Annotated in this window: 58 protein-coding genes and 1 pseudogene (2 of these 59 cut by a window edge); 48 read left to right on the forward strand and 11 right to left on the reverse strand. The window is 74.7% G+C overall.

Annotated features, from left to right (window positions below; genetic code table 11):
• The 21 genes from ABZW14_RS04720 to ABZW14_RS04820 all read left to right on the forward strand — a co-directional run.
• A protein-coding gene (locus tag ABZW14_RS04720) for a UDP-N-acetylmuramoyl-L-alanyl-D-glutamate--2,6-diaminopimelate ligase (protein ID WP_355339803.1) crosses the window boundary here: on the forward strand, window positions 1-873 show its 3' portion. The gene continues 690 nt to the left of window position 1, outside the view; the window shows 873 of its 1,563 coding nt (coding positions 691-1,563); its start codon lies beyond the left edge, outside the window; its stop codon occupies window positions 871-873.
• Complete coding sequence (gene murF / locus ABZW14_RS04725; protein WP_355339806.1) at window positions 870-2,267, forward strand: UDP-N-acetylmuramoyl-tripeptide--D-alanyl-D-alanine ligase; 1,398 nt, start codon at window positions 870-872, stop codon at window positions 2,265-2,267. The genes ABZW14_RS04720 and murF overlap by 4 nt, the downstream gene beginning before the upstream one ends.
• Window positions 2,264-3,388 carry a phospho-N-acetylmuramoyl-pentapeptide-transferase gene (gene mraY / locus ABZW14_RS04730; RefSeq protein ID WP_355339809.1) on the forward strand — a complete coding sequence of 375 codons (1,125 nt, stop codon included), beginning with the start codon at window positions 2,264-2,266 and terminating at the stop codon, window positions 3,386-3,388. The genes murF and mraY overlap by 4 nt, the downstream gene beginning before the upstream one ends.
• A 214-nt stretch (window positions 3,389-3,602) precedes the next feature.
• Window positions 3,603-5,045, forward strand: coding sequence for a putative peptidoglycan glycosyltransferase FtsW (locus ABZW14_RS04735; protein WP_355340189.1), 1,443 nt, complete (start codon window positions 3,603-3,605; stop codon window positions 5,043-5,045).
• Window positions 5,045-6,151: an undecaprenyldiphospho-muramoylpentapeptide beta-N-acetylglucosaminyltransferase gene (gene murG / locus ABZW14_RS04740; RefSeq protein WP_355339812.1), complete on the forward strand. Its 1,107-nt coding sequence runs from the start codon at window positions 5,045-5,047 to the stop codon at window positions 6,149-6,151. Before ABZW14_RS04735 ends, murG begins: the two co-directional genes overlap by 1 nt.
• Before the next feature lie 31 nt (window positions 6,152-6,182).
• The gene (gene murC, locus ABZW14_RS04745) at window positions 6,183-7,664 is read left to right on the forward strand and encodes a UDP-N-acetylmuramate--L-alanine ligase (protein ID WP_355339815.1); all 1,482 of its coding nucleotides are present in this window, start codon (window positions 6,183-6,185) and stop codon (window positions 7,662-7,664) included.
• Entirely contained in the window at window positions 7,661-8,479 is an 819-nt protein-coding gene (locus ABZW14_RS04750) for an FtsQ-type POTRA domain-containing protein (RefSeq protein ID WP_355339818.1), read from the forward strand. The genes murC and ABZW14_RS04750 overlap by 4 nt, the downstream gene beginning before the upstream one ends.
• A gap of 239 nt (window positions 8,480-8,718) precedes the next feature.
• Entirely contained in the window at window positions 8,719-9,834 is a 1,116-nt protein-coding gene (gene ftsZ, locus ABZW14_RS04755; protein WP_355339821.1) for a cell division protein FtsZ, read from the forward strand.
• Window positions 9,835-9,843: 9 nt separating this feature from the next.
• Window positions 9,844-10,590: a YggS family pyridoxal phosphate-dependent enzyme gene (locus tag ABZW14_RS04760; protein ID WP_355339824.1), complete on the forward strand. Its 747-nt coding sequence runs from the start codon at window positions 9,844-9,846 to the stop codon at window positions 10,588-10,590.
• Window positions 10,591-10,785: 195 nt separating this feature from the next.
• The gene (gene sepF, locus ABZW14_RS04765) at window positions 10,786-11,481 is read left to right on the forward strand and encodes a cell division protein SepF (protein ID WP_355339827.1); all 696 of its coding nucleotides are present in this window, start codon (window positions 10,786-10,788) and stop codon (window positions 11,479-11,481) included.
• Between the two features lie 28 nt (window positions 11,482-11,509).
• Complete coding sequence (locus tag ABZW14_RS04770; protein ID WP_091268049.1) at window positions 11,510-11,815, forward strand: YggT family protein; 306 nt, start codon at window positions 11,510-11,512, stop codon at window positions 11,813-11,815.
• 41 nt (window positions 11,816-11,856) lie between these two features.
• Entirely contained in the window at window positions 11,857-12,666 is an 810-nt protein-coding gene (locus ABZW14_RS04775; RefSeq protein WP_355339830.1) for a DivIVA domain-containing protein, read from the forward strand.
• Between the two features lie 73 nt (window positions 12,667-12,739).
• The gene (locus ABZW14_RS04780) at window positions 12,740-13,561 is read left to right on the forward strand and encodes a hypothetical protein (protein ID WP_355340210.1); all 822 of its coding nucleotides are present in this window, start codon (window positions 12,740-12,742) and stop codon (window positions 13,559-13,561) included.
• 11 nt (window positions 13,562-13,572) lie between these two features.
• On the forward strand, window positions 13,573-13,872 hold the full coding sequence (locus tag ABZW14_RS04785; RefSeq protein ID WP_355339833.1) for a DUF167 domain-containing protein: 300 nt from the start codon (window positions 13,573-13,575) through the stop codon (window positions 13,870-13,872).
• A 22-nt stretch (window positions 13,873-13,894) separates the two neighbouring features.
• Window positions 13,895-15,400 carry a potassium/proton antiporter gene (locus tag ABZW14_RS04790; RefSeq protein WP_355339836.1) on the forward strand — a complete coding sequence of 502 codons (1,506 nt, stop codon included), beginning with the start codon at window positions 13,895-13,897 and terminating at the stop codon, window positions 15,398-15,400.
• Window positions 15,401-15,622: 222 nt separating this feature from the next.
• A complete protein-coding gene (locus ABZW14_RS04795) occupies window positions 15,623-16,042 on the forward strand; it encodes a TraR/DksA C4-type zinc finger protein (protein WP_091268039.1) in 420 nt (139 codons plus the stop codon).
• 67 nt (window positions 16,043-16,109) lie between these two features.
• Window positions 16,110-16,712, forward strand: coding sequence for a signal peptidase II (gene lspA / locus ABZW14_RS04800; RefSeq protein WP_355339839.1), 603 nt, complete (start codon window positions 16,110-16,112; stop codon window positions 16,710-16,712).
• A complete protein-coding gene (locus tag ABZW14_RS04805; RefSeq protein ID WP_355339842.1) occupies window positions 16,709-17,653 on the forward strand; it encodes an RluA family pseudouridine synthase in 945 nt (314 codons plus the stop codon). Before lspA ends, ABZW14_RS04805 begins: the two co-directional genes overlap by 4 nt.
• Window positions 17,654-17,659: 6 nt before the next feature.
• On the forward strand, window positions 17,660-18,520 hold the full coding sequence (locus ABZW14_RS04810) for a hypothetical protein (protein ID WP_355339845.1): 861 nt from the start codon (window positions 17,660-17,662) through the stop codon (window positions 18,518-18,520).
• Between the two features lie 117 nt (window positions 18,521-18,637).
• Window positions 18,638-20,164 carry an AAA family ATPase gene (locus ABZW14_RS04815; RefSeq protein ID WP_355339847.1) on the forward strand — a complete coding sequence of 509 codons (1,527 nt, stop codon included), beginning with the start codon at window positions 18,638-18,640 and terminating at the stop codon, window positions 20,162-20,164.
• Window positions 20,165-20,211: 47 nt separating this feature from the next.
• Entirely contained in the window at window positions 20,212-21,219 is a 1,008-nt protein-coding gene (locus tag ABZW14_RS04820; RefSeq protein ID WP_355339850.1) for a DUF2567 domain-containing protein, read from the forward strand.
• On the opposite strand, the gene ABZW14_RS04825 is transcribed toward ABZW14_RS04820, so the two are convergent.
• The gene (locus tag ABZW14_RS04825) at window positions 21,185-21,889 is read right to left on the reverse strand and encodes an LON peptidase substrate-binding domain-containing protein (protein WP_355339853.1); all 705 of its coding nucleotides are present in this window, start codon (window positions 21,887-21,889) and stop codon (window positions 21,185-21,187) included. The genes ABZW14_RS04820 and ABZW14_RS04825 overlap by 35 nt on opposite strands.
• Window positions 21,890-21,996: 107 nt before the next feature.
• Here ABZW14_RS04825 and hisD point away from each other — a divergent pair, with 107 nt between their 5' ends.
• From hisD to hisF, 12 genes are all read left to right on the forward strand, one after another.
• Window positions 21,997-23,319, forward strand: a complete 1,323-nt coding sequence (hisD, locus tag ABZW14_RS04830; protein ID WP_355339856.1) for a histidinol dehydrogenase — start codon at window positions 21,997-21,999, stop codon at window positions 23,317-23,319.
• Window positions 23,316-24,389, forward strand: a complete 1,074-nt coding sequence (locus tag ABZW14_RS04835; protein WP_355339859.1) for a histidinol-phosphate transaminase — start codon at window positions 23,316-23,318, stop codon at window positions 24,387-24,389. The genes hisD and ABZW14_RS04835 overlap by 4 nt, the downstream gene beginning before the upstream one ends.
• Window positions 24,386-24,997 (forward strand): imidazoleglycerol-phosphate dehydratase HisB, encoded by a 612-nt coding sequence (hisB, locus tag ABZW14_RS04840; protein ID WP_355339862.1) that lies wholly within the window; start codon window positions 24,386-24,388, stop codon window positions 24,995-24,997. The genes ABZW14_RS04835 and hisB overlap by 4 nt, the downstream gene beginning before the upstream one ends.
• A 58-nt stretch (window positions 24,998-25,055) precedes the next feature.
• On the forward strand, window positions 25,056-25,223 hold the full coding sequence (locus ABZW14_RS04845; RefSeq protein WP_355339865.1) for a hypothetical protein: 168 nt from the start codon (window positions 25,056-25,058) through the stop codon (window positions 25,221-25,223).
• Window positions 25,223-25,849, forward strand: coding sequence for an imidazole glycerol phosphate synthase subunit HisH (gene hisH, locus ABZW14_RS04850; RefSeq protein ID WP_355339868.1), 627 nt, complete (start codon window positions 25,223-25,225; stop codon window positions 25,847-25,849). The genes ABZW14_RS04845 and hisH overlap by 1 nt, the downstream gene beginning before the upstream one ends.
• Complete coding sequence (locus ABZW14_RS04855; RefSeq protein ID WP_355339871.1) at window positions 25,842-26,162, forward strand: hypothetical protein; 321 nt, start codon at window positions 25,842-25,844, stop codon at window positions 26,160-26,162. The genes hisH and ABZW14_RS04855 overlap by 8 nt, the downstream gene beginning before the upstream one ends.
• Before the next feature lie 19 nt (window positions 26,163-26,181).
• Window positions 26,182-26,910, forward strand: coding sequence for a bifunctional 1-(5-phosphoribosyl)-5-((5-phosphoribosylamino)methylideneamino)imidazole-4-carboxamide isomerase/phosphoribosylanthranilate isomerase PriA (gene priA, locus ABZW14_RS04860; protein WP_355339874.1), 729 nt, complete (start codon window positions 26,182-26,184; stop codon window positions 26,908-26,910).
• The gene (locus tag ABZW14_RS04865) at window positions 26,907-27,350 is read left to right on the forward strand and encodes a Rid family hydrolase (RefSeq protein ID WP_355339877.1); all 444 of its coding nucleotides are present in this window, start codon (window positions 26,907-26,909) and stop codon (window positions 27,348-27,350) included. The genes priA and ABZW14_RS04865 overlap by 4 nt, the downstream gene beginning before the upstream one ends.
• Window positions 27,351-27,428: 78 nt before the next feature.
• The gene (locus tag ABZW14_RS04870) at window positions 27,429-27,875 is read left to right on the forward strand and encodes a MarR family transcriptional regulator (protein WP_355339880.1); all 447 of its coding nucleotides are present in this window, start codon (window positions 27,429-27,431) and stop codon (window positions 27,873-27,875) included.
• 5 nt (window positions 27,876-27,880) lie between these two features.
• Window positions 27,881-28,306 (forward strand): organic hydroperoxide resistance protein, encoded by a 426-nt coding sequence (locus ABZW14_RS04875; RefSeq protein WP_355340192.1) that lies wholly within the window; start codon window positions 27,881-27,883, stop codon window positions 28,304-28,306.
• Window positions 28,303-29,301, forward strand: coding sequence for an NADP-dependent oxidoreductase (locus ABZW14_RS04880; RefSeq protein WP_355339883.1), 999 nt, complete (start codon window positions 28,303-28,305; stop codon window positions 29,299-29,301). The genes ABZW14_RS04875 and ABZW14_RS04880 overlap by 4 nt, the downstream gene beginning before the upstream one ends.
• A gap of 73 nt (window positions 29,302-29,374) precedes the next feature.
• Window positions 29,375-30,142, forward strand: coding sequence for an imidazole glycerol phosphate synthase subunit HisF (gene hisF / locus ABZW14_RS04885; protein WP_355339886.1), 768 nt, complete (start codon window positions 29,375-29,377; stop codon window positions 30,140-30,142).
• Window positions 30,143-30,167: 25 nt separating this feature from the next.
• Here the strand turns inward: hisF and ABZW14_RS04890 are convergent, their stop codons facing one another.
• Window positions 30,168-30,629, reverse strand: coding sequence for a hypothetical protein (locus ABZW14_RS04890; protein WP_355339889.1), 462 nt, complete (start codon window positions 30,627-30,629; stop codon window positions 30,168-30,170).
• 141 nt (window positions 30,630-30,770) lie between these two features.
• Window positions 30,771-31,448 carry a hypothetical protein gene (locus tag ABZW14_RS04895; RefSeq protein ID WP_355339892.1) on the reverse strand — a complete coding sequence of 226 codons (678 nt, stop codon included), beginning with the start codon at window positions 31,446-31,448 and terminating at the stop codon, window positions 30,771-30,773.
• A 58-nt stretch (window positions 31,449-31,506) separates the two neighbouring features.
• Here ABZW14_RS04895 and ABZW14_RS04900 point away from each other — a divergent pair, with 58 nt between their 5' ends.
• The gene (locus tag ABZW14_RS04900) at window positions 31,507-32,964 is read left to right on the forward strand and encodes a PLP-dependent aminotransferase family protein (protein WP_355339895.1); all 1,458 of its coding nucleotides are present in this window, start codon (window positions 31,507-31,509) and stop codon (window positions 32,962-32,964) included.
• Window positions 32,965-33,078: 114 nt separating this feature from the next.
• Window positions 33,079-34,350, forward strand: coding sequence for a low temperature requirement protein A (locus ABZW14_RS04905; protein WP_355340195.1), 1,272 nt, complete (start codon window positions 33,079-33,081; stop codon window positions 34,348-34,350).
• A 66-nt stretch (window positions 34,351-34,416) separates the two neighbouring features.
• Here the strand turns inward: ABZW14_RS04905 and ABZW14_RS04910 are convergent, their stop codons facing one another.
• The 3 genes from ABZW14_RS04910 to ABZW14_RS04920 all read right to left on the reverse strand — a co-directional run bounded on the left by ABZW14_RS04910 (window position 34,417) and on the right by ABZW14_RS04920 (window position 38,093).
• Window positions 34,417-36,243: a long-chain fatty acid--CoA ligase gene (locus ABZW14_RS04910; RefSeq protein WP_355339898.1), complete on the reverse strand. Its 1,827-nt coding sequence runs from the start codon at window positions 36,241-36,243 to the stop codon at window positions 34,417-34,419.
• 141 nt (window positions 36,244-36,384) lie between these two features.
• On the reverse strand, window positions 36,385-37,335 hold the full coding sequence (locus tag ABZW14_RS04915; protein WP_355339901.1) for a terpene synthase: 951 nt from the start codon (window positions 37,333-37,335) through the stop codon (window positions 36,385-36,387).
• Between the two features lie 128 nt (window positions 37,336-37,463).
• The gene (locus ABZW14_RS04920) at window positions 37,464-38,093 is read right to left on the reverse strand and encodes a TIGR03085 family metal-binding protein (protein ID WP_355339904.1); all 630 of its coding nucleotides are present in this window, start codon (window positions 38,091-38,093) and stop codon (window positions 37,464-37,466) included.
• 215 nt (window positions 38,094-38,308) lie between these two features.
• Between ABZW14_RS04920 and ABZW14_RS04925 the strand changes: the two genes are divergently transcribed.
• Together ABZW14_RS04925 and ABZW14_RS04930 are read left to right on the forward strand one after the other, a co-directional pair.
• A complete protein-coding gene (locus tag ABZW14_RS04925; protein ID WP_355339907.1) occupies window positions 38,309-40,183 on the forward strand; it encodes an ABC transporter ATP-binding protein in 1,875 nt (624 codons plus the stop codon).
• A gap of 56 nt (window positions 40,184-40,239) precedes the next feature.
• Window positions 40,240-42,027 (forward strand): ABC transporter ATP-binding protein, encoded by a 1,788-nt coding sequence (locus ABZW14_RS04930; RefSeq protein WP_355339910.1) that lies wholly within the window; start codon window positions 40,240-40,242, stop codon window positions 42,025-42,027.
• Window positions 42,028-42,131: 104 nt separating this feature from the next.
• Here the strand turns inward: ABZW14_RS04930 and ABZW14_RS04935 are convergent, their stop codons facing one another.
• The 3 genes from ABZW14_RS04935 to ABZW14_RS04945 are packed head-to-tail and all read right to left on the reverse strand — an operon-like array spanning window position 42,132 to window position 44,202.
• A complete protein-coding gene (locus ABZW14_RS04935; protein ID WP_355339913.1) occupies window positions 42,132-42,725 on the reverse strand; it encodes a TetR family transcriptional regulator in 594 nt (197 codons plus the stop codon).
• Window positions 42,725-43,480, reverse strand: coding sequence for an ABC transporter permease (locus ABZW14_RS04940; protein ID WP_355339916.1), 756 nt, complete (start codon window positions 43,478-43,480; stop codon window positions 42,725-42,727). Before ABZW14_RS04940 ends, ABZW14_RS04935 begins: the two co-directional genes overlap by 1 nt.
• Window positions 43,477-44,202 carry an ABC transporter ATP-binding protein gene (locus ABZW14_RS04945; RefSeq protein WP_355340198.1) on the reverse strand — a complete coding sequence of 242 codons (726 nt, stop codon included), beginning with the start codon at window positions 44,200-44,202 and terminating at the stop codon, window positions 43,477-43,479. Before ABZW14_RS04945 ends, ABZW14_RS04940 begins: the two co-directional genes overlap by 4 nt.
• 105 nt (window positions 44,203-44,307) lie before the next feature.
• Here ABZW14_RS04945 and ABZW14_RS04950 point away from each other — a divergent pair, with 105 nt between their 5' ends.
• The 6 genes and pseudogenes from ABZW14_RS04950 to ABZW14_RS04975 all read left to right on the forward strand — a co-directional run bounded on the left by ABZW14_RS04950 (window position 44,308) and on the right by ABZW14_RS04975 (window position 49,299).
• Window positions 44,308-44,697 (forward strand): MerR family transcriptional regulator, encoded by a 390-nt coding sequence (locus ABZW14_RS04950; protein WP_355339919.1) that lies wholly within the window; start codon window positions 44,308-44,310, stop codon window positions 44,695-44,697.
• Entirely contained in the window at window positions 44,694-45,689 is a 996-nt protein-coding gene (locus tag ABZW14_RS04955; protein WP_355339922.1) for an aldo/keto reductase, read from the forward strand. The genes ABZW14_RS04950 and ABZW14_RS04955 overlap by 4 nt, the downstream gene beginning before the upstream one ends.
• 561 nt (window positions 45,690-46,250) lie before the next feature.
• A pseudogene (locus ABZW14_RS04960) lies at window positions 46,251-46,574 on the forward strand (phosphoribosyl-AMP cyclohydrolase); the annotation flags it as partial.
• A gap of 180 nt (window positions 46,575-46,754) precedes the next feature.
• A complete protein-coding gene (gene hisI / locus ABZW14_RS04965; RefSeq protein ID WP_355340201.1) occupies window positions 46,755-47,189 on the forward strand; it encodes a phosphoribosyl-AMP cyclohydrolase in 435 nt (144 codons plus the stop codon).
• Entirely contained in the window at window positions 47,186-48,739 is a 1,554-nt protein-coding gene (locus ABZW14_RS04970; RefSeq protein ID WP_355339925.1) for an anthranilate synthase component I, read from the forward strand. The genes hisI and ABZW14_RS04970 overlap by 4 nt, the downstream gene beginning before the upstream one ends.
• Window positions 48,736-49,299: a Trp biosynthesis-associated membrane protein gene (locus ABZW14_RS04975; protein ID WP_355339928.1), complete on the forward strand. Its 564-nt coding sequence runs from the start codon at window positions 48,736-48,738 to the stop codon at window positions 49,297-49,299. Before ABZW14_RS04970 ends, ABZW14_RS04975 begins: the two co-directional genes overlap by 4 nt.
• A 35-nt stretch (window positions 49,300-49,334) precedes the next feature.
• Here ABZW14_RS04975 and ABZW14_RS04980 read toward each other — a convergent pair whose 3' ends face one another.
• Window positions 49,335-49,610, reverse strand: a complete 276-nt coding sequence (locus ABZW14_RS04980) for a hypothetical protein (protein ID WP_355339931.1) — start codon at window positions 49,608-49,610, stop codon at window positions 49,335-49,337.
• A gap of 490 nt (window positions 49,611-50,100) precedes the next feature.
• Here ABZW14_RS04980 and trpC point away from each other — a divergent pair, with 490 nt between their 5' ends.
• From trpC to trpA, 3 genes are read left to right on the forward strand one after another with little or no spacing between them, the layout of a single operon-like run.
• On the forward strand, window positions 50,101-50,904 hold the full coding sequence (gene trpC, locus ABZW14_RS04985; RefSeq protein WP_355340203.1) for an indole-3-glycerol phosphate synthase TrpC: 804 nt from the start codon (window positions 50,101-50,103) through the stop codon (window positions 50,902-50,904).
• Window positions 50,905-50,942: 38 nt separating this feature from the next.
• On the forward strand, window positions 50,943-52,175 hold the full coding sequence (gene trpB / locus ABZW14_RS04990) for a tryptophan synthase subunit beta (protein ID WP_355339934.1): 1,233 nt from the start codon (window positions 50,943-50,945) through the stop codon (window positions 52,173-52,175).
• A gap of 4 nt (window positions 52,176-52,179) precedes the next feature.
• A complete protein-coding gene (gene trpA, locus ABZW14_RS04995) occupies window positions 52,180-52,983 on the forward strand; it encodes a tryptophan synthase subunit alpha (RefSeq protein ID WP_355339937.1) in 804 nt (267 codons plus the stop codon).
• A gap of 144 nt (window positions 52,984-53,127) precedes the next feature.
• On the opposite strand, the gene ABZW14_RS05000 is transcribed toward trpA, so the two are convergent.
• A complete protein-coding gene (locus ABZW14_RS05000) occupies window positions 53,128-53,682 on the reverse strand; it encodes an NUDIX domain-containing protein (RefSeq protein ID WP_355339940.1) in 555 nt (184 codons plus the stop codon).
• Between the two features lie 103 nt (window positions 53,683-53,785).
• Between ABZW14_RS05000 and lgt the strand changes: the two genes are divergently transcribed.
• A complete protein-coding gene (gene lgt, locus ABZW14_RS05005) occupies window positions 53,786-54,934 on the forward strand; it encodes a prolipoprotein diacylglyceryl transferase (protein ID WP_355339943.1) in 1,149 nt (382 codons plus the stop codon).
• Between the two features lie 12 nt (window positions 54,935-54,946).
• Window positions 54,947-55,169, forward strand: the 5' portion of a protein-coding gene (locus tag ABZW14_RS05010; RefSeq protein WP_355339946.1) for an NAD(P)/FAD-dependent oxidoreductase. The gene runs 965 nt beyond the window's last position; only the first 223 of its 1,188 coding nucleotides appear in the window; its start codon is at window positions 54,947-54,949; its stop codon lies off the right edge, out of view.

Consider the following 55,169-nt stretch of genomic DNA (forward strand, 5'->3'; position numbering starts at 1 on the left):
TCCGACCACCTGGACTTCCACGCCGACGAGGCCGACTACTTCGCCGCCAAGGCGAAGCTCTTCGACGGGCGCTGCCGGGTCGAGGTGCTCAACCACGACGACCCGGCGCTGGAGCCGCTGCGCAAGCCCGCCACCGTGACCTACTCGGCGGCCGGCGACCCGACCGCCACCTGGTGGGCCGACGGCATCGGCGGCGAGGGCTACGCGCAGCACTTCACCCTGCACGGCCCGGGCCGGGTGACCCTGCCCACCGGTGTCGCGCTGCCCGGCCGCCACAACGTGGCCAACGCGCTGCTGGCCGTCGCCGTGCTGGTGGCCGCCGGGGTCGACCCGGTCACCGCGGCCCGCGGGGTGGCCGCCTGCGGCGGGGTGCCCGGCCGGCTGGAACTGGTCAGCGGCGACGCCCCGGTACGCGGGGTCGTGGACTACGCGCACAAGGCGAACGCCATCGAGGCGGTCCTTCTGGCGCTGCGTGACCTGACCGGCGGCCGGTTGATCTGCGTGCTGGGCGCCGGCGGCGACCGGGATCGGGGCAAGCGGCCGGTGATGGGCGCCACCGCCGCGCGGGGCGCCGACGTGGTGCTGGTGACCGACGACAACCCGCGCACCGAGGACCCGGTCACGATCCGGGCCGAGGTGCTGGCCGGCGCGTACGCGGCGGGCACCGGCGCGCGGATCATCGAGGCGCCCGGCCGGCGGGCCGCCATCGAGGAGGCGGTCCGGGTGGCGGAACCGGGGGACATCGTGGCGCTGCTGGGCAAGGGCCAGGAACGCGGCCAGGAGATCAACGGCGAGGTGCTGCCGTTCGACGACCGGGTGGAGCTGGCGGAGGCGCTGCGCGCCCGCTTCGGCGACCTGGTGGGGCAGCGATGATCCCGCTGACCCTGGCCGAGGTGGCCGCCGCGGTCGACGGCCGGCTCGTCGCCGCCGACCCGGACGCCCGGGTGACCGGCTCGGTGGAGTTCGACTCCCGCAAGGTCACCCCGGGCGGCCTTTTCGTGGCCTTCCCCGGCGAGAAGGTGGACGGGCACGACTACGCGGCCGGCGCGGTCTCCTCCGGCGCGGTGGCCGTGCTCGGCACCCGCGAGGTGCCCGGCGTGCCGATGGTGCTGGTCGGCGACGCGCTCGACGCGATGGGGCGGCTGGCCCGCGCGGTGGTCGACCGGCTGCCCGGGCTGACCGTCATCGGGCTGACCGGCTCCTCCGGCAAGACCACCACCAAGGATCTGATCGCCCAGCTCGCCGTCCGGCTCGGCCCGACGGTGGCGCCGCCCGGCTCGTTCAACAACGAGCTGGGGCACCCGTACACGGCGTTGCAGGCCGGTCCGGAGACCCGCTACCTGGTGATGGAGAAGGGCGCCCGCGGGGTGGGGCACATCCGCTACCTGTGCGACGTGGTGCCGCCGCGGATCTCCGTGGTGCTCAACGTCGGGGTGGCGCACATCGGTGAGTTCGGTTCGGTGGAGACCATCGCGCTGGCCAAGGGCGAGCTGGTCGAGGCGCTGCCCGCCGACGGGCTGGCCGTGCTCAACGCTGACGACCCGCGGGTCGACGCCATGGCGGCGCGCACCGCCGCCCGGGTGGTCCGCTACGGCGAGTCCGAGCGGGCCGACGTGCGGGCGGTCGACGTGACGCTGGACGGGCGGGGCCGCCCGTCGTACACCCTCGTCACGCCGGAGGGGAGCGCGCCGGTGCGGCTCGGGCTGACCGGCCGGCACCAGGTGTCCAATTCGCTGGCCGCCGCGGCGGTCGCCCGGGAGCTGGGCCTGCCCCTGCCCGAGCTGGCGGTGGCCCTCGGCGAGCTGGGGCTGGTCTCCACCCGCCGGATGGACGTGTTCGAGCGCCCCGACGGGGTGACCGTGATCGACGACTCGTACAACGCCAATCCGGCCTCCACCGGCGTGGCGCTGCGGGCGCTGGCGAGCATGCGGGGTACGGGGCGTACCGTCGCGGTGCTCGGTTACATGGCCGAGTTGGGCGACTTCGAACGGGAGGGGCACCAGCAGGTCGGCCGGCTCGCGGCCGAGCTGGGGATCGACCGGCTGCTCGTGGTGGGCGAGCCGGCGGCGCCGATCCACGAAGGCGCGACAGCGGTAAGCAACTGGGGAGGAGAGTCGGTGCTGCTCACCGATCAGGCGGCGGCCGTCGAGGTGCTGCGGAGCGAGCTGCGTCCGGGTGACGTGGTGCTGGTGAAGGGCTCCCGGTACCGCACCTGGGAGGTGGCCGACGCGCTGCGCGCGGACGCCGGGAAGGGTTCGGCCGCATGAGGGCGGTGATCGTCGCCATCGGGGTCGCCTTCCTGATCTCGCTCTTCTGCACCCCGATCGCGATCAAGGTGTTCACCCGGCTCAAGGCCGGCCAGCCGATCCGGGCCGAGGGCCCGGCCATGCACCAGGGCAAGAAGGGCACGCCGACGATGGGCGGCGTGGTCTTCATCCTGGCCACGGTGATCGCGTACGTCGCCGGCCACCTGGCCCTGACCACCCTGCCGGACGCGCAGATCGCCCAGGTCGAGCCGACCATCACGGCGCTGGTGCTGCTGGGGCTCATGGTGTTCTCCGGCGCGGTCGGCTTCATCGACGACTTCCTGAAGGTCCGCAAACGGCACAGCGGCGGCCTCAACAAGCGCGGGAAGCTCGCCGGCCAGATCCTGGTCGGCGCGATCTTCGGCGTGGTGGCGCTGTACTTCCCGAGCAGCATGACCGACGTCCGCGGCAACGCGACCAACACCGAGACCGTCGGCAGCACCATGCTGAGCTTCATCCGGGACATCCCGGCCCTGGAGATCGGCAAGATCGGCTCGGTGATCGTCATCGTCCTGGTGGTGATGGCGGCGACCAACGGGGTGAACCTCACCGACGGCCTCGACGGCCTGGCCACCGGCGCCTCGGTGATGGTCCTCGCCGCGTACGCGCTGATCGCGTTCTGGCAGTACCGGCACTGGTGCGCCGACCCGAACTACACCGAGGCGTACTGCTACGCGGTGCGGGACCCGCTGGAGATCGCGTTGATCGCCGGGGCGGCGGCCGGAGCCTGTGTGGGCTTCCTCTGGTGGAACACGTCGCCGGCCCGGATCTTCATGGGCGACACCGGCGCGCTGGGCCTGGGCGGCCTGATCGCCGGCATGGCGATGTCCACCCGGACCATCCTGCTGCTGCCGATCATCGGCGGCCTCTTCGTGATCGTCACGATGTCCGTGGTGATCCAGATCATCTCGTTCCGCACCACCGGCAAGCGGGTCTTCCGGATGTCCCCGCTCCAGCACCACTTCGAGCTGGCCGGCTGGAGCGAGGTCAACATCGTGGTCCGGTTCTGGATCATCGCCGGCATCGGCGTGGCCATCGCGCTGGGCCTGTTCTACAGCGAGTTCCTGGCCGCGGTGAGCTGATCCGCTGCCGCTGCGTCACGGCGGGATCCCTGGGCGTTACCAGGGGTCCCGCCGTTTTCCGTTCCGACACGCCGACCGGGCGGTTGCGCCACGGGCGGGCGGGTCGAGCCGCCATGATGGGCGGGTGGGGGAGGGAAGAGACACCGAGGGCGCGACCGACACGCAGGCCCGGCGGACGCCCGCGGCGACCCGCCCGGCCGACCCGCCCGGGCCGCTGCTCGGCCTGGACGCGGCCGGCGGGCTGGCCGCGCTGCGCGGCCTGCTGGCCCGGCCGCTGGCCTCCTACTACCTGCTGCTCTCCAGCGCCGGCCTGCTGCTGCTGATCGGTCTCACCATGGTCTTCTCGGCCACCAGCGTGAAGGACTTCGCCGAGGAGGGGGACGCCACCGCGTCCCTGGTCAAGCAGACGATCTTCGCGGTGATCGGGATCGTCGCCTTCTGGGCGTGCCAGCGGCTGCCCGCCCGGACGTTCCGGGCGGTGTCCCGGCCCTTCCTCGGGGTGGCCGTGGCGCTCCTGCTGGTCCTCAACCTGCTGGTGGCGCTGGAGGCGCTTTTCCGGGTGAAGTCGATCGGCCCGCTCAAGGCCGAGCTGCTCTGGCTCTACCTCGGTCCGATCTCGGTGCAGCCGGTCGAGGTGGCCAAGTTCGCGCTGGTGCTCTGGGGCGCGCACGTGCTGGCCCGCAAGGGCGCCGCGCTCGGGTGGTGGCGGGAGCTGGCCACCCCGCTCTTCCCGGTGGTCGGCCTGCTCTTCGTGCTGGTCGGCTACAACGACCTGGGCAGCATGCTCTGCCTGCTCGCGCTGGTGGTCGGGATGCTCTGGGCCGCCGGTGTGCGGAAGCGGGTCTTCGCCACCCTCTCCGCGATCGGTCTGGCCGGGATCGGCCTGCTGGTCGCCGCCGCATCCCTCGGCGCCGGATCCGGGTCGCGGGACGCCGACAACTACCGGCTCGGGCGGCTCACCATGTGGCTCGACCCGCCCGACCCGAAGACCTGCTTCGAGCTGGAGCTGCCCAACTGCTACCAGCTCGTCCAGGCCCGCTACGCGGTGGAGAACGGCGGCTGGTTCGGCGTCGGGCTGGGCCGGAGCAGTTTCAAGTACGGCTGGCTGCCCGAGGCGCACAACGACTTCATCTTCGCCATCATCGCCGAGGAGCTGGGTGTGGTCGGCTGCTCGGTGGTGCTGGTGCTGTTCGCCGTGCTGGCGTACAGCGGGCTGCGGATCGCCCGGCGGGTGGAGGACCCGTTCCGCCGGCTCGCCGCCGCCGGGGTCACCGCCTGGCTGGTCGGCCAGGCCGTGATCAACATCGGCGGGGTCACCGGGCTGCTGCCGCTCACCGGCGTACCCCTGCCGTTCATCTCCGACGGCGGCAGCGCCCTCGTGGTGACCCTGGCCGCGATCGGGATGCTCGCCTCCTTCGCCCGTGCCGAGCCCGACGCGGCCCGGGCCCTGCATGCCCGTCCGCCGGCCCGGTGGGTCCGACTAGTGTGGGCCCCGTTGCCGCCGCTTCCCGGCCGGCGCCGCCGACCGGCGTCGCCACCGGCGGACCGAGGGTCCGTGCCCCGGTCCCGCTCGCGGCGGCAGGACGACCAGGCCGCGGCCCGCGGCGCCCGGTCCGACCGGGCGCGTGCCGGCACGGCGAGCGAGAGGAGACGCTGATGGGTCCGCTGCGTTCGGTGGTGCTTTGCGGAGGCGGCACGGGTGGGCACATCTACCCGTTGCTCGCGTTCGCCGACTGCCTGCGCCGTCACGACCCGAGCGTCCGGATCACCTGTCTCGGCACACCCAAGGGGCTGGAGAACGAGCTGATCCCGCCGGCCGGCTACGACCTGCGCCAGATCCCGGCCTACCAGCTGCCCCGCTCGGTCAACATGAGCCTGGTGCGCACCCCGGACCGGATGTGGAAGGCCGCCCGCGCAGCGGGCAAGGTGCTCGACGAGGTGCGCGCCGACGTCGTGATCGGCTTCGGCGGGTACGTCTCGGTTCCCGGTTACCTGGCCGCGTGGCGGCGCGAGCTGCCCATCGTCATCCACGAGGTGAACGTGCCGCCGGGCGTGGCCAACCGGCTCGGCATGAAGTTCACGAAGAACGTCGCCGTCGGCTTCCCGCACCAGCCGGCGCAGGCCGAGTCGCTGCGCGACGCCCGGGTGGTCGGTGTGCCGCTGCGCCGGGGCATCGCCGGGCTGGACCGGGCCGCCGTGCGCAACGCCGCCCGCGCCCACTTCGGACTCCGCCCCGACCTGCCGGTGCTCTTCGTGGCCGGCGGCTCGCAGGGCGCCCGCTCGATCAACCTGGCGGTCTCCGGGGCGGCCAAGGAGCTGGCCCGCAACGGCGTGCAGGTGCTGCACGTGATCGGCGCCCGCAACGAGCCGGTCTCCGTCCCCAGCGACCTGCCGGTGCCCTACGTGACCCTGCCCTACCTGTCCGAGATGGAGCTGGGCTACGCGGCCGCCGACCTGATGCTGGGCCGGGGCGGCGCGATGACCTGCGCCGAGGTGGCCGCGATCGGCCTGCCCACCGTCTACGTGCCGTACCCGCACAGCAACCAGGAGCAGAAGCGCAACGCGCTGCCCGTGGTGGAGGCCGGCGGCGGGCTGCTCGTCGATGACGCCGAGGTGACCCCGGCCTGGGTGGAGCGCACGGTGGTCCCGCTGATCCGGGACCCGCAGCGACTCGCCGCGATGGGCACCGCCGCGGCCGCGTACGGCCGTCGCGACGGCGACGTCGCCCTGCTGAACTTCGTCTATGAGGCGGTGTCCCGCTGATGCGGGCCGCCGCGACCGGAAGGTACGTCGCATGAACACCGCGCAGTTCACCCCCGCCGGCACGATGACCGCGGAGGACCTGGGCCGGATCCACCTCATCGGGGTGGGTGGCGTCGGCATGAGCGGCCTGGCCCGGCTCTTCCTCACCCGGGGCCTGCCGGTCTCCGGCAGCGAGCTGCGGGAGTGGCCGTCCCTGGCCGGCCTGCGGGCGCTCGGCGGCACCATCCACATGAGCCACGAGGCGGCCAACCTCGACGGCGTGGACACGGTCGTCTACTCGTCGGCCATCCCGCAGGACCACCTGGAGATGGTCGAGGCGCGCCGGCGCGGCCTGCGGGTGCTGCACCGCTCCGAGGCCCTCGCCGCCGCGATGACCGGCCGCCGCACCGTGGCGGTCGCGGGCACTCACGGTAAGACCACCACCACCTCGATGGTCACCATGGTGCTCCAGCAGGCCGGCACCGACCCGTCCTTCGTGATCGGTGGCGAGATCTCCGAGGTCGGCTCCGGCGCCCACCACGGCACCGGCGAACACTTCGTGGTCGAGGCGGACGAGAGCGACCGGTCCTTCCTCATCTACCGGCCGTACGTGTCGATCATCACGAACATCGAGGCGGACCACCTCAACACCTACGGCGACCTGGCCAACCTGGAGGCGACCTTCGCCGAGTTCGCCCGGCTGACCGACCCCGAGGGGTTCATCGTCACCTGCGCCGACGACCCGGGCGGGCGGCGGCTGGCCGAGACGCTGCGGGCCGAGGGGCGCCGGGTCTGGACGTACGGCGAGTCCGCCGACGCCGACCTGAAGCTGAGCGGGATGGCCTCCTCCGCCCAGGGCGTGCGCTACCTGGCCGAGATCGAGGGCCGGTCGCTGGGCGAGATCCGGCTCCCGGTGCCGGGGCGGCACATGGGGCTGAACAGCGCCTCCGCGGTGCTCGCCGCGTACCTGCTGGAGCTGCCCATCACGGCGGCGGAGGCCGCGCTCGGCGCGTTCCCCGGCGTGCGGCGGCGGTTCGAGCGCAAGGGTGTCGCCGACGGCGTGCTGGTCTACGACGAGTACGCCTACCACCCGACCTCGATGACGCTGGCCCTGCAGACGCTGCGCGAGGTGGCCGGTGAGGGCCGGCTCATCGTGGTCTTCCAGCCCTACCGGCTCTACCGCACCCGCGACCTCCAGGCGGAGATCGCCGCCGCGCTCGGCATCGCCGACGAGCTGGTGCTGCTGGAGGTGTTCGGCCCCGGTGAGCTGCGCCAGCCCGGCGAGGGCTCGGCCGCGCTGCTGTCGGTGGTGCCGCTGCCGGCCGACCGGAAGGTCTTCGTCGAGGCGTGGGACGACGTGCCGGCCGAGGTGGCCCGCCGGGCCCGGCCCGGCGACGTGGTGGTGACCATGGGCGCACCGCCGATCTCGCTGATGGGCGACCAGCTGCTCGACGCCCTGCTGGCCCGCACCGGCGGCACCACGGCGATCGGCACCGGCGTCGACCCGGACGGCGCGGCCGCCACGGCCGGATGAGTCCCGGCCCGGCCCGCGGCCGCACCCCCGGCCAGGACGGCGGGGCCGGCCGGCGCAACCCGGCCCGGCGGTGGCAGCTGGTCCGGGCCGGCGCGGACGCCGTACCTCCGTCCACCCGGCGCTTCATGGCCCGGGCCCGGCAGCGGCGGATGCGCGCCGCGCTGCCCTGGGCGGTCACCGTCGCCGTGCTGGCGATCGCCGGGCTGGTCGCCTGGACCGTGCTGGGCACCGGCCTGTTCGGCGTCCGGGAGGTGCGGGTGGTCGGCGCGACGCTGGTCACCCCGGTCGAGGTGCGCGACGCCGCGGCCGTGCCCGACGAGGCGCCGCTGGCCCGGGTGGATCTGGCCGCGACCGCCCGCCGGGTCGGCACGCTCGCCCCGGTGGAGCGGGCCACGGTGGAGCGGGACTGGCCCGGTGCCCTGGTGATCCGCGTGGTGGAGCGCACTCCCGCGGCCGCGGTGCCGCAGGGCGAGCGCTGGGCGGTCGTCGACCGGTCCGGCGTGGTCTTCCAGAGCCTGGACCAGGCCCCCGCCGGGCTGCCGGTCGTCCGGGTCGGCCGGCCGGCGCCCGACGACCCCGGCACCCGGGCCGGGCTGGACGTGCTGGCCGCGCTCAGCCCGAAGCTGCGTGCCGAGCTGGTCGCGGTGGACGTGGCCGGGCTGGCCCGGATCACCCTGCTGCTGCGCGACGACCGGAAGGTGGTCTGGGGCGACGCGACCCGCAGCCCGGACAAGTCCAAGGTGGCCACCGCCCTGCTCGGTCGGAAGGCCGACACGATCGACGTCAGCGCACCGGACGTGGTCACCTTCCAGTGATCCGCCGGCCGGCCGACGTGAGCCGTCCCGCTCCGCGGGCGACACGCCGGAAAGGTCCTTGGCTCAGCGCGCGGCGGCGCATACGTTGCCCCGAAGAGATCAGTGGTTGACATCGCTCTAAGCCTCTAGTAGAGGGTGAGGGTTTCAGCCGTCGGAACAGCTGGGAAATGCTCCGCCGCTGGTCTGGCACAAGCCGTGTGGGGTCGGCCCATGCCAATCTCGAAGGGAAAGGACCGGAGATGACACCTCCGCACAACTACCTGGCGGTCATCAAGGTCGTCGGCATCGGGGGCGGCGGCGTGAACGCCGTCAACCGGATGATCGAGGTTGGACTCAAGGGCGTCGAGTTCATCGCGATCAACACCGATGCGCAGGCGCTGCTGATGAGCGACGCCGACGTGAAGCTCGACGTCGGCCGGGAGTTGACCCGCGGGCTGGGCGCCGGCGCCAATCCCGACGTGGGCAAGAACGCCGCCGAGGACCACCGCGACGAGATCGAGGAGGTGCTCAAGGGCGCCGACATGGTCTTCGTGACCTGCGGCGAGGGCGGCGGCACCGGCACCGGCGGCGCGCCGGTCGTGGCCAACATCGCCCGCAAGCTCGGCGCGCTCACCATCGGCGTGGTCACCCGGCCGTTCTCCTTCGAGGGCAAGCGCCGCCAGGTGCAGGCCGAGGCCGGCATCGAGGAGCTGCGCAACCAGTGCGACACGCTCATCGTGATCCCGAACGACCGCCTGCTCGCCCTCGGCGACCGGAACATCTCCATGATGGACGCCTTCCGCACCGCGGACCAGGTGCTCCTCTCCGGTGTCCAGGGCATCACCGACCTGATCACCACGCCGGGTCTCATCAACCTCGACTTCGCCGACGTGAAGAGCGTGATGAGCGGCGCCGGCAGCGCACTCATGGGCATCGGCAGCGCCCGCGGTGAGAACCGCGCCGTGGAGGCGGCCGAGGCGGCCATCTCCAGCCCGCTGCTGGAGCAGAGCATGGACGGCGCGCGGGGCGTGCTGCTCTCCATCGCCGGCGGCTCCGACCTGGGCCTGTTCGAGATCAACGACGCGGCGCAGCTGGTCACCGACGCGGCCCACCCGGAGGCCAACATCATCTTCGGTGCGGTCATCGACGACGCGCTCGGCGACGAGGTGCGGGTGACCGTGATCGCGGCGGGATTCGACGGTGGCATGCCGGCGTACAAGGCGGCGGACGCGCCCCGCAAGAGCAACCAGAACCAGCCGGCGCCGGTGAACCCGCCGGTCACGCCGCCGGCCACCGTGCCGCCGCCGCAGCAGTCGCCGCGCCGGGTGCTGTTCGACGACGTCGACGTCCCGGACTTCCTCAAGAACGGGTCCTGAGCCGCGCCGATGACCGATTCACCGACCACGGTGCGACCCGACCGTCGCGCCGAGCTCGCGGCCGGCCTCGCCCGGGTCCGGGCCCGCATCGCCGACGCCTGCGCGGCGGCCGGCCGGGACCGGGGCGAGGTCACGCTGGTCGCGGTGACCAAGACCTACCCGGCCGCCGACGTGGTCGCGCTGGCCGGGCTCGGGGTGACCGACGTGGGGGAGAACCGCGACCAGGAGGCGGCACCGAAGGCCGCCGAGGCGGCTGCCGCCGGTGCCGTGCCGCGCTGGCACTTCATCGGCCAGCTCCAGCGCAACAAGGCCCGCTCGGTGGTCCGCTACGCCGACGTGGTCCAGTCGGTCGACAGCGTGCGGCTGGCCGCCGCCCTGGACGGCGCGGCGGCTGCCGCCCGGGACCGGCCGCTGGACGTGCTGGTGCAGGTGAGCGTCGACGGCGATCCGGCCCGCGGCGGGGCGCTGCCGGACGCGGCCGACCCGGACCGGGGACTCGGTCCGGTGGCCGCGGCGGTGGCCGGGGCCGGGGCGTTGCGGCTCGCCGGTCTCATGGCGGTCGCCCCGCTGGGTTGGGAGCCGGAGCGGGCGTTCGCCCGGCTGGCCGAGGTGGCGGCGCGATTCTGCGCCGAGCATCCCGGTGCGACGGTCCTCTCCGCGGGAATGAGCGGCGATCTGGAAATCGCGATCGGGTACGGCGCGACACATGTCCGCGTCGGCAGCGCGTTGCTCGGAATGCGCCCCACGCTGCGGTAGCCTGACCGCGAAAGAAGCAAATTACATCAGTGTTGTTCAGGAACGGCGTTCCCGTAGCCGGGGGCCAATGGCGGGCGGACCGCGAATCGCTCGCCAGGGGATTGCCGATCCGGTCCGGTGGGCATCGTTGTCCACTCGTGATCAAGCGACACGGCACGGGGGCGCGTGCCGCACGGCGGACGGAAGGGCGCGGGGATGGGTGCACTGCGCAAGGCGGGGGTCTGGCTCGGTCTCGTCGAGGAAGACGATGAGCGGGCGTACGAGGACGGTGGCTACGACAAGGGTGGCTACCGCGAGTCGCGCTACCGGTCGAGCCGCTACTCCGAGGAGTTCGCCGACGACGAGGACGACGAGTCCGAGGAGCCGCCGGCGACCCGGGTCCGAGCCGGCGACCGCGGCCGGCTGAGCGAGCGGGCGTCGAGCCGCGCCGTCGAGACCGACCGTGCCGAGGTGGAGCGGCCGGAGCGGACCGAGCGGTCCAGCGTCCGGTCGATCACCCGCTCCGGCGCGGGCGAGACCTCCGGGGCGCTGACCTACCACACCCGGGACAACCTCGCCCTGGCGCCGCAGGCCCAGCCGCGCGAGCGGGCGGTGGTGCCCGAGGACGAGCAGCGCTACCAGATCACCACGCTGCACCCGACCACCTACCGCGAGGCGCGCACCATCGGTGAGCACTTCCGCGACGGCGTGCCGGTGATCATCAACCTCACCGAGATGGACGAGGCGGACGCCCGCCGGCTGGTCGACTTCGCTGCCGGGCTCGCGTTCGGCCTGCGCGGTACGATCGAGCGCGTGACCAACCGGGTGTTCCTGCTCTCACCGGCCAACGTCCAGGTCACCGCGGAGGACAAGGCCAAGATCGCTGAGGGCGGCTTTTTCAGCCTGAGCTAGCCCGCACGACCGAGGGACGTCGCCTGCCGTGTTGTCGATCCTGTTCCAGGTGCTCTATTTGCTCCTGTATTTCTTCCTGCTTGTGCTGTTGGCCCGATTTGTCCTGGGCGCCGTTCTGGCCTATGGTCGCCGCTGGCAACCGGGCCGTGGAGCATCGGCAGGATTGGAAGTCGTGTGGAGCGTCACTGATCCGCCCCTGCGCGCGTTGAGGCGTGTGATCCCACCACTGCGAATTGGTACCGTGAGCATCGACCTGGCCTCCCTTGTGCTCCTGGTTATCCTGTTCGTGCTGATGGAGTTCGTGTTTAGGCGCCTGATCCTGGCCTTTGCCTGACCAGAGCGCTTTCGCGGCCGCAACTGACCCGAGGAGTTTCGATGCCGCTGACCCCGGCCGACGTCCACAACGTCGCCTTCAAAAAGCCGCCGATCGGCAAGCGGGGGTATGACGAGGAGGAGGTCGACGCCTTCCTGGACGAGGTCGAGCGCGAGCTTGCCCGTCTGATCGAGGAGAACAACGAGCTGCGCGCCCAGGTGGAGCGCGGCGGTCGCGGCGGTGCTCCCGCCGGCCCCGGCGGCGACGCCCGGCTCGCCGCGGAGCTCAACGACGTCAAGGCCCAGCTCGACCGGGTGCAGCGCGACAAGGCGGCCGCCGAGCAGGCGGCCCGGGCGATGCAGGCCGAGCTGGAGCAGGTCCGCGCCCAGGGTGGCCCGGCGGCCTCCGCCGCCGACGGCGAGCAGCAGGCGCTGCGGGTGCTCATGATGGCCCAGCGCACCGCCGACGACCACGTGTCCGACGCCCGGCGCGAGGCCGACCAGCTGCTCTCCGAGGCCCGCTCCAAGGCCGAGGAGGTCACCCGCGAGGCCCGCGCCAAGGCCGACGCCCTGGAGCGGGACGCCCGCCAGCGGCACCAGGAGGCCATGGGCGGCCTGGACGCCAAGCGCACCGCGCTGCAGAAGCACATCGAGGAGCTCAAGCAGTTCGAGCGCGAGTACCGCACCCGTCTCAAGGCCTACCTGGAGAGCCAGCTGCGTGACCTCGACGGTCGCGGCCAGGGCCTGGAGGTCGAGATGAACCGCGAGGGCGGCAACCGTGCCGCCGGGGGCGGCAGCAACGGCCTCGCCACCGCCGGCCTCGCCGGCTCCTACGGCGGCGGCCGCGCGGGCTCGCTCGAGTCCGGCCGCTGATCCCGCCGTCGGTGGCCGTCCCCGCGACGGCCACCGACCGCACAGACCGACACGACGCGGCCGGGGGTGAGCCGTGATAGCAGCCAGCATCCCGCTCATCCTCGTCGCAGTCGTGCTCCTGGTGGCCGGGTTGGCCGGTGGGTCCAGCCCGCTGCTGATCACCTCGATCGCGACCAGCCTGCTGGCCGCCGTCGCCCTCGTGGCGGGCACCCGCCAGGCGGCCGCCGCCCGGGCAGCCGCGGGCCGGGAGACCGGGCCGCGCGGCCGGACCGCGCCGACCGGCCCGTCCCACGACGGGCCGGAGAACGCGGTCCCGTACCACGCGTCGACGGACGGCACCGGTGACCCCGGGTGGCGGCAACCACCCGGGACGCCGGTGGCCGAACCGTCCGACCCGCCGGTCGCCACGTTCGACCCGCCCGGCGAGCCCTACTCGCCGGCCGGGCCCTATTCGCCGGCCGAGCAGGTCTACCCGCCGGCCGAGCCCTACCCGCAGGCCGAGCCCTACCCGGCGGGGGAGCCCTACTCGCCGCCCGCTCCGCGCGGCCCGTCCCGCGCCGAGGCGGCGTTCGACACGCCGCCCCCCACGTCACCTGCCCCTACCTCGCCCGCGCCCACGTCACCCGCGCCGACCTCACCCGCGCCGGACGGCCCGTTCGAGGGTGAGCCGCCCGCCGAGTTCCTCACCGACGGGGAGGTCGCCCGGCTGGTCCGGCTCGACGGCGAGGTCCGGGTGGTCGACGGCCACCCCCGCTTCCACCTGCCCAGCTGCCCGCAACTCGTGGGCCGGGCCGACGAGCCGCTGCCGGTGGCCGAGGCGGTCGGGCTGGGCTTCACCCCGTGCGGCCGCTGCGCACCGGCCACCACGCTGCTCGCCGAGACGCGGCCGCGCTGATCATGGTGGCCATGGACGAGACGCTCACCGTCGCCGTACGCGTGAAGCCCGGCGCCTCGCGTGCCCGGGTCGGCGGCCGTTTCGACGGGCCGCACGGGCCGGCCCTGATCGTCGCGGTGAACGCGCCCGCGGTCGACGGCCGGGCCACCGAGGCGGCCCGTCGTGCCCTGGCCGACGCGCTCGGCGTCCGGCCGGCGGCGGTGTCCCTGCGGGCCGGCGCGGCCAGCCGGGACAAGCTCTTCCTGGTCGCGCACCCGGCGCCCGGGGTCCCCGACGTGCTCCGGCGGCTCCGCGACGGATCGGCCGGGTGAGGACCCTCCGGACCGGCCGCGGATGACGCCCGGGCTCGACGTCGCGCTGCTGGTCGGCGCTGCCGTCCTGCTGGTCGCGGTGGGCGCGGTGCGGTTCTCCACCCGGCTCGGCGTGCCGAGTCTCCTGGCCTACCTGGCGCTCGGGGTCGCCATCGGCGAGGCCGGCCTGGGCATCCGCTTCGACGACGTCGAGCTGACCCGGGTGCTCGGCTTCTGCGCGCTCATCGTGATCATCGCCGAGGGCGGGCTGAGCGCCCGGTGGAGCACCCTGCGGCCGGTGCTCGGCCTGGCCGCCGCGCTCTCCACGGTCGGCGTGGCGGTCAGCATCCTGGTCGTCGGCGTCGTGGTGCACCTGCTGCTCGGCCTGGACTGGCGGCTGGCGCTGCTCTACGGCGCGGTGCTCTCCTCCACCGACGCGGCGGCCGTGTTCGCCACCCTGCGCCGGCTGCGCCTGCCGCCCCGGCTGGTGGCCACCCTGGAGGCCGAGTCCGGGATCAACGACGCCCCGGTCGTCATCCTGGTGCTGCTGCTGTCCCGCGCCGGGGTGGAGGCCGCCCACCCGTGGTGGTACGAGGTGTTCCTGGTCGGCTACGAGCTGGGCGTCGGCGCGGCGGTCGGGGTGGTCGCCGGGATCACCGGCCGGTACGCGCTGCGCCGGGCCGCCCTGCCGTCGGCCGGCCTCTACCCGATCGCGGTGGTCGGCTTCACGGTGCTGGCGTACGCGGCCGGCTCCGTGCTGCACGCCTCGGGCTTCCTCGCCGTCTACGTGGCCGGCGTGCTGCTCGGCAACGCCCGGCTGCCGCACCGCCAGGCCATCCTGGGCTTCGCCGACGGGCTGGCCTGGCTGGCCCAGATCGGCCTGTTCGTGCTGCTCGGCCTGCTGGTCTCACCGGGCCGGCTGAGCGCGGCGGTGCTGCCGGCGGTGGTCACCGGGCTGGCCCTGCTGCTGCTCGCCCGGCCGCTGTCGGTGGCGGTCTCCGCGCTGCCGTTCCGGTTCCGGCTGCGCGAGCAGCTGTTCCTCTCCTGGGCCGGGCTTCGCGGCGCGGTGCCGATCGTGCTCGCCACGATCCCGCTCTCGCTGCGGGTGCCGGGCGCCGACCGGCTCTTCGACGCGGTCTTCGTCCTGGTGGTGATCTTCACGCTGCTCCAGGCCGGGACGCTGGCGCCGGCAGCCCGCCGGCTCAGGGTGACCGCGCCGGCCGAGGCCGCGGAGATCCTGCTGGAGACGGCCCCGCTGGAGCGGATGCGGGCCGACCTGCTCCAGCTGGAGGTGCCGCCGGGCTCCCGGCTGGGCGGGGTGCACGTGGACGAGCTGCGGCTGCCGGTGGGCGCCTCGGTGACGCTCGTGCTGCGGGACGGGGTGGGCTTCGTGCCCGGCCCGGACACCCGGCTGAAGGTCGGGGACAGCCTGCTCATCGTGGCCACCGCCGAGGTGCGGGACGAGGCGGAGCGGCGGCTGCGGGCGGTGAGCCGCCGGGGCCGCCTGGCGCGGTGGTTTGGCGAGTACGGCGAGGACCGGACCGGCTGATCTGCTAGCGTTCCCTTTGCCCCGATTGGTGGCTGTTCGGGGCTGAAACGCGGTGCGACGGTGCGGCACGTTGTCGGACGCCTGTACGTTCCGTATTCTTGCCACCCTCCGGAGTGCGCGGCCCCGTTGCCGCGCGCCCGTTCTGTACAGGGGGGACGCCGTCACCGGCGACCCCCGCCCAGGCACGTTGACCGCCGCGGCACGCGGCTGAGGGAGCTGACGATGGCGAAGCCAGCCGACACCAGGACCGCCGGCCGCAAGCCGGTGGCGAAGGCCACCCGCAGCGCCGCGGAGACCGAGAAGATCCGGGCCGCCCTGGCGGCACGGCGGGACGAGCTCAACGCCGAGTACGATCAGACGCTGAGCGAGATCACCGAGCTGCAGCGCGACCGGCTGACCGACTCGGCCGGGGACGACCAGGCCGACACGGGCACCAAGACGTTCGAGCGCGAGCAGGAGATCTCACTCGCCAACAGCATCAAGGAACGGATCACGCAGGTCGAGCGCGCGCTGGAGCGGCTCGACGAGGGTGGCTACGGCTGGTGTGAGCGGTGCGGCAACCCGATCCCGGTGGAGCGGCTCGCCGCCTTCCCGTCGGCCACCCTCTGCGTGAGCTGCAAGCAGCTGGAGGAGCGGCGCTGACGTCCGTTCCCCGGCGGCCGAACGGCAGACGGTGACCGCCACCGTCGCGAGCGTCGATGGGGAGCAGATGACCGCAGCACCGCCCGCCGGGTCCGGCACCGCCGAGTCGGGCACCGGCACGCCCCGCCGCAAGGCGGCCGGCCTGCTGCTCGGCGTGGCCCTGGCCTCGCTCGTCGCCGACCTGGTCACCAAGCAGCTCGCGCTCTCCGAGCTGACCGGGCGGGGGCCGGTGTCGCTGCTCGGCGGCGCCGTCTACCTCAGCCTGACCCGCAACAGCGGCGCCGCGTGGAGCATCGGCTCCGACCACACCTGGGTCTTCCCGCTGATCACCATCGGCGTGATCGCCTGGATCGCCTGGATGACGCTGCGGCTGCGGTCGCTGCCCTGGGCCGTGTCGCTCGGGCTGGTGCTGGGCGGGGCGCTGGGCAACCTCACCGACCGGATCTTCCGGGCCCCCGGGCACTTCGTCGGCCACGTGGTCGACATGGTCAGCCTCTTCGACCCGTACGGGCAGGTCTGGCCGGTGTTCAACCTGGCCGACAGCTCGCTGGTCTGCGGCGTGCTGCTGGCCGTGTTCCTGGAGCTGACCGGCCGGCAGCGGGACGGCTCCCGGGCCACCGGCGAGCGGTCGAGCGACGAGACCCCCGCCGCGCAGCGGGAGCGCGCGTGACCTCCGCCTTCGCCGCCGGCGGCGACCATCGCTCCCTGCCCGTCCCGGACGGGCTCGACGGCATGCGGCTGGACCAGGCCGTCTCCCGGCTCTTCGGGCTGTCCCGCACCGCCGCGGCGGCGCTGGTCGACGCCGGGGACGCGCTGGTCGACGGCGCGGTCCGGCCCAACTCGCACAAGGTCAAGGCGGGCTCCTGGCTGGAGGTCACGCTGCCCGCGCCGGCCGCCCCGCTGACCGTGGTGCCGCAGGCCGTGCCCGGCCTCACCGTGGTGCACGCCGACGACGACATCGTGGTGGTGGACAAGCCGGTCGGTGTGGCCGCCCACCCCAGCCCCGGCTGGACCGGCCCGACCGTGATCGGCGGGCTCGCCGGCATCGGCCACCGGATCTCCACGAGCGGCGCCGCCGAGCGGCAGGGCGTGGTGCACCGGCTCGACGTGGGCACCACCGGGATCATGGTGGTGGCCAAGAGCGAGCAGGCGTACACCGCGTTGAAGCGGGCGTTCAAGTACCGCGAGGTGGAGAAGCGCTACCACGCCGTGGTGCAGGGCCATCCGGACCCGCTGCGCGGCACCATCGACGCGCCGATCGACCGGCACCCGCACCACGACTACCGCTGGGCGGTGGTCTCCGGCGGCAAGCCGAGCATCACCCACTACGACACGCTCGAGGCGTTCCCCTCGGCCAGCCTGCTCGACGTGCGGCTGGAGACCGGGCGTACCCACCAGATCCGGGTGCACTTCTCGACGCTGCGGCACCCCTGCGTGGGCGACCTCACCTACGGCGCCGATCCGACCCTGTCCGCCCGGCTCGGGCTGAGCCGCCAGTGGCTGCACGCCCGCTCGCTGAGCTTCGCGCACCCGCGCACGGGCGACGAGGTCACCTTCGTCAGCGACTACCCGGACGATCTCGCCCGGGCGCTGGAGATCCTCCGCGACTGACCCGCCATGAGCACCGACACCGAGCCGCCGCGCCGGTCGCGCTCCGCCGCGCTCACCTGGCTCGCCCTGGCCTGCGCGTTGGTGGCGCTGGTGGCCGTCGTCGCCCAGCGGCGCGACCAGCCGGTGGGGGACCGCACGGTGGGCGAGGTGACCCGGGTCGGCGTGGCCGACGGCGCCTCGGTCCCGGCCTACCTGCGTGCCGCCGGCGACGAACTCGCCCGGCTCGACGCCCCGGCGCCCGGCAGCTACGCCCTGGTCTCGTTCGCCGCCTACCTGACGCCGGCGCAGGTGGCCACCACGCTGGGCGGGGCCCCGGTCTCTGCCGTGCTGGCCCGGGTGCCGGTGCCCGGGCGGCAGACCGAGATCGTCCGCATCGCCGCGCTGCGCGTCCCGGACGACGTGGTCGGCGGGATGACCGAGGTGGCCGTGCGCAAGGACCGGGAGGCCGCCGACTACCGGGCCCGCGCCGCCGCCCCGGCGGCCACCGCCGATCCCGAACTGCGCCGGGTGTACGACACCGGGGCCGACGTGGCGGCGCGCGAGGCGGCCGGCTACCGGACGGCGTGCGCCTGCGTCTACGCGGCCGTGGTCCGGGACGCCCCGGACGCCCTGCGGGCGCTGGCCGCCCGTTCCGGTGTCCGGGCGGTCGACCCCGCCCCGGAGGTGACCCGGCTGGACCGTACGGTCTTCACCCCGCCGCTGCCCGAGCAGCGGGACGTGGCCCGCCCGCCCGCCGACACGGGCCTCGCGCCGAGCCCCGGTATGGTCGATTCGTCGGAATCCGCACCGACGGTGACCGGATCCTCACCGGCCCGCGGCCGGCCCGCCTCGGGGGCTGGACCGCCCAATCCCGCTCCCACCTCCTGAGATGTGCAGGTGGGCGGCACCGCACCCGGCCCGGCGCCGAGGAGGGGTACCGGGGGATGTGCGAACCGGGGTGTGGTCCGAATAGGGTTTCGTTCGTAGCCTGTCAGGCGGAGATCGATGGGCTGGGGGAGGGGCGAGGCCTTGGACGGCAGCGAAACCGGCTGGGGTCGGCAGTCTGAGCCGGCACCACGGTGGCGGGCGCTGCTCGACCGGGCCCGGCTCGGCGGTCGCGGCACGGAGCACCCCGACGCCGACCACCACGCCGAGGAGCCCCCGCCGCCACCGGAGCCGCTGCCCCGGCGCGGTGCCGGCACCGGCTGGACGGGCCGGGCGCAGGCCGTCGTCCGCCCCGTCGACGGTTCGTTCGGCGCCGAACCGGCCTACCGCGCCGAGGCGACCTACCGGGTGGAGCCGGCCTACCGGGCCGACCCGCGCTACGGCGGCGAGCCGGCGTACCGGGCGGAGCCCGCCTACCGCGCCGAGCCGGAGCCCCGCGCCGAACCGTCCTGGCGCGCCGAGCCGGAGCCGCGCGCCGAACCGTCCTGGCGGGCCGAGCCGGCCCACCCGCCGGAGCCGAGCTACCCCGAGCCGGCCGCGCGCGGCCGGGGCACCGCCTCGGTCGAGTCCCGGTACGCGCTGCTCGATGGCGGCTACCAACCCGAACCGGCGCCGGTGGAGTCCCGCTACGCGCTGCTGGACCGGGGCCGCTACCGGCCGGAGAACCACTCCGTCGCCGAGCCGGCCCCGCCCGCCACCGGCTACCCGGCGCAGACCGAGAACCACCCGGCCCGCGTCGAGCCCGCCCGGGTGCAGTGGCGCGCGCCGGAACCGGAGACCGACCTGGAGCGGGCGGCCGGAGTGCTCCGCCGCGAGCTGGGCGGGCCGCGCGTACTCGCCTTCGCCAACCCCAAGGGCGGGGTGCACAAGACCACCGCCACCGTGCTCGCCGCGGCCACCGTGGGCAGCGTCCGCGGCCGCGGGGTGCTCGCCTGGGACGACAACGAGCTGCGTGGGACCCTCGGCCTGCGGGCCGGCAGCGCGCGGCACGCCCGGACCATCCGGCACCTGATCCACGACCTCGCCCAGATCGAGATCCTGGAGGGCGCCACCCTGCTGGAGCACCTCGACGACTACCTGCGGCACGCCTCCGACGGCTCGTACGACGTGCTGGCCGGCGAGGAGAGCCCGCGCTTCGCCCAGCGGCTGGACCAGTTCACCGTGAAGCGGGTGCTGGAGCTGCTGCGCCGCACCCACGACGTCGTCTGCGTGGACACCGGCAACAACGTGGAGAGCCCCAACTGGCGCACCGTCATGCAGGCCGCCGACCAGCTCGTGGTGACCACGGTGCCCCGCGAGGACGCCGCGTTCAGCGCGGACTGGATGCTCGACCTGCTGCACGAGGAGGGCATGGGCGAGCTGGCCGACAACGCCGTCACCCTCATCTCCTGCCCCACGCCCGGCCGCACCACCCTCCAGGACGACCTGGAGCGGCACTTCGCCACCCGGACCCGGGCGGTGGCCGTGGTGCCCTACGACCCGGCGCTGGAGACCGGCTCCTCGATCGAATACCACCAGCTCCAGGCGGAGACCCGGCAGGGCTGGCTCAAGGCCGCCGCGGTGATGCTGGAGCCGTTCGGCCGCTGACCGCCACCGCCGCCCCGCACCACCCCGTCGCCTGAGAGGATCACCGGGTGAGTCCGGACACCCCTGATCCCGAGCGGGCCGCCGGCGGTCCCGGCGCGCCCGGCGACGCCGCCCGCCCGCCTGCCGGTGCGGGCAGCTCCCCGCGCCCCGACCGGCCCACCGAAGCCACCCCGCCCGGCGGGTCACCGGGCGACGGAGCGACGCCGGACCGCTCCCTCGCCGAGGAGACGGCCCCCGACCGGTCGCCGATCGCGGGGGAGGCGCCCGAACGGTCCCCGGTCGCCGGAGAAGGCCCCGTCCGGCCCCCGGTCGCGGGGGAGGCGCCCGGCTGGCCCGGCGGCCTGCCGGTGCCCGCCGGCACCCCCGTCACCGCGCCCGGCGCGGACCCGCTCGCCGGCTACCCGGGCGTCGTCGGCGCCGTGCCCGGCGCGCCGTCCGCCACCCGGCGGGCCGGCGGGCGGGCCGCCGCGACCGCCCTCGGCGTGGCGGTGCTGCTGACCGTGCTCGGGGCACCCCTCGGCCTGCTCTGGGCGCTGGTGGCGCCCGGCACGCCCGTGCAGATGACCGACGAGGGCGCGGTCTACGCCACCCCGCAGCCGGAGCAGCCGATCGCCGCGGACGGCTGGTTCAGCCTGCTCGGGCTCGGCTTCGGCGTGCTTGCCGCGATCACCCTCTGGGTGGTGCTGCGCCGGCGGCGCGGGCCGGCCGGCCTGGTCGCCGGGACGCTCGGCGGGCTCGGCGCGGCGGTCGTCGCCTGGCAGGTCGGCCGCCGGATCGGGCTCGGCACCTACCAGCGGCTGCTGGACACCGCGCCGCCCGGGACCGACTTCACCAAGCCCGCCGACCTGCGCGCCGGCGGTATCGACTGGTACGGGCCGCTGCCGGTGCCGCACGGCAACCTGCTGCTGGCGGCGTTCGGCGTGGCCGTGACGTACACCCTGCTGGCGGGCTGGTCGCGGTGGCCGTCGCTGCGGCCGGAGCCGGAGTGGGACGGCGGCTGGGCGCCCGGCGGGCCGGGGATCAGTTCGGCGCCGGGGGACCAGCCAGCTCGCTGAGCGGCACCGGGACCGCCCGGACCTGGCGCAGCAGGGTGGTCTCCCGGTTGAGCAGCCGCAGCTCGGCCCGGAGCCGGCCCGCGGTGTCGTCGATGGCGAGCAGCCGCTGCCGGTCGTCGACGGTCAGCGCCGCGGTCGCGGCGACCAGGTGCGACAGCACGGTCGGATCCTCCGGCAGCTGCTCGGAGATCTCCTGCGGGTCCGGCCGGACCAGGCCCAGATACTGCCGGAAGACCGAGATCACCCGGGCGGCCAGCAGGTCGGCCACCTCGTCGGTGCCGGTCGGCTCGGGCAGCCACTCGACCTCGGCGGTCAGGTAGGGCGCGGCGGCGTCGTCGACCTCGGCGATGCGGAACCGCCGCCGCCCCACCGTGACGATGTCGAACCCGCCGTCGGGCAGCTCGGTGACCTGCCGCAGCTCGGCGGTGCAGCCCACCTCGTGCAGCGTGACCTCACCGCCGGCGGGGGCCGAGCGGCCGGGCGGCCCGGCCGGCGCGACCTCCCAGCCGGCCTGGATCGCCACCACCCCGAACTCGCGGGCCGCGCCCTCGGGCAGCCCGACCAGGTGGCGCACCAGCGCCCGGTAACGCTCCTCGAAGATGTGCAGCGGGAGGACCAGCCCCGGGAAGAGGACCGTCCCGAGCGGGAAAACCGGCAGCCGTGCGGTCACGTGATCGAGCGTATCCCGATCTCGTCCCGGCGGCGTGTCCCGGCTCACCGTCCCGGCTGACGGGCGGCTCCGGTCGGGGCGCCGGCCGGCCGCCTAGACTCGCAAGGGTGTTGAACCGGATCGACCTGCGCGGCGGGGCCCGTGACCCGCGCCGCCTGCTGCCCCGTGCCCAACTCGACGTGTCCGTGGCCGTCGAGCGGATCCGCCCGCTCGTGGAGGCGGTCCGGGAGCATGGGTACCCGGCGATCCGCGAGGCGAGCGAGCGGTTCGACGGCGTGTCCCCGGAGCGCCTGCGGGTGCCGGTCGAGGTGATCCGCGCGGCCGAGGACACCCTCGACCCGCAGGTCCGCGCCGCGCTGCTGGAGTCGATCACCCGGGCCCGCAAGGTGCACGCCGACCAGCGCCGCGCCGACCACACCACCCAGGTGGTGCCGGGCGGCACGGTGACCGAGCGCTGGGTGCCGGTCGACCGGGTCGGGCTCTACGTCCCCGGCGGCCTGGCCATGTACCCGTCGACGGTGGTGATGAACGTGGTCCCCGCACAGGCGGCCGGCGTCCGCTCGCTGGTGGTGGTCAGCCCGCCGCAGAAGGACAACGGCGGCCTGCCGGACCAGCGCGTGCTCGCCGCGTGCGCCCTGCTGGGCGTCGACGAGGTCTACGCGGTCGGCGGCGCCCAGGCGGTGGCCATGCTGGCCTACGGCGCGGCCGTCGACCCGGCGGGCGCCGAGCGCTGCGAGCCGGTCGACATGATCACCGGCCCGGGCAACATCTGGGTGACCGCCGCCAAGCGCCTGCTGCGCGGCGTGGTCGGCATCGACGCCGAGGCCGGCCCCACCGAGATCGCCATCCTGGCCGACGACACCGCCGACCCGGCGCACGTCGCGGCCGACCTGATCAGCCAGGCCGAGCACGACCCCCTCGCGGCCAGCGTGCTGGTCACCCCGTCGACGGCGCTCGCCGACGCGGTCGACGCCGAGCTGGCCCGGCAGGTGCCGGCCGCCAAGCACGCCGAGCGGATCGGCACCGCGCTGCGTGGCGAGCAGAGCGGTGTGGTGCTCGTCGACGACCTGGCGGCGGGGTTGCGGGTGGTCGACGCGTACGCGGCGGAGCACCTGGAGATCCAGACCGTGGACGCCCGCGAGTGGGCGCTGCGGGTGCGCAACGCCGGCGCGGTCTTCGTGGGCGCCTGGTCGCCGGTGTCGCTCGGCGACTACTGCGCCGGTTCCAACCACGTGCTGCCCACCGGCGGCTGCGCCCGGCACTCCTCCGGCCTGTCGGTGCAGTCCTTCCTGCGCGGCATCCACCTCGTGGAATACACGCAGGAGGCGCTGCGCGAGGTGGCCCCGCACGTGGTCACCCTGGCCGGCGTCGAGGACCTGCCCGCGCACGGCCAGGCGGTCAGCGCGCGCTTCCCGGGGGAGACCTCGTGACCACCCTCGACGACCTGCCGATCCGCGACGACCTGCGCGGCCTGACGCCCTACGGCGCACCGCAGCTCGACGTGCCGGTGCGGCTGAACACCAACGAGAACTCCTACCCGGTGCCCGAGCCGGTGGTCGAGGCGATCGGCAAGGCCGTCGCGGCCGAGCTGCGCGACCTCAACCGCTACCCGGACCGCGACGCGCTGGCGCTCCGCGCCGACCTCGCGGACTACCTGGGCCACGGGCTCACCGTCGACCACGTGTGGGCGGCCAACGGCTCCAACGAGATCCAGCAGCAGCTGCTCCAGGCGTTCGGCGGCCCCGGGCGCACCGCGCTCGGCTTCACCCCGGCGTACTCGATGCACCCGCTGCTGGCGCTCGGCACCGGCACCGGCTGGATTCCGGCCGCCCGCGACGCGGACTTCGGGCTGACCGTGACCGACGCGGTCGCGCAGGTCCGGGCGCACCGGCCCGACGTGGTCTTCCTCTGCTCGCCGAACAACCCGACCGGCACGGCGCTCGACCCGGCCGTGGTCGAGGGTGTGCTGGCCGAGGCGCCGGGCATGGTGATCGTGGACGAGGCGTACGCCGAGTTCGCCCGGCCCGGCACGGTCAGCGCGCTCGCCGTGCTGCCGAAGCACCCCCGGCTGGTGGTCACCCGCACCATGAGCAAGGCGTTCGGCTTCGCGGGTGGCCGGCTCGGCTACCTGGCCGCCGACCCGGCCGTGGTGCAGGCGGTGCAGCTGGTCCGGCTGCCGTACCACCTCTCGGCTCTCACCCAGGCCGCCGCCCGCGCGGCGCTGGCCCACCGCGACGCTCTGCTCGGCACGGTCACCGCGATCATGGAGCAGCGCGACCGCATCGTCGCCGACCTGCGCGCCCGCGGCCACCGGGTGGCCGACAGCGACGCCAATTTCGTGCTCTTCGAGGTGGGCGGCGACCAGGCGGGCCCCTGGCGCGCCCTGCTCGACGCCGGTGTGCTGGTCCGCGATGTCGGCCTGCCCGGCTGGCTGCGGGTCACCGCCGGCACCCCCGCCGAGACCGACGCATTTCTGTCTGCAATGGAGAAGTTGTCATGAGCCGGACCGCCCGGGTGGAGCGGATCACCAAGGAGACCAAGGTCCTCGTCGAGATCGACCTCGACGGCACCGGCAAGGCCGACATCGAGACCGGCGTCGGCTTCTACGACCACATGCTCCACCAGATCGCCCGGCACGGCGGTTTCGACCTGACCGTCCACACCGTCGGCGACCTGGAGATCGACGCCCACCACACCATGGAGGACACGGCGCTCGCCCTGGGCGCCGCGTTCGACCAGGCGCTGGGGGACAAGGCCGGCATCCGGCGGTACGGCTCGGCCACCGTCCCCATGGACGAGGTGCTGGTCCGGGCCGCCGTCGACCTCTCCGGCCGGCCGTACGTGGTGCACGACGAGCCGGTGCTCGCGCCGTACATCGGTCCGGTCTACCCGACCAGCATGACCCGGCACATCTGGGAGTCGTTCGGCCAGGCCGCCCGGGTCACGCTGCACGTGGACGTGCTGCGCGCGGCCCGGCCCGGCGGCCACCCGGACGCCCACCACGTGGTCGAGGCCCAGTTCAAGGCGGTCTCCCGGGCTCTGCGCGAGGCCACCTCGATCGACCCGCGCGCGGGGGGCGCGATTCCCAGCACGAAGGGTGCGCTCTGATGAGCGCGAGGAACGCAGCGCAGCGGAGTACCGCAGTCGCGAATGAAGGACGGTTCTGATGCGGGCACTGGCGACGTTGCTGCTGATCCTGGCCGGGGTGCTGGTGGGCGGCACCTGGTCGCTGCACAAGCAGGGCGCGGCCCGCGGCGCGGTGGTCATCACCGGGCTGCTGGCCGTGCTGGCCACCGCCGGCGGGCTGCTCTGGCTGCTTCCCGGGGAGGCGTGATGGGCCGGCGTGTCGTGGTGCTCGACTACGGCTCGGGCAACCTGCGGTCGGCCGAGCGCGCCCTGGCGCGGGTCGGGGCCGACGTGACCGTCACGGCCGACCTGACCGCCGCCGCCGAGGCCGACGGCCTCGTGGTGCCGGGCGTCGGCGCGTTCGCCGCGTGCATGGCGGGGATCGAGGCGCTGGGCGCCGGTCCGGTCATCGCCGACCGGGTCGCCGCCGGCCGTCCGGTGCTCGGCATCTGCGTCGGCATGCAGGTGCTGTTCGAGCACGGCGACGAGCACGGCGTGGTCACCAAGGGGCTCGGGCTGCTGCCCGGCGGGGTGACGAAACTCCCCGCGCCGCGGCTGCCGCACATGGGCTGGAACACCGTGCAGGCCCCGGCCGGTTCGGTGCTCTTCGCCGGCCTGCCGGCCGACGCCCGGTTCTACTTCGTCCACTCCTACGGGGTGACCGCACCGGCCGCGCTGGCCGCCGCCGGTGCCGCCGTCACCACCGCCCACCACGGCGCGGACTTCGTCGCCGGGGTCGAGCTGGGCGCCCTGTCGGCGGCCCAGTTTCACCCGGAGAAGTCGGCCGACACCGGTGCCGCCCTGCTGCGCAACTGGCTCGGCACACTTGAGTAAGGAGCGGGCCCGGCGGCGGGAGGCGCGCCAGGCCGAGCTGGAGCGGGAACGCGCCGCGCGCGCCCGCCGGGTGGCGCGCCGGGAGCGGCGGCGTGCCGTCGTACGCCGGTTGACGCCCGCGGTGCGGCGGGGCCGCACCGGCCGGCTGCGCCGGCACAGCCGCGGCGAGCGGGCCGCGATCGTGCTGCTCACCGGCGCGGCGGTGGCCGGCATCTGGAGTTTCGTCGACGACCTGGCGCTGCGGCTGGCGTTGGTCGTGTTGTTGCTGCTGGTCCTGCCGGCGGTCGTGGTGATCGCCCTGGACCGCCGTTGAAGATGCGAGGAGAAGACTCTTGAGCCTCACCCTGTTGCCCGCCGTGGACGTCGCCGACGGCCAGGCCGTCCGGCTGGTCCAGGGCGCCGCCGGCAGCGAGACCGCGTACGGGGATCCGCTGGAGGCCGCCCTCGCCTGGCAGTCCGACGGGGCGGAGTGGATCCACCTGGTCGACCTGGACGCCGCGTTCGGCCGGGGCACCAACGCGCACCTGCTCGCCGAGGTGGTCCGCCAGCTCGACGTGAAGGTCGAGCTCTCCGGCGGCATCCGGGACGACGAGTCGCTGGAGGCCGCCCTGGGCACCGGCGCGGCCCGGGTCAACATCGGCACGGCGGCGCTGGAGGACCCGGAGTGGTGCGACCGGGTCTGTGGTGAGTACGGCGACCGGGTGGCCATCGGGCTGGACGTGCGCGGCCGTACGCTCTCGGCGCGCGGCTGGACCCGCGACGGCGGTGACCTCTACGAGGTGCTGGCCCGGCTGGACAAGGCCGGTGCGGCCCGCTACGTGGTCACCGACATCACCAAGGACGGCACCATGCGCGGGCCGAACCTGGACCTGCTGCGCGAGGTGTGCGCCCGCACCGACGCTCCGGTGATCGCCTCCGGCGGCGTGTCCACCCTGGACGACCTGCGGGCGCTGTCCTCGCTGGAGTCGGTGGGTGTGGAGGGCGTGATCGCCGGCAAGGCCCTCTACGCCGGGGCGTTCACCGTCGCCGAGGCGCTCGCCACCCTGCGGGCCGGGGCGTGACGGCGGTCGCGGGCGACGGTTCCCGCGCGGAGCCGGCGTCGCCGGATGACGCCGCCGTCACCCGGCTCGGGTCGGGCGGCCCGTGGGAGGCGCTCTACGGCTACAGCCGGGTGGTCCGGGCCGGGCGGTCGGCGATCACGGCCGGCTGCACCTCCACGGTGGACGGCCGGGTGGCTCACGTGGGCGACGCCGCCGCGCAGACCGCCCAGGCGATCCGGATCGGCCTGGACGCGCTCGCCGAGGTCGGGGCCGGCCCGGCCGACGTGGTGCGTACCCGGATGTACGTGACCGACCGGGTGTACGCCGACGAGGTGGGCCGGGCGCACAACGCCGTGTTCGGCGCGGTCCGGCCGGTGGCCACCATGGTGGTGGTGGCCGGGCTCATCGACCCGGACCATCTGGTCGAGGTGGAGCTGGAGGCCTGGCTCGGCGACCGCTGACGGCCGTCCCGGTGTGGCGGCGGCCACCGCGCGCCCAGATTGGTTGTGCACAACTTAATTGGGCGCTACGGTTTTCCGGTGACCGATGATCTGGTGCTGCGCCGGCAGGTGTGCTTCGCCCTCTACGCGGCGTCGCGCGCCCTCACCGACGTCTACCGGCCCATCCTCGACGAGCACGGCCTCACCTACCCGCAGTACCTCGTGCTGCTGGTGCTCTGGGAGCGCGGTGAGGACGCCCCCACCGTCTCCGAGCTCGGCGCGCGCCTCCGGCTCGACTCCGGCACGCTCTCCCCGCTGCTCAAGCGGCTGGAGGCGGCCGGCCTGGTGGTGCGCACCCGCTCGGCGGCCGACGAGCGCCGGGTCGAGGTGAGCCTCACCGCGCCGGGCCGGGCCCTGCGGGAGCGGATGGACGAGGTGCCGCGGCGGGTGGCCCTGGCCACCGGCCTCACCGAGGCCGAGCTGGTCGCCCTGCGCGACACCCTGACCCGGGTCACCGAGACGATCCACCGACAGAAGGAGCAGTGACCACCATGCAGGTGCTCTACACCGCGTCCGCGCAGGCCACCGGTGACGGCCGGGACGGCCACGTCCGCACCTCCGACGGCGGCCTCGACCTGGACCTGGCCGTCCCGAAGGAGATGGGCGGCGCCGGCGGCGCGACCAACCCGGAGCAGCTCTTCGCGGCCGGCTACGCGGCCTGCTTCCACTCGGCGCTACGCGTGGTCGCCCGCAAGGCCCGGGCGGACGTCGCGAACTCGGTCGTCGAGGCCGAGGTGGGCATCGGCCCGAACGGCAGCGGCGGCTACGGCCTCGCGGTCACCCTGGTGGTCGACCTGCCGGCCGTCGAGCGGTCCGCCGCGCAGCAGCTGGTCGAGGCGGCCCACCAGGTCTGCCCCTACTCCAACGCGACCCGGGGCAACATCGAGGTCATCCTGACCGTCCGGGACGCCCGATGACGGCCAACCGGGAGATCCACCTCGCATCCCGTCCGCAGGGCTGGCCGACCGCCGACAACTTCCGGCTGGTCACCACCGAGGTGCCGACCCCGGGTCCGGGCCAGCTCCTGGTCCGCAACCGGTTCATGTCGGTCGACCCGTACATGCGCGGGCGGATGAACGACATCAAGTCGTACGTGCCGCCGTTCGCGCTCGACGCCCCGCTCGACGGCGGCGCGGTCGGCGAGGTGGTGGCGAGCGAGGCCGAGGGCTTCGCGCCCGGCGACGCCGTGCTGCACGGCCTGGGTTGGCGGGAGTACGCGCTGGTCGAGGCCAAGGGCGCGCGGAAGGTCGACCCCGACCTGGCCCCGGTCACCGCCTACCTGGGCGTGCTCGGCATGACCGGGCTGACCGCGTACGCCGGGCTGCTCGACGTGGCGGCCATGAAGCCCGGCGAGACGGTCTTCGTCTCCGGCGCGGCCGGCGCGGTCGGCAGCATGGTCGGGCAGATCGCCAAGCTGCGCGGTGCCGCCCGGGTGATCGGCAGCGCCGGTTCGCCGGCCAAGGTCGAGCGGCTGCGGGCCCTCGGCTTCGACGCCGCCTTCGACTACCACGACGGCCCGGTCCGCGACCTGCTTCGGGCCGCCGCCCCGGCCGGTGTCGACGTCTACTTCGACAACGTCGGCGGCGAGCACCTGGAGGCCGCCATCGGCGCCATGAACCTGCACGGCCGGGCCGCCGTCTGCGGCATGATCGCGCAGTACAACGCCACCGAGCCGCCCGCCGCCCCGCGCAACCTGGCGCTGCTCATCGGCAAGCGGCTCACCCTGCGCGGTTTCCTGGTCGGTGATCACGGGCACCTGCGCGAGCAGTTCGTCCAGGAGATGGCCGGCTGGCTGCGGGACGGCCGGATCTCCTACGACGAGACCGTGGTCGACGGCATCGAGAACGCCCCGGAGGCCTTCCTCGGCCTGCTGCGCGGCGAGAACCTCGGCAAGATGCTCGTCCGGGTGTGACCCGGGCCTCGTTCCCGGCGGCCGGCCCGGTCGGGCCGGCCGCCGGGGCCCACCCGTTGGATAGGCTCGCGGCATGACGGTGGCGGTACGGGTGATCCCGTGTCTGGACGTGGACGCCGGGCGGGTGGTCAAGGGCGTCAACTTCCTCGACCTGCGCGACGCCGGCGACCCGGTCGAGCTGGCGGCCGCGTACGACCGGGCCGGCGCCGACGAGCTGACCTTCCTCGACGTCACCGCCTCCAGCAGCGACCGGGGCACGATGCTCGACGTGGTGCGGCGCACCGCCGAGTCGGTCTTCATCCCGCTCACCGTGGGCGGGGGCGTCCGCCAGGTCGCCGACGTCGACACCCTGCTGCGCGCCGGCGCGGACAAGGTCGGGGTGAACACCGCGGCCATCGCCCGCCCCGAGCTGATCGCCGAGATCGCTGACCGGTTCGGCCGTCAGGTGCTGGTGCTCTCCCTCGACGTACGGCGGGCGCCGGCCGGCACCACCCCCAGCGGCTTCGAGGTGACCACCCACGGCGGGCGCCGGGGCACCGGCCTCGACGCGGTCGAGTGGGCGGCGCGCGGCGCCGAGCTGGGCGCCGGGGAGATCCTGCTCAACTCGATGGACGCCGACGGCACCAAGACCGGCTTCGACCTGCCGCTGATCGAGGCCGTCCGCGCGGTCGTCGACGTGCCGGTGATCGCCAGTGGCGGGGCCGGCCAGGTGGCCCACTTCCCGCCGGCGATCGGCGCGGGCGCCGACGCGGTGCTCGCGGCCAGCGTCTTCCACTTCGGCGAGCTGACCGTCGCGGAGGTCAAGGACGCCCTGCACGGCGCCGGGCACCCGGTCCGCTGAGCCGCCCGCCCCGGTCCGCCGGAGGTCAGGACCGGCCGGGGTGGCCCTCGGGGGAGCGGCGCGGCATGGGGATCGAGCGGACGACATACTCCTGCACCGCCGCCGCGTGGTCGTCCTCGCCCAGTTCCCAGTCGGACTCGTCCGGGGCGGGGCCGCGGCTCAGCACGCCCTGCACGGTGTCCACGGTGGTGCCCAGCCCGGCGCTCGGCCGGCTGCGCCAGAGCCGCTCGCCGTCCGGGGTCACCCGGAACCAGCCGTCGGTGACGCTGACCAGCCCGGCGCTCACGAGCCGGCGCACCGCGCCCTCCACCTCGTGCCGTTCGGGGATGGCCTGGTTGAGGTGGTCGGCGGTGGAGAGCACGTCGGCGAGGCGCACGCCCTCCGGGCGCCGGGTGGCGGCGGCCCGGCGGTGCCGACCGGCGCCGCTCGCGATGACCAGTGAGACGAAGATCCAGGCGTCGCTCCAACGCCAACCGTTCTCCCCCATGCAGGAATGATGCCCGGCCGCGACGGCGGAGAAAACACCCGGTTTCGTTCTCGGACGTCACCGCAGCTCAGCGACGTCCGGGCCGTCCCACCGGGTGGCGGTCGGCGCGGTGGCGGTGACGCTGCGTGACCGAGGGTCGGGTCAGACGGCCTCGCCGGCCGGGCGCGGCGTGCGGGGCAGCGCCGGATCCGCGGCAGGCTCGTCGGCCGGCGGCAGCGGCACCGCGAAGATCGGGATGAACAGCTGGGCGAGCGGCCCGATGGCCAGCGCGTACGCCACGGTGCCGAGGCCCACGGTGCCGCCGAGCAGCCAGCCCAGGGCCAGCACGGTCACCTCGATGACGGTCCGGACCAGCCGGATGGAGTAGCGGGGCCGGCGGGCCGTGAAGCCGGTCATGAGGCCGTCGCGCGGGCCGGGGCCGAGACCGGCGCCCAGGTAGAGGCCGGTAGCGGCGCCGTTGGCGACGATCCCGACGACCAGCAGGGTGGCGCGCAGCGGCAGGCCGTCGCCGGGCGGCAGCACGGCCAGGGTGGCGTCGACGACCAGCCCGATCACCACGACGTTGCTGACCGTGCCGAGGCCGGGGCGCTGCCGCAGCGGGATCCAGAGCAGCAGCACCACGGCGCCGACCGCGATGGTGACCGTGCCGAAGGAGAGGTGGGTCTGCCGGGCGAGCCCCTGGTGGAACACGTCCCACGGGTCGAGCCCCAGGCCGGACCGGATCATCAGCGCCATGCTGATCCCGTAGAGGGCGAGCCCGGCGTAGAGCTGGACGAGCCGCCGGGCCGGCCGGTACCGGAGATTGCCAATTCGTGCCATGGGTGCCACTCTAGGGGCCAATCTGATCCGCAACAGAGCCAATTTCGGAGGGGTGGCCGTGACGAGTCAGGTGCGTGGCGTCCAATTGGCTCGGCTTCTCGGGCAGTGGCATGCCCTGCCGGGCCGCCGCCGCAGCCCCGACTACGCCGCGCTCGCCGCCGCGGTCCGCGGACTGCTCGCCGACGGCCGGCTCCCCCTCGGGGTACGCCTGCCCGCCGAGCGGGAGCTGGCCGAGGCGCTGCGGATCAGCCGGACCACGGTGACCGCCGCCTACCGGGAGCTGCGGGAGACCGGCCACCTGGCCAGCCGCCGCGGCGCCGGGAGCTGGACCATGCTGCCGGGCACCCACCGGATGGCCAGCACCGGGCTGTGGACCCCGCTGGACGACCGGGACATGATCGATCTGGGCGTGGCCGCCCTCTCCGCCCCGGCGCAGCTCGTGCCGGCGGCCCGGGCCGCCGCCGAGGACCTGCCGCGCTACCTGGGCGGGGCCGGTTACCACCCGACCGGCATCATCGAGCTGCGCGAGGCGGTGGCCCACGCGTACACCGAGCGGGGGCTGCCGACCAGTCCCGAGCAGATCATGGTGACCAGCGGCACCCAGCACGCGCTGGACCTGGTGCTGCGGCTGGCCCTGTCGCCCGGCGGCGGGGTGCTGGTGGAGTCGCCCACCTACCCGAACGCCCTCGCCGCGCTGTCGGCCCGGCGCGCCCGGATCACCACCCACGGGCTCGCCGCCGACGGGGACGGCTGGGACGCCGACCTGCTGCTCGGCAGCATCCGGCAGACCCGGCCCAAGCTGGCGTACCTGATCCCCGAGTTCCACAACCCGACCGGCCACCTCATGGCGACCGACCTGCGCGAGCGGCTGGTCGGCGCGGCGCACGCCGCCGGGACCGACCTGGTCGTGGACGAGTCCTTCGTGGACCTGCCGCTGGACGGCACCCCGCTGCCGCCGCCGGTGGCCACCTTCGACCGGCACTCCCGGGTGATCAGCATCGGCGGGATGAGCAAGCCGTACTGGGGTGGGCTGCGGATCGGCTGGGTCCGGGCGTCCGCGCCGCAGGTGCAGCGGCTGGCCGCCGCCCGGGTCGGCGTGGACATGGCCAGCCCGGTGCTCGACCAGCTCGTGGCCGTGCACCTGCTGGCCCAGGGTCCGGGCATCGTGGCCGACCGCCGGCTCCAGCTCGCCGCCCAGCGGGACGCCCTGGTGAAGGCGATGGCCGACCGGCTGCCCGACTGGCGGGTCACCGTGCCGCGCGGCGGCGTGACGCTCTGGGTGGAGCTGGACGGCCCGATCTCCAGCGCGCTGGCCCGCGCCGCCGAGGAGGTCGGCGTACGCCTGGCGCCCGGACCGCGGTTCGGCCTGGACGGCACCCTGGAGCGGTTCCTCCGGCTGCCCTTCACCCTGCCCGTCGCGGACCTGGAGGAGGCCGTGGGCCGGCTGGCCGCGGTCCGGTACGACCTGGACCGGACCGGCCGCCCGCAGTGGCGGGAGCCGAGCGTCATCGCCTGACCCGGGCACCGGCCCTCCTTCCGGTAGGGATCTTCCGATCGGCGCCGGGGCCGGGGTCGCAGCGCGCAGACTGCGCAGGTGAGGAACGGCGGTGGCACCCGGTGGTCGCGCGCCGTGTGGCCCAATGCGCCCGGCTCCCGGACCACCCGGCTGGAACTCTTCTACGACCTCGTCTTCGTCTTCGCGTTCATCAACGTCACCACCCTGACCGCCAGCCTGCTCTCCCCGGCCAACCTCTACCGCTGCCTGCTGGTGCTTGCGCTGCTCTGGTGGTCGTGGACCGGCTTCGCCCGGCTCGGCAACGCGGTGCGCGCCGACCAGGGCCTGCTGCCGGTGGTCGGCGTCTTCACGGTGGCCGCCACCTTCCTGCTGGTGCTCAGCGTGCCGAGCGCGTTCGTCGACCGTCCCGGCGGGCTGCACGGCCCGCTGGTCTTCGCGGGCTGCTACTTCACGATCCGGATGGCGCAGATCGTCGTCCTCGGCGTGCGGGACCGTTCGGATCCGGTCCGGCGCCGCCGGCTGCTGTCGCGCGTCGGGCTGCCGGCGGTGGCCACCGTGCTGCTGGTGGTCGCGGGCACGGTGCCGCAGCGACTGCCGGACCGGCCGCTCGCCGTGGTCCTCCAGTTGGCCCTCTGGACCGTGGCGCTGCTTGTCGAGTACGTCGGCGGGGTGACCCTCGCCGCGCGGTGGTGGGTGGTGGTCTCCGCCGGCCACTGGGCGGAACGGCACGCCCTCATGGTGCTCATCGCGCTCGGCGAGTCGATCATCGCGTTGGGGCTCGGCCCGAAGACCGGGCTGCCGCTCACCCGCCCGGTGGCGGTGGCCGCGCTGCTCGGCGTCCTGGTCGTGGCGATGCTGTGGTGGGCGTACTTCGACACCCTGGCGTTCGCGCTGGAGCAGGCGCTGCACCACGCCCGCGACCCGGCCGCGCGGCTCCGGCTCGCCCGGGACGTCTACACGTTCCTGCATCTGCCCCTGATCGCCGGAACCATCCTCTTCGCCCTCGGCCTCAAGGACCTGCTCGCCGAGTCGGCCAGCCCGGAGACCCCCAGCTGGGGCGAGCCGCTGGGCCCCTTCTGGGCCGCCATCATCTACGGCGGGGTGGGGCTCTACCTGCTCAGCCTCGCCGGTTGCGCGCTGGTGGCGCTGCGGGAGGTGCACCGGCCGCTGCTGATCACGGTCGTGGTGCTCGCCGTCGTGGCCCCGTTCGCCGCCCGGATCCCGGAGCTCGTCGCGCTGGGGGTGCTGGCGGTGCTCACCACCGTCGGAGTGATGGCGGAGACGGTCAGCGAGGACGGCCGGCGGCGCCAGGTGCGGCAGCTCGCGCTCGAGGAGCAGCTCGCCACGGAGGAGGACCAGAGCCGCTGGCGCCAGGAGCACCTGTGACCAGGCGCGGCCGCGGCCGTGCCCCGGGACGGAGGGGCACGGCCGGCGCCGTGCGGTGCGGGCCCGCTACAGCTCGGCGAGGCTGCCCGCGTACATCTTGTCGATCTCGTCGGCGAAGTTGGTCTCCACGCTCCGGCGCTTGATCTTCAGCGACGGGGTGACCTCGCCGTCCTCGATGGTGAGATCCCGGGGCAGGATCGTCACCTTCTTGATCGTCTCCCAGCGGTTGAGCTTGCCGTTCAGCTCGGCCACGTAACCCTCGACCATGGCCTGCGCCTCGGGGGAGGTGACGATCGCCGTGTAGTCGCGGCCCTCCAGCGGCGTGCCGGCGGCCCAGCCCTTGATGGCGTCCGGGTCGAGCGTGACCAGCATCGTGCAGTAGTTGCGCGCCTGCCCGATCACCACGGCCTGCGAGGTGTACGGGCAGACGGCCTTGAACATGCCCTCGATGTGCGACGGCGCGATGTACTTGCCGCCCGAGGTCTTGACCAGGTCCTTCTTCCGGTCGGTGATGCGCAGGTAGCCGTCGTCGTCGAGGGTGCCGATGTCGCCGCTGCGGAAGAAGCCGTCCTCGGTGAACGCGGCGGCGGTCTCCTCGGGCAGGTTGTGGTAGCCGCGCATGACCGGCTTGCCGCGCATCAGGATCTCGCCGTCGGTGTCGATCCGGCACTCCAGGTCGCCCATGGCCCGGCCCACGCTGCCGATCTTCAGCCCATCGGGCGGGTTCACGAACGCGCCCGCGCTGGTCTCGGTGAGCCCGTACCCCTCGGAGATGGGCAGGTTGGCCGCGGCGAAGAAGGTGGCGATCTCCTGGCTCAGCGGCGCGGCCCCGGAGACCAGCACCCGCATCCGGCCGCCGAGCCGGGCCTGGAGCTTGCTGAACACCAGCTTCTCGGCCAGCGCGTACTTCAGTCTCAACCCGGCCGGCACCGGCTTGCGCGCCTGCTCCAGGGCGACCTTCTCCTTGCCCACGGCGACGCCCCAGGCGAAGATCTTCGCCTTCGCGCCGCCGGCGCTCTGGGCCGTGGTGACCGCCTTGTTGTAGACCTTCTCGAAGACCCGGGGCGCGCCGCACATGAGCGTCGGCCGGATCACCCCGAGCAGGTCGACCAGCTTGTCCACCCGGCCGTCGACGTAGGTGGGCAGGCCCACGTGGGTGGCGCCGCAGAGCAGCGTCTTGCCGAACGAGTGGGACAGCGGCAGCCACAGGTACTGCAGGTCGTCGGCGTGCAGGAGGCCCAGCTCGGCCTGCGCCACGCCCTCCCAGCACCAGCCGCCGTGCAGCAGCTCGACGCCCTTGGGCCGGCCCGTGGTGCCCGAGGTGTAGATCAGGGTGGCCAGGTGGTCCGGGCCGATCCCGGCGACCAGCATGTCGATCAGGTCGGGCTCGTTGGCCAGCGCCCGGGCGCCCCGTTCCTCCAACTCGGCCAGGGTGAGCTGCGGGATGCCGGCGGCCGGGTCGGGCGCACCGTCGAAGAGCACCACGTGGGTGAGCGCCGGCACCGCGCTGCCGGCGATCTTCGCCGCCTGGGCCGGGTTCTCCGCGAAGAGCACCTTGGACCCGGAGTCGCCGACGATGTAGGTCGCGTCCTCCGGCTCGGTGGTCGGGTAGACGGTGGTGGTGGCCCCGCCGGCACACATGATCCCGAAGTCGGCGAGCACCCACTCCAGCCGCGTGTTGGCCAGGATCGCCACCGGGTCCTCCAGGCCGACGCCGAGCCCGTGCAATCCGGCGGCGATCGCCCTGGCGCGCTGCCCGACCTGCTCCCACGTCAGCCAGACCGGCCCGGAGTCGTCCGGCGCGGGGTGGGCGAAGGCGTGGCGGTCGGGGGAGTCCGCCACACGCTTGAGGAACATGTCGGGTACGGAACGGTACGGTACATCGAGAGCCATCGCTGTAGCCGCCTTCAGAGGGTGGAGGGACGTGACGGGGGTCACGCCATTCTGCGGTTACCGAAGAGTATTGCCTGGACCGGGGCAGCGGCTAGCCCTTCTGGCCTGGGGCGACCACGGTCCCGGGAGGTGGAACGCAGCTCAGGCGTACCGGGTGGCGGCGCGGGACCAGTCGTAGGTGGCCCGGATCCAGTTCCGCCGGGTGGCGAGGAAGGCGTGGACCCCGTCGTCGCCCGTCGCGGCCAGCGCGGCGTCCCGCTCCGCGTACGCCGCCAGGCCTTCGTTGAACCGGGCGGCCGCCGCGCGCAGCGCCGCCTCCTCGCCCCGCCGGGTCTCGCCGGCGATCGTGGTGACCAGGTTGTGCGCGTCCGGGCCGGTCGCCCGCTCCTTGTCGTAGGAGAACAGGTCGTTGCACCAGCAGACCAGGTCGGCGGCGAGCGCCTCCAGGGCGGCCAGCGCCGGATCCGCCCGCCGGGCCGGGCCGGTGACGGCCGGCTGGGCCAGGTCGGTCAGGGTGAAGCTGGGCCGGGCGCCACCGGTGTGCCGGCGCATCTGCACGTACTCGGCCACCCCGGGCACCCGGCGGTGCTCCCGGTTGGCCGCCTCCCAGAGCAGGGCCAGCAGGTACTCACGCAGCTGGCTGACCAGGCGCAGCAGCAGCGCCGGCCGGCGCCGGTCGCGGACCCGCCGGCACAGGTCGTCCAGCGCCACGGCCAGCGGGCCGGCCGCGGCCGGGGCCGGCGCGGCCGGATCGCCGTGCCGGTCGAGCACCTCCAGCAGGGCCGCCACAGTCGGCGCGAGCTGCGTCGGGCTGGCGCCCAGGCCGTCCTCGTCGCACGCGTCGTCCATCACGAACAGCCAGCTGATCAGGTCGGCGAGCAGCCGCAGCCCGTCGACCGGCGCGTCCGGGCAGGCCCGCCCGGCCAGCTCCACGGGGTGGGCGCCGGCCAGTCGGCGCAGCCCCGCCGGAGTGTCGATCAGGCCGATGTCGACGACCCACCCGGCGCTCTGCCCGGCGACCATCTCGACGGCGGCGTGCCGGCGCGCCGGGAAGGGGGGTTCGTGCAGTGCCGAGAGCGCGAAGCCTCGCATCCGTCTCCCCTTGTCCCGCCGCCCCGGGGTTGGGCGGCGGCACAGGAGCGTACGGCAGGCTGCATCGGCCTCGGTCGCTGGGCCGCAGCCGGTCCCACCACGTTCGGCCACCGGGCGGGCACGCTCCGTCAGAAGCCCAGGCCGGCCGTCCGCAATCGCTCCGCCGGCTCGGCCGGGCCGTCCACCTGCACCCGGGCCACCCGCTGCCGGCCGGAGAGGAACAGCACCAGCTCGCCCGGCGCGCCCACGACCCGCAGCCGCTCGCCGCCGCGGCCGACGGCCCGCTCGCCGTAGCCGGGGGCCTGGATCAGCAGGTCCGCCGGGAAGCGCCGCAACGCCAGCCGGGCCAGCACGGCGGCCCGCTTCCAGAGCGCCGCCTGCTGGCGGGCCGGCAGGTTGCGGGGAAGCCAGCCCGGCCGGGCCCGGCGCACGTCCTCGTGGTGGATGAAGAACTCCAGGCCGTTGGCCAGTTCGTCGGTGAGGGGGTTGCTCACCGGGCTCCACACCGGCGGACGGCGGACCCGGGCCACCAGGTCCGGGTAGGGCCCGGCGGCCACCCGCCGGCGCACCGCCTCGCCGTAACCCCGCAGCGGCGGCAGCAGGATGCCGCCCGCCGCGTCCGGCCGGCGCTCCCGCACCAGCAGGTGCGCCGCGAGGTCGCGGGTGGTCCACCCCTCGTTGACCGTCGGCGCGTCCGGTCCCAGCTCCAGCATCAGGTCGGCGAGCGCCTCGCGCTCCGTTCGGGCGTACCGCGGCATGGCCCGATCGTAGGCCCGCGGGCCGGTGCGCGCGTCCGGCGCGATCCGGCGGCGGCGTCGCGTGGCCCGCGCCCGGCTCGGCCGGGCGGGCATCCGCCCTGCTGGACGGCTCGTGCGGGAGGGAGTGACGGCCGACATATCGGGGCCGGGTCGGCGGAGCCGGGGTCAAGCGGTAAGGATGAGGGAGAAAACTGTGGCTTACGGCGGGGGAGAGCGTGGCGAGCGCGACAAGTCGGGACGTCCTCGGCAGAGGACTACGGGTACTCGGCCGGGCCATCCGGGAGCAGCCGCGCATCTTCGCGGTCGCGGTGGCCGGCAGCGTGCTCTTCGGCCTCATGGTGATCGCCAGCGCGTACGTGGTCGGTGCGGTGGTCGGCAAGGTGGTGGTCCCGGCGGTGGCCCGCGGGTCGGTGACCGGCGGCGCCCTGGCGCTCGCCGCCGCCGCCCTGTTCGGGATCAGCGTGCTGCGGGTGGTCGGCATCTTCGGCCGCCGGCTCGGGGCCGGTTACATGCAGTACCGGCTCCAGGCCGCCTACCGCCGCCGGGTCACCCGCCGCTACCTGGACCTGCCGCTGGCCTGGCACCACCGCAACGCCACCGGCACCCTGCTCTCCAACGCCAACTCGGACGTCGAGGCCGCCTGGTACCCGATCGCGCCACTGCCCTTCGCCGTCGGCACCCTCGTGATGCTGGTCGGCGCCGTGGTCTCGCTCTTCCTCACCGACTGGGCCCTCGCGCTGGTCGGCCTGGCCGTGTTCCCGGCGCTGTTCGCGCTCAACGTGGTCTACTCCCGCCGGATGGCGCCCCGCCAGGCCCGCGCGCAGCGGCTGCGCGCCGAGGTCAGCGGCATCGCCCACGAGAGCTTCGACGGCGCCCTGGTGGTCAAGACGATGGGCCGGGAGGCCCAGGAGACCGCCCGGTTCGCCGCGCGGGCCGGCGACCTGCGGGACGCGCTGATCTCCGTGGGCAAGCTGCGCGGTGTCTTCGACCCGATGCTGGAGACGCTGCCCAGCCTCGGCACGCTCGCCGTGCTGGTGGTCGGCGCGGTCCGGCTCCGGCAGGGCGCGATCACCGTGACCGAGCTGGTCAGCGTGGCCTTCCTCTTCACCGTGCTGGCCTTCCCGGTGCGGGCCATCGGCTGGGTGCTGGCCGAGCTGCCGCGCAGCGTCGCCGGCTGGGACCGGGTCCGCCGGGTCCTCGACGCCACCGGCGAGATGCCGTACGGCGAGGTGACGCTCGACCCGGCCACGCCGGCACCGGCCACGCTCGCCTTCCACGACGTGCACTTCGGCTACGAGCCGGCCGAGGCGCACCTGCCCGGCACCGAGGTGCTCGGCGAGGTCACCTTCACCGTGCCGGCCGGGAAGACGGTCGCCCTGGTCGGGCCGACCGGCGCCGGCAAGTCCACCATCACCTCGCTGGCCGTGCGGCTGGTCGACCCGCGCACCGGCACGGTCACCCTGGACGGCGTCGACGTGCGGGAGCTGACGGCCGCCTCGCTGGCCTCGACGGTGGCCCTGGTCGCCCAGGTGCCGTTCGTCTTCGACGACACGGTGCGGGCCAACATCACCCTGGACCGCGCCGGCATCGGCGACGACGAGGTCTGGGCGGCGCTGCGGCTGGCCGAGGCGGACGGCTTCGTGGCCGCGCTGCCCGACGGGCTGGACACGATGGTCGGCGAGCGGGGCACCTCGCTCTCCGGCGGGCAGCGGCAGCGGCTCACGCTGGCCCGGGCGCTCGCCGGCCGGCCCCGGCTGCTGGTGCTCGACGACGCCACGAGCGCCGTCGACCCGCGGGTGGAGGCGGCCATCCTGGCCGGGCTGCGCGCACCTGCCGACGGGGGAGCACCCGCCTCGATCGTGGTGGTCGCCTACCGGCGGGCCACCATCGCGCTCGCCGACGAGGTGATCTACGTCGAGCACGGCCGGGTGGTGGCCCGCGGCACGCACACCGACCTGCTCGCCACCGTCCCCGGCTACGCCGACCTGGTCACCGCCTATGAGCAGGCCGAGCAGGAACGCGAGCAGACCCGCACGTACGACGAGGTCACCCCGCTGACCTCCGGGCTGGAAATCGAGGTTGACCGGTGAGCGCGAGGAGTGAGCCGGGCCTGCGAGCCCCGCAGTCGCGAACGAAGACCGACACGGTGAGCGCGACTGTTGAGGCCGAGCGGCCGGCCGAGGCGACCGAGTCGACCTGGCGGACGCTGCGGCGCGGGCTGGCGCTCTCCCCGGAGCTGAAGACCGGGTTGGCCGGCACCCTGGCGCTGGCCCTGATCTACATGATCGGCCGGGTCGCCGTGCCGGTGGCCGTGCAGCGCGGCATCGACCACGGCATCGTGGGCGGCCTCGACCTGGACGTGGTCTCGCTGACCGTGGTGGTCACGGCCGCCGTGCTGGTGGTCACCACCACCTGCGGCTACCTGATGATGCGCCGGCTGTTCACGGTCAGCGAGACCGCGCTGGCGGGGGTGCGCACCCGGGCGTTCCGGCACGTGCACGACCTGTCCATGCTGCACCAGCAGTCCGAGCGGCGCGGGTCCCTGGTCTCCCGGGTCACCAGCGACGTCGACCAGATCACCCAGTTCCTCCAGTGGGGCGGCGTGATCCTCATCGTCAACCTGGGCCAGCTCGTGGTGACCACCGTCGTGATGCTGGCCTACTCCTGGCAGCTGACCCTCGTGGTGCTCGCGGCGTTCGCGCCGGCGGTGCTGGTGATCCGGCTGCTCCAGCGCCGGCTCGCCGGCGCGTACGGGCTGGTCCGGCAGCGGATGGGCACCCTGCTCGGCACGATCGGCGAGAGCGTGGTGGGCGCCCCGGTGATCCGGGCGTACGGCATCTCCGGGCGCACCGCCCGGCGGCTGGACGCGGCGATCGAGGGGCAGCGCAGGGCTCAGCAGAAGGCCATCCGGATCAGCATCGTGGGCAGCTCCGTCGGTGAGCTGGCGGCCGGCCTGGCCCTCGCCGGCGTGGTGGTGGTCGGGGTCAACCTGGGCGTCGACCGCACCCTGTCGATCGGCCAGCTCACCGCGTTCCTGTTCCTGGTGACGCTCTTCATCCAGCCGGTGCAGATCGCCACCGAGGTGCTCAACGAGGCACAGAACGCGATCGCCGGCTGGCGCCGGGTGCTCGACGTGCTGGACGTCGCGCCGGACGTGGCCGACCCGGGGGAGCAGGGCCGGCAGCTGCCGTCCGGCCCGCTGGACATCCGCTTCGCGGGCGTGACCTTCGCGTACCCGGGCGGCCCGCCGGTGCTGCACGACGTGACGCTGGAGATCCCGGCCAAGAGCCGGGTGGCCGTCGTGGGCGAGACCGGCAGCGGCAAGACCACCTTCGCCAAGCTGCTCACCCGGCTCATGGATCCCACCGAGGGCGAGGTGTTGCTGTCCGGCGTCTCGCTGCGCGAGGTGCGGTTCGAGTCGCTGCGCTCGCGGGTGGTGATGGTTCCGCAGGACGGCTTCCTGTTCGACGCCACGGTGGGGGAGAACGTCCGGTTCGCCCGCCCGGAGCTGACCGACGCGCAGCTCACCGCCGCCTTCTCCGAGCTGGGCCTGGCCGACTGGCTGGACGGGTTGCCGGCCGGTCTGGACACCCCGGTGGGCGAGCGGGGCGAGGCGCTGAGCGTCGGCGAGCGGCAGCTCGTCGCGCTGGCCCGGGCGTACGTGGCCGATCCCGACCTGCTGGTGCTGGACGAGGCGACCAGCGCCGTCGACCCGGCCACCGAGGTGCGCCTCCAGCGCACCCTGGACGCGGTCACCCGGGGCCGGACGACGCTGGCCATCGCCCACCGGCTGTCCACGGCCCAGGCCGCCGACGAGGTGATCGTGGTGGACCGGGGGCGGATCGTGCAGCGGGGCCCGCACGACGAGCTGCTGCGGGACCCGGAGTCGGTGTACGCCCTGCTCTACGCCTCCTGGCTGGAGCAGACCCGCTGATCCTGCGGGTCCACCCGGGCTGGAGCACCCGGTCGCCGGCCCGGCCGAGTCGGCCCGGCTGCTGCACCCGATGCTCTGCCCGCGGGCCGCCGGCTTCGCCTGACTCAGTCCAGGTCGCCGGTGAGGTAGCGCTGCACGGTCGGGCCGACCGCGGCGACCAGGGTCTCCGCATCGGCGGAGGCGATCGGTTCGAGGCGGATGACGTAGCGCATCATGGCCAGCCCGGCGACCTGGGTGGCCACCAGCCCGCCCCGCAGCGGCAACTGTGCCGGGTCGACGTCGAGCTGGTCGAGGACGCGCCGCAGCACCTGGGTGGTCAGGAACTCCCGCAGCAGCCGGGCCGTCCACTCGCTGCTCACCGCCGAGCGGAGCAGGGCCACGGCGGCCCCGCCGACGGGCGAGTCCCACACGGTGAGGAACGTGCGGACCAGGCGCTCACCCACCCGGTCCGGGCCGCCGGCCATCACGGCCGGCAGCAACCGCGCCGGATCGACCGGGATCGCCACGGTGGCCCGGAACAGCTCCTCCTTGGTGCCGAAGTAGTGGTGCACCAGTGCCGGGTCCACTCCGGCGGCGGTGGCGATCGCCCGGATCGAGACGGCGTCGAAGCCCCGCTCGGCGAACGCCGCCCGGGCCGCCGCCAGGATGGCCTCCCGGGTGTCCGGGTTGCCGGGCCGCCGGCCGGTGCGGCGCGCCATCATCCGCTGCGCCGCCGCAGCGTCGCGGCGGCCAGCACCAGCGCCGCGACCGCCGCCCCGGCGACGATCGCCACGTCCCGCCACATCGTCCCGGTCGGGTCGGCGTGCGCGCCGACCTCCTGGAGCGCCTCGACGGCGTACGACAGGGGCAGCACGTCGCTGATCGCCTGGAGCCAGCCGGCCATCTGGCCGCGCGGCACGAAGAGCCCGCAGAGCAGCAGTTGGGGGGCGACCACCACCGGCATGAACTGCACGGCCTGGAACTCCGTGCGGGCGAACGCGCTGCAGAACAGCCCGAGCGCGACCGCGAGCACGGCGTTGATCGCGGCGATCATGATCACGAGCCCGATGCTGCCGGCGGTGGTCAGGCCGAACACCCAGTACGCCACGGCCGAGGCGACGGTGGCCTGGACCACGCCGGCCAGGCCGAACGCGATGCCGTAGCCGAAGAGCAGGTCGAGCTTGGCCAGCGGGGTGGTGAGCAGCCGTTCCAGCGTGCCGGTGGTGCGCTCCCGCAGCATGGCGATGCTGGTCACCAGGAACATGATGATGAACGGGAAGAAGCCCAGCATGATCAGCGCCACCCGGTCGAAGACCGTGGGCTGCCCCGGCGGGGTGGGCTGGTCGACGTACATGAAGTAGACCAGCGTGAGCAGCACGGTGGGGACCACGATGAGCAGCGCCACGGTCCGCTTGTCGTGCCGGAGCTGGCGCAGGATCCGCCCGGTGGTGGCGGCCAGGATGTGCGGGTTCATGCCGAGCCCTCCTGCTCGCTCGCCTTGATCAACCGGAGGAACGCCTCTTCCAGGTCGTCCACCCCGGTGGCGGCGCGGACCGCGTCAGGGGTGTCGTCGGCGACCAGCCGGCCGTCCCGGATGAGCAGCAGGCGGTCGCACCGGCCCGCCTCGTCCATCACGTGGCTGGACACCAGCAGCGTGCTGCCCGCGGCGGCCATGGCGTGGAACCGGGCCCACAGGTCGGCCCGCAGCACCGGGTCCTGGCCCACGGTGGGCTCGTCGAGGATGACCAGCTCGGGGTCGCCGACCAGGGCGCAGGCCAGCGAGGCGCGGCTGCGCTGGCCGCCGGAGAGGTTGCCGACCAGTTGGGTGGCCGCGGCGGCCAGCCCCACGTCGGCGACCGTCTGGTCGGCGTGGGCGTGGTCCCGCCCGTGCAGGGCGGCGAAGTAGCGCGCGTTCTCCCGGACGGTCAGGTCGGCGTAGACGCTGGGCGCCTGGGTCAGGTAGCCGACCCGGCGGCGCAGGTCGGCCGCCCCAGCGGGCCGGCCCAGCACGGTGACCGTGCCCGAGGAGACCGTCTGCACCCCGACGATCGCCCGCATCAGGGTGGTCTTGCCACTGCCGCTCGGCCCGAGCAGCCCGGTGACCATGCCGCGGGGCACCGCGCAGGAGATGCCCTGGAGCACCCGCCGCCGGCCCCGCTCGACCACCAGGTCACGGACCGACACCGCGTCGTCCATGCCCGCCTCCCAGGAATTCATCATCCGATGAACTCAACGCTAGATGAGTTGCCCGGCCGCGCGCAAGGTTGACTTCGAGTGCCCTCGAACTGGAAGTGTGGACGCGTGGACATCAGCACGCGGGAGACGAGCCTCACCGTCGGTGAGGCGGCGGAACGGGTCGGCCTCACCACCTACACCCTGCGCTGGTACGAGCAGGAGGGTCTGGTCGCCCCGGTCGGCCGGGACTCCGCGGGCCGCCGGCGCTACACCGAGTCGGACGTCAACTGGCTGTTCCTGCTCACCCGGCTGCGGCGCACCGGCATGCCCGTGCGCGACATGCGGCGCTATGCCGAACTGGCCCGGCAGGGGGACCGCACGCTCGGCGCCCGGCGCGCCCTGTTCGAGGCGCACCGGCGCCGGGTCCTGGCCCGCATGGCCGAGCTGGAGGAGGACCTCAAGGTCCTCGACCACAAGATCGACGCGTACCGCCGGGCGGAGGAGGAGTTGGCATGATCAAGCGACGGGTGGGCGCGACCGGCCCGGAGGTCTCGGCGATCGGCCTGGGCTGCATGGGGATGAGCTTCGCCTACGGCGGCGCCGACGACGCCGAGTCGACGCGGACCCTGCACCAGGCCCTCGACCTCGGGGTCAACCACCTCGACACCGCCGACATGTACGGCTTCGGCGCGAACGAGCGGCTGCTCGGCCCGGTGGTCCGGGCGCGGCGGGACGAGGTCTTCCTGGCCACCAAGTTCGGCAACCGCACCAGCGGTGACAGCTTCGGCGGCACCGGCAGCCCGGGCGCCTACGTGGACAGCAGCGCCGCCTGGGCGAAGCAGGCGTGCGACGCCTCGCTGGCCCGGCTCGGCATCGACATCTACTACCTGCACCGGCGCAACCCGGACACGCCGATCGAGGAGACCGTCGGCGCGCTGGCCGAGCTCGTCCAGGCGGGCAAGGTGCGGCTCGTCGGCCTCTCGGAGGTCAGCCCCGCGACGCTGCGGGCGGCGCACGCGGTCCACCCGATTTCCGCGGTCCAGATGGAATACTCGCTGTTCACCCGGGACGTCGAGGGCGAGATGCTGGCCACCTGCCGGGAGCTGGGCGTGTCGCTGGTGGCGTACTCGCCGGTCGGGCGGGGACTGCTCACCGGTGCCATCACCGGCCGCGACCAGCTCGCCGAGGACGACTGGCGGCGCACGGTCCCGCGGTTCGCCGACGGCAACCTCGACGCCAACCTGAAGCTGGTCGAGGCGGTCCGCGCGGTGGCCGCCGAACTGGGCTGCACCCCCGCCCAGGCGGCGCTGGCCTGGCTGCTCGCCCAGGGCGAGGACGTCCTCCCGATCCCGGGCACCAAGCGGGTCCGCTACCTGGAGGAGAACGCGGCCGCGGCCGACCTGCGGCTCACCCCGGAGCAGCGGGACCGGCTGAGCGGGGCGGTCCCCACCGGCGCCGTGGCGGGGGAAAGGTACACCCCGGCAGGAATGCGAACGGTCGGGCACTAGCCGCAGCGGCGGACACCCGGTCCGGCATCGGTCATTGCGCCAAGATCGGACGTCCGGCACCATGGCGCCGTGCGTCCCGCTCCGTTGCCCGAGACCGGCGGCGGCTCCAGGTCTCCGCGCGGCGACAGGCGCGCCGAGCTGGCGTTGCCCGAGTTCCTCGACGACTGGGCCGCCCGCCTCCGGCAGGCCGAGGACCGTCCCGTCGTCGGGATCCTGCTGCGTGGCAGCCACGCCCGGCGGGCCGCCACCGAGCACAGCGACGTCGACGTGGACGTGCTGGTCGCCGTCGACGACGAGCGGCCCGGCACGGGCGAGCCGGCCGCCGCCCCGGCGCCCGGGGCGGCGGGCCGGGCCGTCACCACCACGCCGTACGCGGCCCGGCGGGCGTACCTCGCCGAGTTCGCCGGCCGGCTCGTGCACGTCTCGGTGGCCGCCCGCGACGTGCGCTCCTGGGTGCGGCGGCTGGGCCAGCCCGCCGACTGGGCGTTCGGGCTGCCGGTCACCGCGCCGGCCCGGCTGCTCTGGGCGGCACCGGAGTGGCGGCGCCGGATCGACCTGCCGGTGCTCTGCCAGCCCGCCGACGAGCCCCGCCTGGAGGAGCTGATCGCCACCCTGGGCAAGGTGGCCGGCGCCCGCTGGGCCGACGACCCGGTGGGTGTCCGGCTCGGCGCCGCCGACCTGGCCCGGCTCTGCCCGTCGGTGCTGCGGCTGGCCAACCCCTCGGTGCGGGTGGTGTCCCGCCGGGCCGCCCTGTCGGCCGCGCTGGACCTGCCGGTCGCGCCCCCCGGCTACCGCGAGGACATGCTGCGCTGCCTCGGGCTGCGCCCCGGCGAGACCGCCGAGGTGGGCGCCGCCGCCGGCCGGTTGGTCACCGGGATCGTCCCGCTGATCCGCCCGTACGCGGAGGAGATCGCCACGGTCGGCGGCGCGGACCTGGCCGCGGCCCTGGTCGACGGGCGGTTGGACCGCTATCTCGGCCAGCTCACCCGGGCGCTGGACCGTCCGGCGCCCGCCCGCCGGGACACGTCGGCGGTGCCGGTGCCGCGTGCGGGAGAATGGTCAACCGTGCCCGCCTCTGACGCGCCGGTGACCGGCGTACCCGCCAGCTCCGGCGGCGCCGTGGCCCCCGGCCCGGCCCGCCCCTCCCAGCTCGACCCGGCCATCGCGGCCCGGCTGCGCCGCACCCCCGACGGCCTGGTGGCCGCGGTGGTCCGCGCGCACGACACGGGCGAGGTGCTGATGGTCGCCTGGATGGACGACGAGGCCCTGCACCGCACCCTCACCACGGGCCGCGCCACCTACTGGTCGCGCAGTCGCCAGGAGTACTGGGTCAAGGGCGCCACCTCCGGCCACCACCAGTACGTCCGCTCGGTCGCCCTGGACTGCGACGGCGACGCGCTGCTGGTGAGCGTCGAGCAGGTCGGCGCCGCCTGCCACACCGGGCACCGCACGTGCTTCTTCACCGAGCTGCCGGTCAGCTCCCCGGAGGCGACGTCATGACCGACGGCACGGTCAGTCCGGACCAGGCCGCCTTCGCCGACCTGGCGGCCCGCTGGCGGGTCGTGCCGGTCACCCGGCGGCTGCTCGCCGACGCGGAGACCCCGGTCGGCGTCTACCGCAAGCTCGCCGGTGGCCCCGGCACGTTCCTGCTGGAGTCCGCCGAGCAGGGCGTCGGCTCGGCCGGGATGGCCTGGTCGCGCTACTCCTTCATCGGGGTGCGCAGCAGCGCCACGCTGACCGAGCGGGACGGCGCGGCGGTCTGGGCCGGCGAGCCGCCCGCCGGGGTGCCGACCGCCGGCGACCCGGTGGCCGCCCTCCGCGAGACCGTCGCCGCCCTGGCGGGCCCGGACTGGGTCCCGGCCAGCGGCATGCCACCGCTCACCGGGGGCATGGTCGGCTACCTCGGGTACGACCTGGTCCGCCGCTTCGAGCGGCTGCCCGAGCTGACCGAGGACGAGCTGGACGTGCCGGAGCTGGGCATGATGCTCGCCACCGACCTCGTGGTGCTCGACCACTACGACGGCTCGGCGATCCTGGTCGCCAACGCGGTGCTGCCCCCGCTCGACACGCCCGACCGGGAATCGCTGGTCGCGGCGGCGTACCACCACGCCGTGGGTCGCCTCGACGCGATGACCACGGCGCTGTCCCGACCGATTCCGCCCATGATCTCGACCGTCGCCCGGCCCGGCGTCGGCGAGGTGGTCAGCCGGACGCCGGAGGGCGGCTACCCGAAGGCGGTGGAGGCGGCCAAGGAGGCGATCCGGGCCGGCGAGTGCTTCCAGATCGTGCTCAGCCAGCGCTTCGAGCGCCCCACCCACGCCGACCCGCTCGACGTCTACCGGGTGCTGCGCACGACGAATCCCAGCCCGTACATGTACCTGCTGCGCTTCGACGGCTTCGACATCGTCGGCTCCTCGCCGGAGGCGCACCTCAAGGTGAGCGGCGCCGCGGACGGGCGGCGCCGGGCGCTGCTGCACCCGATCGCCGGCACCCGGCCGCGTGGCGGCTCCCCCGAGGCCGACGCCCGGCTCGCCGCCGAGCTGCTCGCGGACCCGAAGGAGCGCGCCGAGCACGTCATGCTGGTCGACCTGGGCCGCAACGACCTCGGCCGGGTCTGCCGGCCGGGCACCGTCGAGGTGCCGGAGTTCGCCACCATCGAGCGGTACAGCCACGTCATGCACATCGTCTCCACGGTCGTCGGCGAGCTGCGCGAGGACCGCACCGCCTTCGACGCGCTGGCCGCGACCTTCCCCGCCGGCACCCTCTCCGGCGCGCCGAAGGTGCGCGCCATGGAGATCATCGAGGAGCTGGAACCGGTCCGCCGAGGGCTCTACGGCGGCACCGTCGGCTACTTCGGCTTCGGCGGTGACCTGGACATGGCCATCGCCATCCGCACCGCGCTGATCCGCGAGGGCCGGGCCTACGTGCAGGCCGGCGCGGGCGTGGTGGCCGATTCCGATCCCGCCGCCGAGGACCAGGAGACCCGCAACAAGGCCGCCGCCGTGCTCGCCGCGATCGCCGCCGCCGAGACGCTGCGGGCCGCACGATGAGCGCGTCGACCGGCGCGCCCGCCGCGCGGGGCCGGCGCGAGCTGACGTACGCGGTGCTGCTCTGCCTGGCCGGCGCGGGCCTGGCGTTCTGGGCGGTGACCCGCACCTGGTCCGTCGAACTGACCGCGCGCGGCTCGCTGCCGCCCACCCGGCACGCCCGCACCGGCGCGGAGGTGCTGCCCTGGGTGTCGGCGCTGGCACTGGTCGGGCTGGCCGGCGGCGGCGCGGTGCTGGCGACCCGGGGGCGGGTCCGGCGGCTGCTCGGTGGCCTGCTGACCCTGCTCGGGCTGGGTGTGGCGGCCGGCGGCGGATACGGCCTCACCGAAGCCGGGGTGAGCCGGCAGTGGCCGGCGCTGGTGCTGGCGGGCGGGCTGGTCCTGGTGGCCGGCGGGCTGTTCACCGCGCTGCGTGGCGGTGGCTGGCCGGCGATGGGCGCCCGCTACGAGCGACGGTCGGCGCGGCCGGCCGCTCCCGCCGGGGAGAACCGGCCGGCCGTCGAGCGGGGCACCCGCGACGCGTGGGAGGCGCTGGACCGGGGCGAGGACCCGACGGTCGGCTGACCTGGCGGGCGCCGTCGAGGGCCCGCGCCAACCGGTCAGCGCACCGGCTGGGCGTCGCGGGCGTCCCGCCGCTCCCGGGCCGCGGCGCGGGCGGCGGCCAGTTCGGCCACCAGGCGGTCCAGCTCGCGGCGCTGCGCGGCCCGGGCCCGGTCGGCGCAGACCGCCTCCCAGGCGTTGCCCCGGGCGGTACGCATCCGGCCGTCGCCCGCGATGGTGCGTTCGAGGGTGTGCACCACGCCGAAGGCGAGCGACGCGACGCTCCGGGAGATGGTGGTGAATCCGAGGCTCTGGTTCGGCCCGTTGGCGCTCATGGTCACCCCGCACGAGATCGTTGGCGACGGTCGGCAGCCGCCTCATCGAGTCTGCCCGAGGAGGATGCTGCCGGGCTCACGTTTCGCCCGCGTGACGCCCGGGTCAACTCTGCGGCAGCCGGTCCGACCTGGGCAGGGTCGTTCGTCCTTGAGCTTGCTCACAGCATCGACGGCCGTCACGCTCCTGCGCGGAGCGGGCCGCCATGGTGAGATGGGTCATGGGCGGCGGTCGATGTGGTGGCCGGGGGCGCGGGGCGCGCCCGAGCGATGCCGGTCGATGGGCGCGGTGGCGCTGCGTGACGCCGTGTTCACCCGAAGTCGGCCATCATGCCACAGCCCATTTCGTGAGGAGCGCCATACCCCCGGGCACTTGCCTCCAGGTGGCGCCCCCTAGCATCGGCCCATGACACCCGGAGAGGGGAGTCCGTTGGTGACTGCTGAGCATGCGCACGCGGAGGGGGACGAGGCCGGTTCGGCGGCGTCCGCAAGCGTGCTCGACGAGATCCTGGCCGGCGTGCGCGAGGACGTGGCCCGGCGACAGGAACAGGTTCCGCTGGAGCGGATCCGCGAGCTGGCCGCCGCCGCGCCGCCGCCGCTGGACGCGTACGCGGCGCTGCGCCGGCCCGGCGTGGCCGTGATCGCCGAGGTGAAGCGCTCGTCGCCGTCCAAGGGGCGGCTGGCCGAGATCGCCGACCCGGCCGACCTGGCCGTCGACTACGCGGCCGGCGGCGCCCGGGCGATCAGCGTGCTCACCGAGGGCCGCTGGTTCGGCGGGTCGCTGGACGACCTGGCCGCGGTCCGTGCCGCGGTGAACGTGCCGGTGCTGCGCAAGGACTTCGTGGTCTCCAGCTACCAGGTGCACGAGGCCCGCGCGCACGGCGCCGACCTGGTGCTGCTGATCGTCGCCGCGCTGGAGCAGAACGTCCTCGTCGGGCTACTGGAGCGGATCGAGTCGCTGGGCATGTGCGCGCTCGTCGAGGTGCACACCGAGGAGGAGGCCGACCGGGCCATGGAGGCCGGTGCCCAGGTGATCGGCGTCAACGCCCGCGACCTGCGTACCCTGGAGGTCGACCGTTCGGTGTTCGAGCGGATCGCCCCCGGCCTGCCCAGCAGCGTCGTCAAGATCGCCGAGTCCGGCGTGCGCGGCCCGCACGACCTGATCCGCTACGCCTCGGCCGGCGCCGACGCGGTCCTGGTCGGCGAGGGCCTGGTCACCCAGAAGAGCCCCCGCGAGGCGGTCGCCGAGCTGGTCAACGCCGGTAACCACCCGGCCACGCCCCGCCCGGTGCGCTGACCCGCGCCGGGGCCCGACACGTCGAGAGGACTCCCGCGATGAGCACTGACGCCGCGGCCCCGGCCGGCCGGCTTCCCGACGCCGCCGGTCACTTCGGCCGGTTCGGTGGCCGGTTCGTCCCCGAGGCACTGGTCGCCGCGCTCGACGAGCTGGACGCGGCGTACCGGAAGGCGATGACCGACGAGGACTTCCTCGCCGAGTTCGACGCCCTGCTGCGCGACTACGCCGGCACGCCCTCGCTGCTGTACGAGGCCCGGCGGCTCTCCGCCCAGATCGGCGCCCGGGTCCTGCTCAAGCGGGAGGACCTCAACCACACCGGCGCGCACAAGGTCCGCAACGTCCTCGGCCAGGCGCTGCTCACGAAGCGGATGGGCAAGCGGCGGGTGATCGCCGAGACCGGCGCCGGCCAGCACGGCGTGGCCACCGCCACCGCCGCCGCCCTGTTCGACCTCGAGTGCGTGGTCTACATGGGTGAGGTGGACACCGAGCGGCAGGCGCTCAACGTGGCCCGGATGCGGATGCTCGGCGCCACCGTGGTCCCGGTCACCACCGGCTCGCGCACGCTCAAGGACGCGATGAACGAGGCGATGCGGGACTGGGTCGCCAACGTCGACAGCACCCACTACCTGATCGGCACCGCGGCGGGCCCGCACCCGTTCCCCGAGATGGTCCGGGACTTCGTGCGCGGCATCGGTGTGGAGGCCCGCCGGCAGTGCCTCGACCTCACCGGCGCGCTGCCGGACGCCGTCGCGGCCTGCGTGGGCGGCGGCTCCAACGCGCTCGGCATCTTCCACGCCTTCGTGCCCGACACCGGTGTGCGGCTCTACGGCTTCGAGGCCGGTGGCGAGGGCGTGGCGACCGGCCGGCACGCCGCCAGCATCACCGGCGGCTCGGCGGGCGTCCTGCACGGCACCCGCACGTACGTGCTGCAGAACGCGGACGGCCAGACGATCGAGTCGCACTCGATCTCGGCCGGCCTCGACTACCCGGGCGTCGGCCCCGAGCACGCCTGGCTGCACGACAGCGGCCGGGCGACCTACCTGCCCGTCGACGACGACGAGGCGATGGCCGCCTTCGAGCTGCTCTGCCGCACCGAGGGCATCATCCCGGCCATCGAGAGCTCGCACGCACTGGCCGGCGCCCGCAAGATCGCGCCGCAGCTCGCCGCCGAGCTGGGCCGGGAGCCGGTCATCGTGGTCAACCTCTCCGGCCGGGGCGACAAGGACGTGCACACCGCCGGTGCGTACTTCGGCATCCTCGACAAGGAGTGAGAGCGTGAGCCGGATCGGGGTCGCCTTCGACAAGGCCCGGGCCGACGGGCGGGCCGTGCTGGTCGGCTGCATGCCGGCCGGTTTTCCCACCGTCGAGGGCAGCATCGCCGCGATGACCGCCATGGTCGAGGCCGGCGTCGACGTCATCGAGGTGGAGATCCCCTACTCCGACCCGGTGATGGACGGCCCGGTCATCCAGAAGGCCAGCGACATCGCCCTGGCCGGCGGCGTGCGCACCGCGGACACGCTGCGCATCATCGACGCGGTCGCCGCGACCGGCGCGCCGGTCGTCACCATGACCTACTGGAACCCCATCGAGCAGTACGGCGTCGACACGTTCGCCCGCGACCTGGCCGCCGCCGGGGGCACCGGCCTGATCACGCCGGACCTGATCCCCGAGGAGGCCGGCGAGTGGCTGGCCGCCTCCGAGGCCCACGGTCTGGACCGGACGTTCCTGGTCTCCCCGTCCTCCACCGACGCCCGGCTGAAGATGACCGCCGAGCACTGCCGCGGCTTCGTCTACGCCACCGCCATCATGGGGGTGACCGGCGCCCGGGCGCAGACCTCCGAGGCGGCCCCGGTCCTGGTGTCCCGGCTGCGCGAGGTCACCGACCTGCCGGTCGGCGTCGGGCTGGGCGTGGGCACCGGTGCCCAGGCCGGCACGGTCGCCGGCTACGCCGACGCGGTGATCGTGGGCAGCGCGCTGGTCCGGTGTGTGCTCGACGCGCCCGATCAGGCCGCCGGGCTTGCGGCCCTGCGCACCCTGAGCGCCGAACTCGCCGAAGGCGTCCGCAACCCGGTCCGCTGACCGGGAGCCTCTGGGCCTTCCACACCCTCTCCTCGCGTCGACGCGTGCCGGGCCGTGAGTCGGTTGCGTCATCAGGTCGGTAGGCGCTCGCGGCCCTACCCGGGTCAGCGTGACCGGGGCGGCTCGTCTCGCGTCGGGCGGCTGTCAGCGCCGGGATGTGCCCAGCTCGCCGCCGGCCCGCTGTTCGGGCGGGGCCGCCGCTTCCCCGGTGGGCGCTGCCGCGCCGGCCGGCGAGGTCTCGCCACCGCCCGGCGTCGTCTCGGACAGGACGCCGGAGCGGCCGGCCAGCGCGTCGGCGACGGCGGCGCGGGTGGCCGGGGTGAGCGCCTCGGGCAGCGCGTCCGGCGGATGCCAGTCGAGGTGGCAGCCGCCCGCCGGTACGCCGGCCGGCGTACCGCCGAGTGCCCGGGCCCGGAACACGTGCACCAGCACGTCCGGCAGGGCGCCGCAGTGGCCGGCCGGGGGCGGGGGAGCGGCCGGGTCGCCCACCCGGTAGAGGCCCACCAGGTCGACCAGCTCGACCTCCCAGCCGGTCTCGGCGCGGATCTCCCGGCGCACGGCGGCGGGCGGGCTCTCGTCGCGGCGCAGCCGCCCGCCGGGCAGCGCCCACCGCCGGCCGCCGCCGGACCGCCGGCACAGCAGCACCCGGCCGGACGGGTCGGTGACGACCGCGGCGACCGCCCAGGTGAGCGCGCTCATGGACAAAGAGCCTACGACCGTGCAAACCAGAAGTCATCCGACCCGCGAACCCGGCCCGACCGGGGTGCCGTGAGCACGGTCCGCACGGGTACCGTGTGCACCCGTGACCCTCGCCCCGATGACCCCCCTGGCGGCCCTGCCCAGCCCCGGCACCGCCGTCTGGCAGCTCGGACCGGTTCCGATCCGGGCCTACGCGCTCTGCATCATCGTCGGCATCGTGGTGGCCTGCGTGGTCACCGAATACCGGCTGCGCCGCCGCGGCGTCGCCCCGGGCGCGGTGCTCGACATCGCCGTCTGGGCGGTGCCCGCGGGCATCATCGGCGCGCGGCTCTACCACGTGATCACCTCGCCCGAGAAATACTTCGGCGCCGGCGGCCAGCCGCTCAAGGCGTTCGCCATCTGGGAGGGCGGCCTCGGCATCTGGGGCGCGGTGGCCGGTGGGGCGGTCGGCGCCTGGCTCGCCGCCCGGCAGCTGGGCATCCCGCTCACCGTGGTGGCCGACGCGCTGGCGCCCGGGATGCCGCTGGCCCAGGCGGTCGGCCGGGTGGGCAACTGGTTCAACAACGAGCTCTACGGCGGCCGCACCAGCCTGCCCTGGGGTCTGGAGGTCCACGTCATGGACCCGGACAACCCGGGGCACGCGCTGCGCGACGACGCCGGCAACCCGGTCCTCCAGCCGGGGCTCTACCACCCGACCTTCCTCTACGAGGCGCTCTGGAACATCGGGGTCGCGGTGCTGGTCCTGGTCCTGGACCGGAAGCTGCGGCTGGGCCGGGGCCGGGCCTTCGCGCTCTACGTGATGGGCTACACGGCGGGCCGGTTCTGGATCGAGCTGATGCGCACCGACGAGGCCAACCACATCCTCGGCGTGCGGCTCAACGTGTGGACCGCGGCGTTGGTCTTCCTCGGCGCGCTGGTGTACTTCCTGCGGGTGCGCGGGCCGCGCGAATACCTCATCCCGGTCGGCGTGCCGGCCGCCCCGGTCCCGCCCGCGGGCGGCGACGTGTCCCAGGTCGACCTCTCCGCACGGGAGGCCGGGGCGCGGCCGGTGGCGCCGGAGGGCTACCGCGTGGTGTCCGAGGAGCAGTTCCGCACGTACCAGGAGACCGGCGAGGTCCCGGCCGAGGAGCCGGCGGCGACCGACGAGACCGACCACGAACCGACCGGCGAGGCCGTGACCGGCGAGGCCGCGACGGACGAGGCCGACCGGGCCGGCGCCGGCGGCGCCCGCCCCGCCGACCGGGACAGCTGAGCGGGGGAAGTCATGCGGAGCGCGGTGGTGGTCGGCGCCGGCCTCGGCGGGCTGGCGACGGCCGGGGCGCTGGCCCGGTCCGGCTGGCGGGTCACCCTCCTCGAACGGGCCGACCGGGTCCGTCCGGAGACGACCGCCGTCGTGCTCTGGCCCAACGGGGTACGCGCGCTGCGCGCCCTCGGCCTCGGCGCCGGGCTGGACGCGATCGCCACCCCGCTGCCCGACGGCGGGGTGC

Source organism: Micromonospora sp. NPDC004551 (assembly GCF_040609975.1).
GTDB lineage: Bacteria > Actinomycetota > Actinomycetes > Mycobacteriales > Micromonosporaceae > Micromonospora.

Coding starts and splice junctions, on each gene's coding strand:
- murG (WP_355339812.1), top strand. CDS start 5,045: ATGGGTCCGCTGCGTTCGGTGGTGCTTTGCGGAGGCGGCACGGGTGGG.
- ABZW14_RS04875 (WP_355340192.1), top strand. CDS start 27,881: ATGCAGGTGCTCTACACCGCGTCCGCGCAGGCCACCGGTGACGGCCGG.
- ABZW14_RS04890 (WP_355339889.1), bottom strand. CDS start 30,629: ATGGGGGAGAACGGTTGGCGTTGGAGCGACGCCTGGATCTTCGTCTCA.
- ABZW14_RS05000 (WP_355339940.1), bottom strand. CDS start 53,682: ATGAGCGCGCTCACCTGGGCGGTCGCCGCGGTCGTCACCGACCCGTCC.
- ABZW14_RS04815 (WP_355339847.1), top strand. CDS start 18,638: ATGGGCTGGGGGAGGGGCGAGGCCTTGGACGGCAGCGAAACCGGCTGG.
- sepF (WP_355339827.1), top strand. CDS start 10,786: ATGGGTGCACTGCGCAAGGCGGGGGTCTGGCTCGGTCTCGTCGAGGAA.
- ABZW14_RS04810 (WP_355339845.1), top strand. CDS start 17,660: ATGAGCACCGACACCGAGCCGCCGCGCCGGTCGCGCTCCGCCGCGCTC.
- ABZW14_RS04785 (WP_355339833.1), top strand. CDS start 13,573: ATGGACGAGACGCTCACCGTCGCCGTACGCGTGAAGCCCGGCGCCTCG.
- ABZW14_RS04915 (WP_355339901.1), bottom strand. CDS start 37,335: ATGCGAGGCTTCGCGCTCTCGGCACTGCACGAACCCCCCTTCCCGGCG.
- ABZW14_RS04980 (WP_355339931.1), bottom strand. CDS start 49,610: ATGAGCGCCAACGGGCCGAACCAGAGCCTCGGATTCACCACCATCTCC.
- hisF (WP_355339886.1), top strand. CDS start 29,375: ATGACGGTGGCGGTACGGGTGATCCCGTGTCTGGACGTGGACGCCGGG.
- ftsZ (WP_355339821.1), top strand. CDS start 8,719: ATGACACCTCCGCACAACTACCTGGCGGTCATCAAGGTCGTCGGCATC.
- lspA (WP_355339839.1), top strand. CDS start 16,110: ATGACCGCAGCACCGCCCGCCGGGTCCGGCACCGCCGAGTCGGGCACC.
- ABZW14_RS04970 (WP_355339925.1), top strand. CDS start 47,186: ATGACCGACGGCACGGTCAGTCCGGACCAGGCCGCCTTCGCCGACCTG.
- ABZW14_RS04750 (WP_355339818.1), top strand. CDS start 7,661: ATGAGTCCCGGCCCGGCCCGCGGCCGCACCCCCGGCCAGGACGGCGGG.
- ABZW14_RS04895 (WP_355339892.1), bottom strand. CDS start 31,448: ATGGCACGAATTGGCAATCTCCGGTACCGGCCGGCCCGGCGGCTCGTC.
- ABZW14_RS04920 (WP_355339904.1), bottom strand. CDS start 38,093: ATGCCGCGGTACGCCCGAACGGAGCGCGAGGCGCTCGCCGACCTGATG.
- ABZW14_RS04795 (WP_091268039.1), top strand. CDS start 15,623: ATGGCGAAGCCAGCCGACACCAGGACCGCCGGCCGCAAGCCGGTGGCG.
- ABZW14_RS04940 (WP_355339916.1), bottom strand. CDS start 43,480: ATGAACCCGCACATCCTGGCCGCCACCACCGGGCGGATCCTGCGCCAG.
- ABZW14_RS04880 (WP_355339883.1), top strand. CDS start 28,303: ATGACGGCCAACCGGGAGATCCACCTCGCATCCCGTCCGCAGGGCTGG.
- hisH (WP_355339868.1), top strand. CDS start 25,223: ATGGGCCGGCGTGTCGTGGTGCTCGACTACGGCTCGGGCAACCTGCGG.
- ABZW14_RS04975 (WP_355339928.1), top strand. CDS start 48,736: ATGAGCGCGTCGACCGGCGCGCCCGCCGCGCGGGGCCGGCGCGAGCTG.
- ABZW14_RS04760 (WP_355339824.1), top strand. CDS start 9,844: ATGACCGATTCACCGACCACGGTGCGACCCGACCGTCGCGCCGAGCTC.
- mraY (WP_355339809.1), top strand. CDS start 2,264: ATGAGGGCGGTGATCGTCGCCATCGGGGTCGCCTTCCTGATCTCGCTC.
- ABZW14_RS04845 (WP_355339865.1), top strand. CDS start 25,056: ATGCGGGCACTGGCGACGTTGCTGCTGATCCTGGCCGGGGTGCTGGTG.
- trpB (WP_355339934.1), top strand. CDS start 50,943: ATGAGCACTGACGCCGCGGCCCCGGCCGGCCGGCTTCCCGACGCCGCC.
- ABZW14_RS04775 (WP_355339830.1), top strand. CDS start 11,857: ATGCCGCTGACCCCGGCCGACGTCCACAACGTCGCCTTCAAAAAGCCG.
- murF (WP_355339806.1), top strand. CDS start 870: ATGATCCCGCTGACCCTGGCCGAGGTGGCCGCCGCGGTCGACGGCCGG.
- hisB (WP_355339862.1), top strand. CDS start 24,386: ATGAGCCGGACCGCCCGGGTGGAGCGGATCACCAAGGAGACCAAGGTC.
- murC (WP_355339815.1), top strand. CDS start 6,183: ATGAACACCGCGCAGTTCACCCCCGCCGGCACGATGACCGCGGAGGAC.
- ABZW14_RS04955 (WP_355339922.1), top strand. CDS start 44,694: ATGATCAAGCGACGGGTGGGCGCGACCGGCCCGGAGGTCTCGGCGATC.
- ABZW14_RS04935 (WP_355339913.1), bottom strand. CDS start 42,725: ATGGCGCGCCGCACCGGCCGGCGGCCCGGCAACCCGGACACCCGGGAG.
- ABZW14_RS04945 (WP_355340198.1), bottom strand. CDS start 44,202: ATGGACGACGCGGTGTCGGTCCGTGACCTGGTGGTCGAGCGGGGCCGG.
- ABZW14_RS04910 (WP_355339898.1), bottom strand. CDS start 36,243: ATGGCTCTCGATGTACCGTACCGTTCCGTACCCGACATGTTCCTCAAG.
- ABZW14_RS04790 (WP_355339836.1), top strand. CDS start 13,895: ATGACGCCCGGGCTCGACGTCGCGCTGCTGGTCGGCGCTGCCGTCCTG.